General features: G+C 68.5%; 49 protein-coding genes and 1 pseudogene (1 of these 50 only partly in view). 33 read left to right on the plus strand and 17 right to left on the minus strand.

From position 1 onward, the window contains the following. The 4 genes in view from WFI52_RS09715 to allB are tightly spaced (each overlapping or abutting the next) and all read right to left on the minus strand, a layout consistent with a single transcriptional unit that may run on beyond the window. Positions 1–671, minus strand: the 5' portion of a protein-coding gene (locus tag WFI52_RS09715; RefSeq protein WP_336627081.1) for a pyridoxal-phosphate-dependent aminotransferase family protein. 583 nt of this gene lie to the left of the window's left edge; the window shows 671 of its 1,254 coding nt (coding positions 1–671); its start codon is at positions 669–671; its stop codon lies off the left edge, out of view. Further along, on the minus strand, positions 668–2,278 hold the full coding sequence (locus WFI52_RS09720) for an AtzH-like domain-containing protein (RefSeq protein ID WP_336627080.1): 1,611 nt from the start codon (positions 2,276–2,278) through the stop codon (positions 668–670). Before WFI52_RS09720 ends, WFI52_RS09715 begins: the two co-directional genes overlap by 4 nt. Beyond that, a complete protein-coding gene (locus WFI52_RS09725; RefSeq protein ID WP_336627079.1) occupies positions 2,275–3,369 on the minus strand; it encodes an acetamidase/formamidase family protein in 1,095 nt (364 codons plus the stop codon). The genes WFI52_RS09720 and WFI52_RS09725 overlap by 4 nt, the downstream gene beginning before the upstream one ends. Further along, complete coding sequence (allB, locus tag WFI52_RS09730) at positions 3,366–4,766, minus strand: allantoinase AllB (protein ID WP_336627078.1); 1,401 nt, start codon at positions 4,764–4,766, stop codon at positions 3,366–3,368. Before allB ends, WFI52_RS09725 begins: the two co-directional genes overlap by 4 nt. A 154-nt stretch (positions 4,767–4,920) precedes the next feature. Here allB and uraD point away from each other — a divergent pair, with 154 nt between their 5' ends. From uraD to hpxO, 3 genes are all read left to right on the plus strand, one after another. Further along, positions 4,921–5,442 (plus strand): 2-oxo-4-hydroxy-4-carboxy-5-ureidoimidazoline decarboxylase, encoded by a 522-nt coding sequence (gene uraD, locus WFI52_RS09735; RefSeq protein ID WP_336627077.1) that lies wholly within the window; start codon positions 4,921–4,923, stop codon positions 5,440–5,442. After that, positions 5,439–5,759 carry a hydroxyisourate hydrolase gene (uraH, locus tag WFI52_RS09740; RefSeq protein ID WP_336627076.1) on the plus strand — a complete coding sequence of 107 codons (321 nt, stop codon included), beginning with the start codon at positions 5,439–5,441 and terminating at the stop codon, positions 5,757–5,759. The genes uraD and uraH overlap by 4 nt, the downstream gene beginning before the upstream one ends. Positions 5,760–5,833: 74 nt before the next feature. Next, the gene (gene hpxO, locus WFI52_RS09745) at positions 5,834–7,021 is read left to right on the plus strand and encodes an FAD-dependent urate hydroxylase HpxO (protein WP_336627075.1); all 1,188 of its coding nucleotides are present in this window, start codon (positions 5,834–5,836) and stop codon (positions 7,019–7,021) included. Between the two features lie 11 nt (positions 7,022–7,032). On the opposite strand, the gene WFI52_RS09750 is transcribed toward hpxO, so the two are convergent. Both WFI52_RS09750 and WFI52_RS09755 read right to left on the minus strand, forming a co-directional pair. Next, complete coding sequence (locus WFI52_RS09750; protein WP_336627074.1) at positions 7,033–8,490, minus strand: MinD/ParA family ATP-binding protein; 1,458 nt, start codon at positions 8,488–8,490, stop codon at positions 7,033–7,035. Positions 8,491–8,535: 45 nt separating this feature from the next. After that, the gene (locus WFI52_RS09755) at positions 8,536–9,054 is read right to left on the minus strand and encodes an adenine phosphoribosyltransferase (protein ID WP_336627073.1); all 519 of its coding nucleotides are present in this window, start codon (positions 9,052–9,054) and stop codon (positions 8,536–8,538) included. A 51-nt stretch (positions 9,055–9,105) separates the two neighbouring features. Between WFI52_RS09755 and WFI52_RS09760 the strand changes: the two genes are divergently transcribed. The 4 genes from WFI52_RS09760 to WFI52_RS09775 all read left to right on the plus strand — a co-directional run bounded on the left by WFI52_RS09760 (position 9,106) and on the right by WFI52_RS09775 (position 14,057). Beyond that, positions 9,106–10,797 (plus strand): glycoside hydrolase family 13 protein, encoded by a 1,692-nt coding sequence (locus WFI52_RS09760; RefSeq protein ID WP_336627072.1) that lies wholly within the window; start codon positions 9,106–9,108, stop codon positions 10,795–10,797. A 1-nt stretch (position 10,798) separates the two neighbouring features. Next, entirely contained in the window at positions 10,799–11,812 is a 1,014-nt protein-coding gene (locus WFI52_RS09765) for a LacI family DNA-binding transcriptional regulator (RefSeq protein WP_336627071.1), read from the plus strand. 155 nt (positions 11,813–11,967) lie between these two features. Continuing rightward, complete coding sequence (locus WFI52_RS09770) at positions 11,968–13,182, plus strand: amidohydrolase (protein ID WP_336627070.1); 1,215 nt, start codon at positions 11,968–11,970, stop codon at positions 13,180–13,182. Continuing rightward, positions 13,179–14,057 carry a hypothetical protein gene (locus WFI52_RS09775; protein ID WP_336627069.1) on the plus strand — a complete coding sequence of 293 codons (879 nt, stop codon included), beginning with the start codon at positions 13,179–13,181 and terminating at the stop codon, positions 14,055–14,057. The genes WFI52_RS09770 and WFI52_RS09775 overlap by 4 nt, the downstream gene beginning before the upstream one ends. On the opposite strand, the gene WFI52_RS09780 is transcribed toward WFI52_RS09775, so the two are convergent. Then, positions 14,036–14,479, minus strand: a complete 444-nt coding sequence (locus WFI52_RS09780; protein WP_336627068.1) for a hypothetical protein — start codon at positions 14,477–14,479, stop codon at positions 14,036–14,038. The two genes, WFI52_RS09775 and WFI52_RS09780, sit on opposite strands and share 22 nt — an antisense overlap. Next, complete coding sequence (locus tag WFI52_RS09785; RefSeq protein ID WP_336627067.1) at positions 14,480–14,974, minus strand: VanZ family protein; 495 nt, start codon at positions 14,972–14,974, stop codon at positions 14,480–14,482. Positions 14,975–15,024: 50 nt separating this feature from the next. Between WFI52_RS09785 and WFI52_RS09790 the strand changes: the two genes are divergently transcribed. The 4 genes from WFI52_RS09790 to WFI52_RS09805 all read left to right on the plus strand — a co-directional run bounded on the left by WFI52_RS09790 (position 15,025) and on the right by WFI52_RS09805 (position 20,458). Further along, positions 15,025–17,088 carry an APC family permease gene (locus tag WFI52_RS09790; RefSeq protein ID WP_336627066.1) on the plus strand — a complete coding sequence of 688 codons (2,064 nt, stop codon included), beginning with the start codon at positions 15,025–15,027 and terminating at the stop codon, positions 17,086–17,088. A 235-nt stretch (positions 17,089–17,323) separates the two neighbouring features. Further along, positions 17,324–18,592 (plus strand): aminotransferase class V-fold PLP-dependent enzyme, encoded by a 1,269-nt coding sequence (locus WFI52_RS09795; protein WP_336627065.1) that lies wholly within the window; start codon positions 17,324–17,326, stop codon positions 18,590–18,592. 4 nt (positions 18,593–18,596) lie between these two features. Continuing rightward, complete coding sequence (gene sufU, locus WFI52_RS09800) at positions 18,597–19,049, plus strand: Fe-S cluster assembly sulfur transfer protein SufU (protein ID WP_336627064.1); 453 nt, start codon at positions 18,597–18,599, stop codon at positions 19,047–19,049. After that, positions 19,046–20,458 carry an NAD(P)/FAD-dependent oxidoreductase gene (locus WFI52_RS09805; protein WP_336627063.1) on the plus strand — a complete coding sequence of 471 codons (1,413 nt, stop codon included), beginning with the start codon at positions 19,046–19,048 and terminating at the stop codon, positions 20,456–20,458. Before sufU ends, WFI52_RS09805 begins: the two co-directional genes overlap by 4 nt. Here the strand turns inward: WFI52_RS09805 and WFI52_RS09810 are convergent. From WFI52_RS09810 to WFI52_RS09825, 4 genes are read right to left on the minus strand one after another with little or no spacing between them, the layout of a single operon-like run. Continuing rightward, entirely contained in the window at positions 20,447–21,061 is a 615-nt protein-coding gene (locus tag WFI52_RS09810) for a hypothetical protein (protein ID WP_336627062.1), read from the minus strand. The two genes, WFI52_RS09805 and WFI52_RS09810, sit on opposite strands and share 12 nt — an antisense overlap. Positions 21,062–21,070: 9 nt before the next feature. Then, positions 21,071–21,856, minus strand: coding sequence for a twin-arginine translocase subunit TatC (gene tatC, locus WFI52_RS09815; RefSeq protein WP_336627061.1), 786 nt, complete (start codon positions 21,854–21,856; stop codon positions 21,071–21,073). Beyond that, entirely contained in the window at positions 21,853–22,020 is a 168-nt protein-coding gene (gene tatA, locus WFI52_RS09820; protein ID WP_442927736.1) for a twin-arginine translocase TatA/TatE family subunit, read from the minus strand. The genes tatC and tatA overlap by 4 nt, the downstream gene beginning before the upstream one ends. Positions 22,021–22,058: 38 nt before the next feature. Beyond that, positions 22,059–23,027, minus strand: coding sequence for a dioxygenase family protein (locus tag WFI52_RS09825; protein ID WP_336627060.1), 969 nt, complete (start codon positions 23,025–23,027; stop codon positions 22,059–22,061). 288 nt (positions 23,028–23,315) lie between these two features. Here WFI52_RS09825 and WFI52_RS09830 point away from each other — a divergent pair, with 288 nt between their 5' ends. The 7 genes from WFI52_RS09830 (at position 23,316) to WFI52_RS09860 (ending at position 31,854) form a co-directional block, all read left to right on the plus strand. After that, positions 23,316–23,405, plus strand: coding sequence for a potassium-transporting ATPase subunit F (locus WFI52_RS09830; RefSeq protein ID WP_336627059.1), 90 nt, complete (start codon positions 23,316–23,318; stop codon positions 23,403–23,405). Next, positions 23,405–25,096, plus strand: coding sequence for a potassium-transporting ATPase subunit KdpA (gene kdpA, locus WFI52_RS09835; RefSeq protein WP_336627058.1), 1,692 nt, complete (start codon positions 23,405–23,407; stop codon positions 25,094–25,096). Before WFI52_RS09830 ends, kdpA begins: the two co-directional genes overlap by 1 nt. A gap of 1 nt (position 25,097) precedes the next feature. Further along, positions 25,098–27,293 (plus strand): potassium-transporting ATPase subunit KdpB, encoded by a 2,196-nt coding sequence (gene kdpB / locus WFI52_RS09840; RefSeq protein WP_336627057.1) that lies wholly within the window; start codon positions 25,098–25,100, stop codon positions 27,291–27,293. 30 nt (positions 27,294–27,323) lie between these two features. Next, the gene (kdpC, locus tag WFI52_RS09845) at positions 27,324–27,944 is read left to right on the plus strand and encodes a potassium-transporting ATPase subunit KdpC (protein ID WP_336627056.1); all 621 of its coding nucleotides are present in this window, start codon (positions 27,324–27,326) and stop codon (positions 27,942–27,944) included. A gap of 9 nt (positions 27,945–27,953) precedes the next feature. Further along, on the plus strand, positions 27,954–30,563 hold the full coding sequence (locus WFI52_RS09850; protein WP_336627055.1) for a DUF4118 domain-containing protein: 2,610 nt from the start codon (positions 27,954–27,956) through the stop codon (positions 30,561–30,563). Next, positions 30,560–31,243 carry a response regulator gene (locus WFI52_RS09855; RefSeq protein ID WP_336627054.1) on the plus strand — a complete coding sequence of 228 codons (684 nt, stop codon included), beginning with the start codon at positions 30,560–30,562 and terminating at the stop codon, positions 31,241–31,243. Before WFI52_RS09850 ends, WFI52_RS09855 begins: the two co-directional genes overlap by 4 nt. A gap of 107 nt (positions 31,244–31,350) precedes the next feature. Beyond that, the gene (locus WFI52_RS09860; RefSeq protein WP_336627053.1) at positions 31,351–31,854 is read left to right on the plus strand and encodes a DUF6611 family protein; all 504 of its coding nucleotides are present in this window, start codon (positions 31,351–31,353) and stop codon (positions 31,852–31,854) included. 7 nt (positions 31,855–31,861) lie between these two features. Here the strand turns inward: WFI52_RS09860 and WFI52_RS09865 are convergent, their stop codons facing one another. Both WFI52_RS09865 and WFI52_RS09870 read right to left on the minus strand, forming a co-directional pair. Continuing rightward, complete coding sequence (locus tag WFI52_RS09865) at positions 31,862–32,830, minus strand: SRPBCC family protein (protein WP_336627052.1); 969 nt, start codon at positions 32,828–32,830, stop codon at positions 31,862–31,864. 1 nt (position 32,831) lies between these two features. After that, positions 32,832–33,197, minus strand: coding sequence for an ArsR/SmtB family transcription factor (locus tag WFI52_RS09870; RefSeq protein ID WP_336627051.1), 366 nt, complete (start codon positions 33,195–33,197; stop codon positions 32,832–32,834). Positions 33,198–33,400: 203 nt separating this feature from the next. Between WFI52_RS09870 and WFI52_RS09875 the strand changes: the two genes are divergently transcribed. From WFI52_RS09875 to WFI52_RS14200, 10 genes are all read left to right on the plus strand, one after another. Next, positions 33,401–35,581 (plus strand): MMPL family transporter, encoded by a 2,181-nt coding sequence (locus tag WFI52_RS09875; RefSeq protein ID WP_336627050.1) that lies wholly within the window; start codon positions 33,401–33,403, stop codon positions 35,579–35,581. 31 nt (positions 35,582–35,612) lie between these two features. Continuing rightward, a complete protein-coding gene (locus tag WFI52_RS09880) occupies positions 35,613–36,803 on the plus strand; it encodes a sensor histidine kinase (RefSeq protein WP_336627049.1) in 1,191 nt (396 codons plus the stop codon). Beyond that, the gene (locus WFI52_RS09885) at positions 36,803–37,426 is read left to right on the plus strand and encodes a response regulator transcription factor (protein ID WP_336627048.1); all 624 of its coding nucleotides are present in this window, start codon (positions 36,803–36,805) and stop codon (positions 37,424–37,426) included. Before WFI52_RS09880 ends, WFI52_RS09885 begins: the two co-directional genes overlap by 1 nt. Before the next feature lie 92 nt (positions 37,427–37,518). Then, entirely contained in the window at positions 37,519–37,977 is a 459-nt protein-coding gene (locus WFI52_RS09890; protein ID WP_336627047.1) for a DUF2871 domain-containing protein, read from the plus strand. Continuing rightward, positions 37,974–39,602 (plus strand): MFS transporter, encoded by a 1,629-nt coding sequence (locus WFI52_RS09895; RefSeq protein ID WP_336627046.1) that lies wholly within the window; start codon positions 37,974–37,976, stop codon positions 39,600–39,602. Before WFI52_RS09890 ends, WFI52_RS09895 begins: the two co-directional genes overlap by 4 nt. A gap of 284 nt (positions 39,603–39,886) precedes the next feature. Continuing rightward, positions 39,887–41,596 (plus strand): ABC1 kinase family protein, encoded by a 1,710-nt coding sequence (locus WFI52_RS09900; protein ID WP_336627045.1) that lies wholly within the window; start codon positions 39,887–39,889, stop codon positions 41,594–41,596. 624 nt (positions 41,597–42,220) lie between these two features. Continuing rightward, positions 42,221–42,862, plus strand: a complete 642-nt coding sequence (locus WFI52_RS09905) for a hypothetical protein (RefSeq protein WP_336637407.1) — start codon at positions 42,221–42,223, stop codon at positions 42,860–42,862. Beyond that, positions 42,859–44,895: a Mu transposase C-terminal domain-containing protein gene (locus WFI52_RS09910; protein ID WP_336627601.1), complete on the plus strand. Its 2,037-nt coding sequence runs from the start codon at positions 42,859–42,861 to the stop codon at positions 44,893–44,895. Before WFI52_RS09905 ends, WFI52_RS09910 begins: the two co-directional genes overlap by 4 nt. Continuing rightward, a complete protein-coding gene (locus WFI52_RS09915) occupies positions 44,892–45,941 on the plus strand; it encodes a TniB family NTP-binding protein (protein ID WP_336627600.1) in 1,050 nt (349 codons plus the stop codon). The genes WFI52_RS09910 and WFI52_RS09915 overlap by 4 nt, the downstream gene beginning before the upstream one ends. Positions 45,942–46,759: 818 nt before the next feature. Then, positions 46,760–47,863, plus strand: a complete 1,104-nt coding sequence (locus WFI52_RS14200; protein ID WP_442927737.1) for a zinc-ribbon domain-containing protein — start codon at positions 46,760–46,762, stop codon at positions 47,861–47,863. Between the two features lie 134 nt (positions 47,864–47,997). Here WFI52_RS14200 and WFI52_RS14205 read toward each other — a convergent pair. Both WFI52_RS14205 and WFI52_RS09925 read right to left on the minus strand, forming a co-directional pair. Beyond that, positions 47,998–48,627, minus strand: a pseudogene (locus WFI52_RS14205) (metallophosphoesterase); the annotation flags it as partial. A gap of 67 nt (positions 48,628–48,694) precedes the next feature. Continuing rightward, positions 48,695–49,120 carry a hypothetical protein gene (locus WFI52_RS09925; protein ID WP_336627598.1) on the minus strand — a complete coding sequence of 142 codons (426 nt, stop codon included), beginning with the start codon at positions 49,118–49,120 and terminating at the stop codon, positions 48,695–48,697. A 61-nt stretch (positions 49,121–49,181) separates the two neighbouring features. Here WFI52_RS09925 and WFI52_RS09930 point away from each other — a divergent pair, with 61 nt between their 5' ends. The 4 genes from WFI52_RS09930 (at position 49,182) to WFI52_RS09945 (ending at position 54,456) form a co-directional block, all read left to right on the plus strand. Continuing rightward, positions 49,182–49,463 carry a helix-turn-helix domain-containing protein gene (locus tag WFI52_RS09930; protein ID WP_336627597.1) on the plus strand — a complete coding sequence of 94 codons (282 nt, stop codon included), beginning with the start codon at positions 49,182–49,184 and terminating at the stop codon, positions 49,461–49,463. A gap of 68 nt (positions 49,464–49,531) precedes the next feature. Further along, positions 49,532–49,795: an antitoxin Xre/MbcA/ParS toxin-binding domain-containing protein gene (locus tag WFI52_RS09935; RefSeq protein WP_336627596.1), complete on the plus strand. Its 264-nt coding sequence runs from the start codon at positions 49,532–49,534 to the stop codon at positions 49,793–49,795. A gap of 110 nt (positions 49,796–49,905) precedes the next feature. Next, positions 49,906–51,888, plus strand: coding sequence for a site-specific DNA-methyltransferase (locus tag WFI52_RS09940; RefSeq protein WP_336627595.1), 1,983 nt, complete (start codon positions 49,906–49,908; stop codon positions 51,886–51,888). 3 nt (positions 51,889–51,891) lie between these two features. After that, positions 51,892–54,456, plus strand: coding sequence for a DEAD/DEAH box helicase (locus tag WFI52_RS09945; RefSeq protein ID WP_336627594.1), 2,565 nt, complete (start codon positions 51,892–51,894; stop codon positions 54,454–54,456). A 9-nt stretch (positions 54,457–54,465) separates the two neighbouring features. Here WFI52_RS09945 and WFI52_RS09950 read toward each other — a convergent pair whose 3' ends face one another. Beyond that, positions 54,466–56,304, minus strand: coding sequence for a DUF262 domain-containing protein (locus WFI52_RS09950; protein ID WP_336627593.1), 1,839 nt, complete (start codon positions 56,302–56,304; stop codon positions 54,466–54,468). Positions 56,305–56,462: 158 nt separating this feature from the next. On the opposite strand from WFI52_RS09950, the gene WFI52_RS09955 reads away from it, so the two are divergent. Continuing rightward, complete coding sequence (locus WFI52_RS09955) at positions 56,463–57,461, plus strand: hypothetical protein (protein ID WP_336627592.1); 999 nt, start codon at positions 56,463–56,465, stop codon at positions 57,459–57,461. Positions 57,462–57,671: the final 210 nt, after the last annotated feature.

A 57,671-nucleotide genomic window follows, 5' to 3' on the forward strand; every position in this document is an offset into this window, starting at 1 on the left:
GCCCGCGGGCTCAGCGTGATCGGCGACGATCCGCTCGGTCCTCCCAAGCACTTCTGGAGTCCGGCGGTCGCGGCATCCAGCCCCCAGGCGTCGGCCTCGAACGGATTCCCGCCGAGCGACGCCGTCGCATCGGAGTAGAAGAGCACGCCGTGACGACGGCAGATCTCGCCGATCTCATCGAGCGGCTGATTCATGGTCGTGGACGTGTCGCCCTGCACGAGCGCGAGAAGCGTCGGACGGACGCGGACGATCGCCTCCTCGATGACGGAGGCCGGGAACACTTGCCCCCAGTCGGTCTCGATCGTGTGCACCTCGGCGAGCGCGCGCTCGGCGATCTCGGCGAGCAGGTGCCCGAACCTCCCGAAGACCGGCACGAGCACCCGGTCGCCGGGGCGCACGAGCGAGAAGATCGCCGCCTCGATGCCGGCGCGGCTCGTGCCGTCGACCAGCAGCGTCGCGTCGTTGCGCGTCGCCCAGACCGCGCGGTACAGCTCCTGCGTCTCGGTCATCGTCGCGGTCATGAACGGGTCGTACTGCCCGACGAGCGGGGCCGACATCGCGCGCAGGACGCTGGGGTATGCCGAGATCGGGCCCGGCCCCATGAGGAGGCGGGTGGGCGGGTCTATCGGTCCGGGGAGTGCGGCCCCGCCGAGGAAGGAGGCGTCGGTCATGCGGAGTCCTTTTCGATCGAGTGGCCGTGGAGGGCGCGGCCGAGACGGACGAGGGCGATGTCGGTGCCCGCCCGGGAGATGAGGCTCACGCCGACCGGGGCCGGGCGGGGCGGACGAGCCGAGGGGGCGGTTGCCTGCGCCGCGACCCGCAGGAGGGGGAGTGACAGCGCGGGGAGCCCTCCGACGGCCGCGGGGGTCGTCAATCGGAGCGTGTTCTGCCGGACGGCATCCACATCGGCCCCCGACGCCGTGCGCGCCGGCGCCGGCCCCGGGACGGTCGGCAGCAGCAGCACGGCATCGTGGACGAGCGCGTGCAGCGTCTCGCGCAGCGGCGCGAGGGCGGCACGGGCGGATGCCTCGTCGGCGGCACTCACCGCGGCGGCCGCGCGGAACCGCTCCGCGACGGCAGGCCCCGTCGCGCCGGGGTGGGCGCGCAGCCACTCGCCGTTGTTGCGCCAGGCCTCGGCGCCCTGCACCGTCCGGAAGGGGATCAGGTAGTCGTCGAGATCGCCGAGCGACACCTCTTCGACGGGCAGGTCGGATGCCGCGATGAAGGCCTCGAACGCGGCGCGTGTGGCGGGCTCGGCGGTGACCAGGGCCTCGACCGGCACGCGGAACCGCCAGGGCAGGTCGTCGCCCGAGGCTCCGAGGACCGACTCGGTCGAGCCCGATCCGTCGTAGCTCAGGCACCAGTCGGCGACCGCCTGGAGGGTCGCTCCGTCGCGCGTGAGCCAGCCCACGGTGTCGAAGGACTGGGCGAGCGGCAGCAGCCCCTGCCTCGGGACGAGGCCGTGCGTCGTGCGGAGCCCCCACAGCCCCTGGTATGAGGCGGGCACGCGGACGGAGCCCGCCGTGTCGGTGGCGAGTGCGATGTCGGCTTGACCGAGCGCGACCGCCGACGCCGGCCCGCTCGACGAGCCTCCGGGCAGAGCGCCGGGCACCGCGCCGTTGGGCGGCGTTCCATAATGCGCGTTGTCACCGGCGATCGAGTAGGCGATCTCGTCGGTGCGGGCGATACCGCGCAGCGACGCCCCCCCGCGCAGCAGGTCACCGACCGCGGGTGCGCTCGTCGTCTCGGCGCGAGCGGAGTCGAGGTAGGCGGGGTTCCCTGCGCCGATGCGGTAGCCCTTGATCGCGAACAGATCCTTCACGGCGACCGTCAGCCCCTCGAGCGGACCCTCCCAGGCGCCCTGGTAGAGCGGATCGCCGACCGTACGCCAGATGGAGCGGTCGAACGCAGGGGTGCGGGGCGTCACGTGCGCCGCGGCGATGAGCCAGCGATCGTCGATGCGCTGCCAGAGCTGCGTCTGCAAGCCGCGGCCGCCCGCGGCGAAGCGGGAGACGGAGACGAGGAGAGCGAGACCGTCGGCGAGCGGCCGGTACTCGATGCTCTCGATCACCCGCGGAGGGACACCACCGCGGGTCCCCCGGAACGCGCTGATCGCGTCGTGTCCGACGAGCAGGCCCGCCCCGTCACCCCGGAGCGTGTCCGAGCCGGGCGCGAACGCGGCATCCAGGGCGTCGAGATCGTTGGCGAGAATCGCCCGTTCGTACGCATCGAAGGCGGCGCGCAGATCTGCGGGGATGTCGGATGCCGCCGCGCTCATGCGCCCGACCCCGCAGGTGCGACCGCCGCGAAGTCGGACTCGCGGATGCGCGCGTGCACACCGCAGACGATGTCGACCACCTGCGAGATGTCGAAATCGGTCGCCGCGGAAAGATACGCATACGCCAGATGCTCGTCCATGCCGTAGCGGGCATGCAGCAGATCGAGGGCCGCGCGGACGGCCTTGCGCATCGCCTCGCCGAGATCGGGGTCGAGTCCCGTCGGCACGAGGTAGTCGCTCGTGCGGACCAGGGGACCGGTGATGTCGCCGAACTCGGCACGGGCCGTCGCACGCGGCACGACGTCGAACCGCAGGGTCGCGCGGAGGGAGGCCTCGAGCGCCGTGAGCGCCACCTCGCCGTCGCCCTGGGCGAAGTGCGGGTCTCCCACGTAGGCCAGCGCACCGGGCACCTGCACCGGCAGGTACAGCACGCTGCCCTCGACCAGCAGGTTGATGTCGATGTTGCCGCCGTGCGCCCCGGGCGGCACCGAGTGCGGGCGCTCGGAACCTGCGACGGCGACCCCCATCGTCCCGAGAAACGGGGCGAGCGGGAAGCGCACCACGCGCTCACCGCCGGCGACGACCGGCAGCGCGCCCGCGCCGTCTTCGACGGGCGTGAAGACGCTCACGTTCTCCGGGCCGCGCGGCAGGATGCCGGGGAGCGCCCCCTTGCCGTGCCGGTTGGAGATCACGCCGTAGGGCACGCGCGGCCGCAGATCGAGCACCGTGATCTTCAGGAGGTCGCCCACCTCGGCGCCCTCGACAAAGACGGGGCCGGTGATGACGTGCGGGCCGTCGGCGACGGCATCCCTCGTCACGGCCGCCGCGATCTCGATCGCGTCGACGAGGACGTCGCTCTCCGGCACGCCGTGCGCCGTGAAGAAGGCGCGCGGGTCCTGACCCTGGTCGGGGAGGATCCCCTCGTGGCTTACGGTGTCGAAGGTGACCGTGGCGCCCGCGGCGACGGCCAGCACCGGGGCATCCGTCGCGCACGGCAGGCGCCCCCAGAGCACCGTCGCCGGTGTCGCCGGGATGTAGTGGTCGCCCGCGACCTCGCCGACGCCCGGCTGCAGAATCTCGTTCGCGCTCATGCCCGCACCTCCACCAGTACCTCCGCCCCAGGCCGCGCCCGGGCATCCTCGTCTCCCGCCCGGTAGACGATCTCGCCTCCGACGATCGTGGTCTCGACGGCGCCCCGGAGCCGGCGACCGTCCCAGGGGGAGAGCTTGTGCCGGTACAGCAGCCGATGCGCGTCGACGGTCCACTCCCGCTCGGGCGCGAAGACGGTCAGGTTCGCGCGCACCCCCGGCCTGATCTCACCGAGCCCGGCGACCCCGCCGATCCGCGCGGGCCCCGTCGTGAACAGTGGCAGCAGGCTCTCCAGCGGGATGCCCCGACGCGCGGCCTCGGTCCAGACGCTCGCGAACCCCGTCTGCACGCCGGCGATGCCGCCCCACGCGAGCCCGAAGTCGCCACCGCCGGCGGTCTTCAGAGCGAGGGTCGCCGGTGAATGGTCACTCACGATCGCGTCCACGGTGCCGTCGAGAACGCCCTCCCACAGCAGATCCTGGTTGGCACGATCGCGAATCGGCGGGCAGCACTTGAACGCACTCGCTCCGTCGGGGACGTCTTCGGCGGCGAGGGTCAGGTAGTGCGGGCAGGTTTCGATCGTGAGGCGGATGCCGTCGGCCTTCGCCTGCCGGACGAGCCCGAGTGCGGTGCCGTCGGCAACGTGGACGATGTGGCCGCGACCGCCCGTCTCGCGGAGGGCGTCGATCACCGTCGCGATCGCGGCCTCTTCGCTGACCGGCGGCCGGCTCCGCAGGAACGTGGCGTAGTCGCGACCCAGCGACCCGTCGGCGGCGATGCCGACCTCACCTGCCGCCGCGTGCAGGTGGCCCTCGTCCTCGGCGTGCGCGATCAGCAGCCCGTCGAAGGCAGCCAGCTCGGTGAGGGCGGCGCGCACCCCCGCGGCGTCGAGGTGTCCGAACTCGTCGATACCGCTCGGCACGAGGAAGCACTTGAAGCCGACGACGCCCGCATCGGCGAGCGCGCGCAGGGAGCCGAGGTTCTCGGGCACGGCGCCGCCCCAGTATCCGACATCGACGGCGAGCTTGCCGGATGCCGCAGCGCGCTTCGCGGCGAGCGCGGCGGGCGTCGTCGTCACCGGCACGGAGTTCAGCGGCATGTCGAAGAGGGTCGTGATGCCGCCCGCCGCGGCGGCGGCGGTGCCGGTGGTGAAGCCCTCCCATTCGGTGCGGCCGGGTTCATCGAGGTGCACGTGCGAGTCGACGAGGCCCGGCAGGAGAACCTCATCGTCCGCGAGCACGATGATCTCGGGCGAGCCGGACCCGGCCACCGGTGCGGCGAGGGCGTCGCCCGCCTGCAGGACCTCGGTGATGACCCCGTCGACGATGCGGATCTCGGCGGGCACGAACGCGCCGGCGATCCAGGCACGCTCGGCACGGACCACACTCACCGCTGCCATGCCGCCGCCTCTCTCGCGTCTTCGTCGGAGGGTACCGAGCGGGCGTTTCGCCCGTGTTTCCGCTCCGGCGGGGTCGCGTACTCGCCGCGGGAACGGTGCGCGCGCCCATCCGCCCCGTCCCCGCGACCAGCCGCACCGAAGCTACGATCTCGGCATGAGCCGCGCATCCGCCCTCGATCCCATCGCCCTCCGCGTCTTCAACGCCCTCGAACCCGACGCCGCCGCGGAAGTCGTCGCCGTCTGGGCGGCGATCCCCGGGTGGGTGGACGCCGTCGTCGCGGGTCGGCCGTACGACACTGTCGACGCGCTCGCGGCGCGCGCCGACACGCTCGCCCGCGCGTGGACGCCCGCCGACTTGGATGCCGCGCTCGCGCACCATCCGCGCATCGGCCAGAGGCCGAGCGGCACCGGTGCCGCGGCGGCGGCGAGCACCCGCGAGCAGGCGTCGATGTCGACCGCGTCGGACGGCACCACCGAGGCGATCGCCGCCGGCAACGCCGCCTACGAAGAGCGCTTCGGACGGGTGTTCCTCATCCGCGCCGCCGGCCGCAGCCCCGAGGAGATGCTCGCCGAGCTCACTCGCCGCCTCGGCAACGACGACGAGGCGGAGGCCGCAGAGGCACTCGACCAGCTGCGTCAGATCGCCCTGCTGCGCCTGGAGGGGACGATCGCATGAGCCGCCTGACGACGCACATCCTGGATGCCACGGCCGGCGCCCCGGCATCCGGAGTCGAGGTGACGCTCCACGACGGCGCGGGCGCGGTGATCGCCTCCGGCCGGACCGACGAGGACGGCCGTCTCGCCCTCGGTCCCGAGACCCTCGAACCCGGCACGCACACGCTGACGTTCGCGACCGGCGATTACTTCGCCGCGCGAGGAGTCGCCACGTTCTACCCGAGCGTCACGGTCGCCTTCACGGTCGCCGAGCGTCCGCACTACCACGTTCCGCTCCTGCTGAGCCCGTTCGGCTACTCCACCTACCGCGGCAGCTGACGCGCGGACGGCTCGTAACACCTCAGCATCCGACGAGAAACGCGCGCGTGACACGCTCGCCCTAGCGTGCCGACATGAAGGTCATCATCATCGGCGCCGGCATCGGCGGGACGAGCGCGGGGATCGCGCTGCGCCGGCTCGGCCACGACGTCGTCATCTACGACCGGATGCGCGAGAACAAGCCCGTGGGCGCCGCGCTGTCGCTGTGGTCGAACGGCGTCAAGGTGCTCAACTGGCTGGGCCTGCGCGACGAGGTCGCCGCCCTCGGCGGGGACATGGCGACGATGGCCTACCGCGACGGGATCACCGGCGAAGTCCTGTGCGACTTCTCGCTCGATCCGGTCACCGCCCAGACCGGCCAGAAGCCGTACCCGGTCGCGCGCGCCGAGCTGCAGGCGCTCCTCATGCGCACGTTCGGGGAGGATGACATCCACCTCGGCCGGCAGGTCGTCGCGATCGCCGATGACGGGGCATCCGTCACCGTCACGTTCGCCGACGGCGAGACCGACACGGCCGACATGGTCATCGGCGCCGACGGCGCGCGCTCGCTGACGCGCGCCTACGTCCAGCCCGAAGGCGCGCCCGAGATCGTGCGCGAGTACTCGGGATACACGAACTTCAACGGCCTCGTGCCCGTGAACCCCGCGATCGGCGCGGCGGATGCCTGGACCACCTACGTCGGCGACGGCAAGCGCGCCGCGGTCATGCCCGTCGCCGGCGACCGCTTCTACTTCTGGTTCGACGTCCCGCAGCCGGACGGCATCCCGTACGACCCCGCCCACGGCACCGCGCCGCTGCACCAGGCCTTCGCCGGGTGGGCGCCCGGAGTCCAGGCGCTGATCGGCGCGATCGACCCGGCCGCATCGCTCAACCGGGTCGAGATCTGGGACATCACTCCGTTCTCCACCTGGGCGAAGGGTCGCGTCGCGATCCTCGGAGACGCCGCCCACAACACCGCCCCCGACATCGGCCAGGGCGCCTGCTCAGCCCTCGAGGACGCATTCGCGCTCGGCATCGCGTTCGCCACCAACACGGTCGGCATCGAAGACACGCTCCGCCGGTACGAGGCGATCCGGGTGGAACGCGCGGGAGAGCTCGTGCTGCGAGCGCGCAAACGCGGCGAGGAGACCCACGCCTACGACAGGGCCGCGACGGATGCCTGGTACGAGAGCCTCCGCGGCGCGGACGGTGTCGGCATCATCCGCGGCATCGTCGGCAACATCGAAGGCAGCCCCGTCAACCTCGGCGCGGGCGTGCTCTGAGCCGTACCGCGTCAGAGGCGCTGCGCGATCGCCGCTGCCACCGACAGCCACGCGTCGCGCGTCTCGGGCGACAGCGCGTCGAAATCGATCGGGCCGCCGTCGACGAGCGCGGCGTCGAACGGCACGTGCACGACGTCACCGGTGACCTGAGCGAAGTGGCGCTCGAGTCGCTCCGCGAGCTTGCGGTCGGGCTTCGCCGAGGGCGCGGCGAGGATCGTCACGGCCTCGTCGATCTTGTGGTCGAAGCCCTTCTCGCGCAGCCCGTCGAGCAGCCACGCAGCGGAGGCCGCGGTGTCTTCGCGGACGGTCGAGACGATCACGAGCTGGTCGGCCGCGGCGACCGCGGCGACCCAGTTCGAAGCGCGCATGTTGTTGCCGGTGTCGACGATGAGCAGGCGGTAGTACCGCGAGAGCACGCCATGCAGCCGGTCGAAGGCGGCGGCATCGATCGTGGACGACGCCGCGGCATCCTCGTCGGACGCCAGCACGTCGAATCGCGCGTCGACCTGCGTGCGCACATAGGTGTCGAGCGCGGCGAGGCTCGCCTGGCTGGGCTCGGCGAACGAGTCGAGATGCTCGAGCAGGTCGACCGCGGTGCGGTGGTGCGGGGCGTTCTGCGCACGCCAGCCGAGCGTGCCGCGGGTCTCGTTGTTGTCCCAGGCGAGGGTCGCGCCTCCGCGCTGCGTGCCGAACGTCGCGGCGAGCAGGAGCGTCGAGGTGGTCTTGTGCGCACCGCCCTTGGGGTTGAGGATCACGATCGTGCGCGGGCCGTCGAGGCGGCGCTGCACCGTGCGCTCGCGGTCGAGGCGGGATTGCTCGGCCTTGCCGGGGCGCGGCGAGATCGCCCCACCCGTCGCGCGGCGGATCGCACCCTGCCAGCCCTCGGTCGCGCGCGGCTTCGCGCGGTCGGCGCGCGAGTTCAGAAGGTCCTCGACGGTCGGGGTGGCGCGCGCGATCGGGTCGCGCTGCGCGCTCTCACGTCGCGCGAGGTCGCTGCGCAGAGCCGGCGTCGGCGTCGGCGTCGGCGTCAGCGTCGGCGCGGCATCCTGCGGCGCGGCAGACGCCGACGCCGATGCCGAGACCGCCGGTTCTTCACGAGCCGGCCGGTCATCGACCGTCGAGAAAGGGGCGTCTCGGCGAGAAGGGGTGTCTTCGACGCGCGGTGCCGCCACGGGGGCCGGGACGGGTGCGGAGGCGGGCTCTCCGTCGGCGGTCTCGGCGAGGGCGGTGGCCTCGATGAAGGTGCCGTCGGGGTGGACGATGAGCGGCCAGCGCACGTCGCCGTCGACGACGATCGCCGTCACGGGTTCACCGGCCGACGCGGCCATCTGCCGGATGGCCTCGACGATGCGCGCCCGCAGGGCGTCCTCGGTCGAGGCGAACACCTCGTCGACTTGACCTTCGAGGTGGATGTGCGCGAGCGTCCTCGACGCCAGCATCACGGTCGGTTCGGAGGTCGCAGTGCTCACGGGAGCCCTTCTGTCGGAGATCGCTCGACCCCGATTATCCCAGACCTAGACCCGGAACACGGCGTGCACGGGCCCGCACGCGGCCTGACCGCCGAGCCCGTCGAGCTCCATGATCACGGCGGTGCCGGCCAGCACGAGGCCGAGCGCGCCGAGCAGCTGCTGGCCTGCGCGCAGGGTGCCTCCCGTCGCGAGAATGTCGTCGACGAGCAGCACGCGCGTGCCGCGTGCCAGGTCGCCGCTCATCTCGATCGACGCGGTCCCGTACTCGAGCGCGTAGTCGACCGATGCCGCGGGACGCGGGAGCTTGCCCGCCTTGCGGATCGGAGCCATGCCGACGCCCGCGGCGACGGCCACGGCGCCGGCGAGGAGGAATCCCCGGGCCTCGACGCCCGCGACGACGTCGAACTCGTCGGCGAAGGGGCTGATGACGGCATCCACGACGGCGCGCATCGCGGCGGCATCCGCCAACAGCGGCGAGATGTCGCGGAAGAGGATGCCGGGTTCGGGGAAGTCGGGGATCGTCGCGATGAGCGATTCGGCACGGGCGAGGGCCTCGGTGGTCACCGGTCCAGCGTACGCTTCCCCTCGGCTTGCGTAAGCGCTTACACTCGTCTCATGACGTCGCAGCAGACCTCTTCCCTCCCGACCTCCCTCGCCCCCATCGGCGAGAACCGCCCCGGCGCCGAATGGTGGCGCACCGCCGTCATCTACCAGATCTACCCGCGCTCGTTCGCCGACGCGTCCGGCGACGGCATCGGCGACCTCGCCGGCGTCACGGCCCACCTCGACGACCTGCGGTCGCTGGGCGTGGATGCCGTATGGCTGAGCCCCTTCTACCGCTCGCCCCAGCACGACGCGGGCTACGACGTCGCCGACTACCGCGACGTGGACCCCCTGTTCGGTACGCTCGCCGACTTCGATGAGATGCTCGCCGCGGCGCACGACCGCGGCATCCGCGTGATCGTCGATCTCGTGCCGAACCACTCCTCCGACCAGCACGTGTGGTTCCAGGAGGCCCTCGCCGCCGAGCCCGGCAGCGCCGCGCGCGCTCGCTACCTCTTCCGCGACGGGCGCGGTCCCGCGGGCGACGAGCCGCCGAACAACTGGGAGTCGGTCTTCGGCGGCCCAGCATGGACCCGCACCGCCAACGCCGATGGGACGCCCGGCCAGTGGTACCTGCACCTGTTCGACTCCAGCCAGCCCGACTTCGACTGGGCGAACCCCGAGGTGCAGGAGGAGTTCCGCGGCATCCTGCGCTTCTGGCTCGACCGTGGCGTCGACGGCTTCCGCGTCGACGTCGCGCACGGCCTGGTGAAGACCGACGGACTGCCCGACCACCTGCCCCCCGTCGACGGCGACAGCATGGGTGGCCACGACGAGGCGCCGTACTGGGGTCAGGATGGCGTGCACGAGATCTACCGCGACTGGCACCGCGTGCTCGCCGAGTACGACGGTGATCGGGCGCTCTGCGCCGAGGCCTGGCTGCCGACCGTCGACCGGACCGCCGAGTGGGTGCGCTCCGACGAGATGCACCAGGCGTTCAACTTCCCCTACCTGATGACCGAGTGGGATGCCGCCGCGATCCGCGAGGTGATCTCCGAGTCGCTGCGCGCCTTCCCCGCCGTGGGTGCTCCGGCGACGTGGGTGCTGTCGAACCACGACGTCGTCCGCCACGCATCCCGCCTCGCCCTCACGGCCGAGAATCCGCAGGGACACGGCATCGGGCCGGATTCGCCCGGCAAGCCGATCCCCGAAGTGGGCCTGCGCCGCGCCCGCGCCGCGACGGCCGTCATGCTGGCGCTGCCCGGCTCCGCCTATCTCTACCAGGGCGAGGAGCTGGGCCTTCCCGAAGTCATCGAGCTGCCGGACGATGTGCGGCAGGACCCCACGTGGTTCCGCACGGACGGCGAGCGCTATGGGCGCGACGGATGCCGCGTGCCGCTCCCGTGGACCGCCGCGGCGCCCGCCTACGGCTTCAACGCGTCGGGGGCGGCGTGGTTGCCCCAGCCCGCCGAATGGGCCGCCCTCGCCCGCGATGTGCAGGAGGCGGACCCCGACTCGACGCTGTGGCTCTACCGCTCGCTTCTCGCGACGCGACGCGCCGAGGCACTCGGTGCCGGCGAGCTCTCGTGGCTGAACGGGTACGGCGACGACGTCATCGCATTCCGCAACGGGAATGTGACCGTGATCGCGAACGCGTCGGACGCACCGCTTCCGCTGCCGTCCGGAACCGTCCTGGTCGCGAGCGAACCCTTCGAAGGGGGCGCGCTCCCGGTCGACGTCGCGGTGTGGATGATCGCCGACTGAGGTGGCGAGCCTCGACGACGTCGCCCGCGCCGCGGGAGTCTCGACGGCGACCGTCTCGCGCGCCCTCAGCGGGCGCGGGCGCACGTCGGAGGCGACCCGCGCGCGCGTGCGCGCCGCGGCGGACGCGCTCGGGTACGTGGCATCCGCTTCGGCGTCGTCGCTCGCCTCGGGCCGCGCAGAGAACATCGGCGTCATCGTCCCGCTCATGGACCGGTGGTTCTTCGCGACGGTGCTCGACGGGATCGCCTCGCGGCTCGCGCCGCGCGGGTACGACATCACCCTCTACAACGTCGCCGCCGACCCCGGGCAGCGGCAGCGACTCTTCGACCGCACGCTCCGCCGCGGCCGCGTCGACGGCGTGATCGTGCTGTCCGTCGCCCTCACCGACGCCGAGATCGCCGCGCTCGACGCGCTCGAGCTGCCCGTCGTCGGGCTCGGCCTGCCGCGGGGCGAGCTCGGCGGTCTGCGCGTCGACGACACTGCGGTCGGGCGCGCGGCGACGGAGCACCTGCTCGGCCTGGGTCACCGTGACATCGCCCACATCGGTCAGAGCGTCGATGCGGGAGGCCCGTCGGATCCGGCGTACGACGTCCCCACGCGCCGGCGCCGAGGCTTCGAGGCCGCGATGGCGGATGCCGGGGCGACCCCCCGCTTCGTCCCGAGCGACTTCACGGTCGAAGGCGGTCGCCGCGCCGCGGTCGCGCTGCTGAGTGCGCCGACGCGGCCGACCGCGATCTTCGCCGCCTCCGACGAGATGGCGTACGGCGCGCTGACCGCGGCGCGCGAGATCGGACTGCGCGTGCCCGAGGACCTCTCCGTGATGGGCGTCGACGGCCACGATTTCGCCGAGCTCTTCGGTCTCACGACGATCGACCAGTTCCCGCACGCGCAGGGTGAGCGCGCCGGCGAGGCGATCCTCGCCGCCGTGGCCGGCGACGGCGAGCCGGTCGACACCTCGTCCTCCCTGCCGTTCGCGCTGGTCACCCGCCGCACCACCGCTCCCCCGCGCGCCTGACGCCGGGGCGAGCGTACAGAACTCCTCCTCTCCGTGACGAAACCGCTCGTCGAACCGTTTCGATCGAGCGCCGGGCCTCGAAATCGGAGGAGTTCTGCACGCCCTCTCTCCGCCGCCCCCGGATCGTGAGGAGCGTGGGCGGTTAGGGTCGGAGGGTGAGCATCGATCTCGAGGCCCTGTACATCGACCTGCATCGCCATCCCGAACTCTCGTTCCAGGAGACCCGGACGGCCGGCGTCATCGCGCGCGAGCTCGACGGCCTCGGCCTCGACTACACCGAGGGCCTCGGCAAGACCGGTGTCGCCACCGTCATCCGCAACGGCGACGGCCCCGTGGTGTGGCTGCGCGCCGACATGGACGCCCTGCCCGTCGAGGAGCAGACGGGTCTGTCGTACGCCTCCACCGCCCGCGGGATCGACCCCGCGGGCACCGACGTGCCGGTCATGCACGCCTGCGGCCATGACATGCACGTGACGGCTCTGCTCGGCGCACTCGAACGACTCGTCGCGACGAAGGACGAATGGGCGGGCACCGTCGTCGCGGTGTTCCAGCCGGCGGAGGAGTACGGCGCCGGCGCACAGGCGATGATCGCAGACGGTGTGCTGGGTGCCTATCCGAAGCCCGACATCGTCCTCGGCCAGCATCTGACGCCGCTCCCCGCGGGCGTCGTGGGCGTGCGGCCCGGCACCCAGATGGCCGCCTCCGACGGGATCACCGTGCGCCTCCTCGGTCGCGGCGGCCACGGGTCGCGTCCGCACGCGACGGTCGACCCCATCGTCATGGCGGCCGCGACCGTCATGCGCCTGCAGACGATCGTCTCGCGCGAGATCGACCCGCGCGAGATGGCGGTCGTGACCGTCGGCGCGATCCATGCCGGGCTGAAGAACAACATCATCCCCGCCGAAGCGACGCTCGAGCTGAGCCTGCGCTACCCCGACGATGCCGCCCGCGCCGACGTGCTCGCCCGCGTCGAGCGCATCGTGCGCGCCGAAGCCGCGGCATCCGGCGCCGCCGAGGAACCCGTCATCACGACGCTCCACTCGCTGCCGCCGACGATCAACGACGCGGATGCCACGGCGCGCCTCGTTGCCGCGTGGCAGCGTGCGTTCGGCGAGGGCAGTGTCGTCGACCCCGGTATGTTCACCGGAAGCGAGGACGTGTCCTGGTTCGCCCGCGAGGCCGACGTGCCGCTCGTGTACTGGTTCTGGGGCGGCCTCGATCCCGAACGCTTCGCCGACGCCGTGGCCCGTGGCGCGGTCAACGAGGAGATCCCGACAAACCACTCGCCGTACTTCGCTCCCGTCCTCCACCCCACGATCGAACGGGGGGTCGACGCGCTCGTCGTCGCCGCGCGGGAGTTCCTCGCATGAGCTGGTCCGATCTCGGACTTCCCGAGGCCCCCGAGCCGAGCGGCAACGAGGCCCCCGCCCCGCGCCCCCGCCGCGAGCCGAAGCCGCCCAAGCCCCCGAAGCCGCCCAAGCCGCCGCGCGAACCGCGCGATCGAGGCGATGACGGCGACGGCGGATCGCGGACGCCGCTGATCCTCGGGATCATCGCGGGGGTTCTCCTCGTCGCGGTCGTCGTGACGCTCGGGATCGCGTTGACCCGTCCCTCCTCCGACGCGAACCCCACGACCCCGCCGACGTCGGATCCCGCGAGCGCTGCGCCGACGGCGCAGCCGACGAGTACGGCGACGTCCTCGCCCGACGACGTCGGCGCCCCCGTCGCCCTGCAGTTCGCCGGCACCGGCTTCACCCTCGTCGACGCGAACAAGAAAGCGGTGTTCACCTACCAGTGGCGCGATAAAGTCGACGGCGCCGTCGCCGCGCTGACGAAGGCGTTCGGGGCCGCGCCGACGCAGCGCGTCGAGGCGGGTGACGGCACGAGCTATCCCGACTACACCATCTATCAGTGGGACGGATTCCTGCTGTACGACATGGTCGACGGCACCGGCGGCGCGCAGCGCGCGACGTTCACGCAGCCCTCCTACGCGACGTTCTCGCGCACCGACGTCGGCGAGATCAGGCTGACGGCCGAGCACGGCATCGCGATCGGCGCGACGGTGGATGCCGTACGTGCGGCCCGCCCCGACAAGGAGATCCCCCGCGGCAGCGCCGGCTCGATCCGCTTCGTCTTCGACCTCGCGCGCTCCAAGGCCGGCCCGCCGGTGCAGTACAGCATGGTCGTCGACACCGACGGCACATCCGTCACCGCGGTGCTGTACTACTTCGCCGCCGGTTCCTGAGGCACGGCATCCGTCTCGGCGCCCTCGCGCGCGTCGACCACGTCCTGCCCGGAAAGGAGCCCCGGCAGCCCGCGGCCCCGCCGGGTCCGGAGCATGACGATGAGGGATGCCGCGGCGAAGACCCACGACAGCGCCGCCCAGCCTCCCGGCAGAAGCGACAGCAGCAGGTAGCCGCCGATCCCGCCGACGAATCGCAGGGGCCGGGCGAGCGGCTGCGGCACAGGACCGCCGCGGTAGCGCAGCTCGACGGCGGCGTCGCCGACCGTCCGACCCGTCGTGAGCACCATCACGCCCCAGATCGCGATCGGCACGACGTTCGCCGTCACCTGCGCAAGCGTGCGGTCGACGACCGCGGCGTGGTAGCGCACGACGTACTCGAGCACGACCTGCACGCCGACGCCGAGAGCGCCACCGACGAGCACTCACCCGAGCACGTCGCAGACCATGCCGAGCAGGCGCCGACGCCGGGTGACGGGGCGGGCGCGCGCGGCACCGTCCACGACGGCGGGCCCGCGCATCCGCCGCGGGACGACGAGCGCCAGGAGCGACCCCAGCACGGCGCCGACGGTGTTGGTGAGAAGGTCGTCGACGTCGAAGACGCGGTACGCGCACGGATAGAGACCCCACACCCCCGTCAGCTGCGTCGTCTCGACGACGAGCGAGACCCCGAACCCGACGAGGAGAGCGACGAGGATGCCGCGCCCACCCAGCACCCGCAGGAAGAACCCGAGCGGGAGGAACAGCAGCACGTTGAGCGCGAGGAAGTAGACGAGGGCGGCCGCCCAGAGCAGGGATCGACCCAGTGTGAGGCGCCCGCGACGGCGATAGCTCAGCGCGACGAACGGCACGAACAGCGCGGTACCCACGAGCACGCCGAGGCCGATCGCGACCGCAGCGGAGTACGCCTCGTTGCCCATGCATCGATCCTCGCAGGCCCCTGGATTGCGCACGGACCGCCGGGCGCGTAATGTCCGACGCCGTGACCGATGACAATCGCGCCGACGACCGGGCGCCGGCGGACGAGACCCCGATCGCCAAACGCATCCTCATCGGCGAGCCGCTGACCAGCGAAGAGCTCGAAGGTCAACTGCTCCCGAAGAAGATGGCGCTGCCGATCTTCGCCTCCGATGCTCTCTCCTCCGTGGCCTACGCGCCGCAGGAGCTGCTGATGATCCTGTTGATCGGTGGCACCGCGTTCCTCGCGTTCAGCCCCTGGGTCGCTGCAGCGGTCGTCGCGCTCCTCATCGTCGTGGTGCTCAGCTATCGGCAGCTCATCAAGGCGTACCCGTCGGGCGGCGGCGACTACGAAGTGGCCCGCACGAACCTCGGCGAGAAGGCGGGGGTCGTCGTCGCCGCGGCGCTCCTCGTCGACTACATCCTCACGGTGGCGGTGTCGGTGGCATCCGGCGTCGACAACATCATCTCGGCGCTGCCCGGGCTCGACCCGTGGCGGGTGGAGCTCGCGGTCGGCTTCGTGGTCCTCATCATCCTCGTGAACCTCCGTGGCGTCCGCGAGGCGTCGACCGCCTTCGCCATCCCGACGTACCTGTTCATCGGGTCGGTGCTCCTCATGATCGCCACGGGGCTCGTGCGCTGGATGCTGGGGGATGCGCCCATCGCGGAGAGCGCCCAGTTCGCGGTACAGGCCGAGGACCTCAGCCAGGCCGCCGTGATCCTGCTGATCCTGCGCGCGTTCTCCTCGGGCTGCTCCGCCCTGACGGGCGTCGAGGCCGTCTCGAACGGCGTGCCCGCGTTCCGCAAGCCCAAGGTGCGCAACGCCCAGACGACCCTCGTGCTCATGGGTTCGATCGCGATCATCATGTTCGCGGGCCTGACTCTCCTCGCCCTCGTGGCCGGTGTGCACTACGCCGAGAATCCCTGCAACCTGATCGGCTTCGATTGCAAAGCCGCGGTGCAGCCGAGCCTCATGGCCCAGGTCGCCGCCGCCACTTTCGGAAACGGCAGCATCCTCTTCTTCGTGATCCAGGCGGCGACGGCGGCGGTGCTGCTCCTCGCGGCGAACACGGCGTTCAACGGCTTCCCCCTGCTGGGCTCGGTCCTCGCCCGCGACGGCTACGCCCCGAAGGCGCTCAACACGCGCGGCGACCGTCTGGTCTACTCGAACGGCATGATCATCCTGGGCCTTGCCGCCGTGCTCGTCCTCGTGATCTTCCAGGCGAAGCTCACGGTGCTGATCCAGCTCTACATCATCGGCGTCTTCGTGTCGTTCTCCCTCGGCCAGATCGGCATGGTGAGGCACTGGCGGCGCGAGCTGCGGCTGCTCTCGCCCAAGGCGGTCGGCGAACGCCGAGAGGCGTGGTCGGGTCTGTTCATCAACTCGCTCGGCGCGACCTTCACCGTCGTCGTGCTCGTGATCGTGACGATCACGAAGTTCACGCACGGCGCCTGGCTCGTCTTCCTCGCGATCCCCGTGCTGTCGTTCCTCATGATCGGCGTGCACCGGTACTACCGCGACGTCGAGCACGAGATCGAGATGGACGACGACGTGCACTTCGGCGCGTCCGGGGACGTCGCGATCGTCCTCGTCGGCAAGCTGCAGAAGCCCGTCGCGAAGGCGCTGGACTACGCCCTCGCCGCGAAGCACGACAAGACGATCGCGGTGCACATCGCCGTCACGAACGACGACGCGCGTGCCGTGCAGGACGACTGGGCCTTCCACCACATGCCCATTCCGCTCCTCGTCATCGAGTCGCCCTACCGCCAGTACGCGGCGCCGCTCGCGCAGTTCATCGCGCAGTACCGCGAAAAGCACGGGTCGTCCGTCGTCACCGTCTACCTGCCGCAGTACATCGTCGGGCACTGGTGGGAGAGCATGCTGCACAACCGGCGCGCCCGCCGCATCGCGCAGCAGCTCATGCTCGTGCACGGCGTGCAGATCACGCTCGTACCGTGGCTGCTCGACTCGTCGGAGCTCATCTACGGCCGCCGCTCGCGCCCGCTGCCCGGCGACGACCGCGCGGGCCGCGTCGCGACGTACGGCCTGGTGGCCCACACCGACGATCAGCCGTAGGCGCCGGCATCCCCGGCGTCGGCCCTCTTGGAAAGGTGGAGCATATGCGGGGGTGAATCGCGCCGGCCCCAGCATCTGCGCCACTCATTTCCCATCCCGCTGCGGCGGTGAAGGAAAAGTGGCGCGTGTGCGAGGGTCAGGGGCGGGGAGCCCGGCGTTCGCGCCACCTGTTTCCGTGAGCGGATGCCGCGTCATGCCCCGCGCCCGGCGGACGCACGGGGCGTAGCCTAGAGGGGTGACGACCGCGACCTCCGAGACCTCCGCCGCCGCGGCGACCGACCCGCTCGATGCCGCCGCGTTGAAGCAGGACTTCCCGATCCTCGCCGAGCAGGTGAACGGGCATCCGCTCGTCTACCTCGACTCCGGCGCGACGAGCCAGCGTCCGCGCGCCGTTCTGGATGCCGAGCGCGACTTCCTCACGCACACGAACGCCGCCGTGCACCGGGGCGCGCACACGCTCGCCGCGGAGGCCACGGACCTGTTCGAAGACGCCCGCGCAACGGTGGCGGGCTTCGTCGGGGCGGCTCCCGAGCAGTTCGTCTGGACGAGCGGCGCCACGATGGGCCTCAACCTCGCCGCGTACTCGCTCGGCGCAGCACTGCGCCTCGGCCCCGGCGACGAGATCGTCACGACAGCGATCGAGCACCACGCGAACCTCATCCCGTGGCAGGAGCTCGCCGCCCGCACGGGTGCGACGGTCCGGTACGTCCCTGCGCACGAGGACGGCACCCTCGACCTGGGCGCCGCCGCCGAGCTCATCGGCGAGCGCACCCGCATCGTCGCGTTCACGCACGTCTCGAACGTGCTCGGCATCGTCAACCCCGTCGAGGAGCTCATCGCACTCGCGCGGGAAGTCGGGGCGCGCACGGTGATGGATGCCTGCCAGTCCGCCCCCCACCTTCCCCTCGACCTGCCCGCGCTGGGCGTCGACCTCGCTGCCTTCAGCGGCCACAAGATGATGGGCCCCTACGGCGTCGGCGGCCTCTACGGCCGCGCCGACGTGCTCGAGTCGATGCCGCCGTTCCTCACCGGCGGGTCGATGATCACGACCGTGACGCTCGAGGGTGCACAGTATCTCCCCCCGCCGCAGCGGTTCGAGGCGGGCACGCAGCCGATCGGACCGGCGATCGGACTCGCCGCAGCCGTCCGCTACCTCGGCGGCATCGGCCTCGAGCGCATCCACGCGCACGAGGTCGCGCTCGCCGAGCGGATGCGCGCGGGACTCGCCGAGATCCCCGGCATCCGCCTGCTCGGCGACGCCGACGCGCCGCGCGTCGGGCTCTGGTCGTTCGACGTCGACGGCGTGCACGCGCACGACGCGGGTCAGTTCCTCGATGCGCGCGGCATCGCGGTGCGTGTCGGTCACCACTGCGCGGCGCCGCTGCACGCCCGCTACGGCGTCACCGCGTCGGTGCGCGCCTCGACAGCCCTGTACAACACCCCCGATGATGTGGATGTCCTCCTCGATGCCGTCAGCGGCATCCGTCCCTATTTCGGAGCCTGAACACATGAACGAGCTCGACGCGCTCTATCGCGAGCTGATCCTCGACCACTCCAAGCACCCGCAGCACTTCGGGCTGGATGCCGCGGCGCCCGGCCCGGGCGGCGTCGGCGAGTCGTATCAGAAGAACCCCGTATGCGGTGACGAGATCACGCTGCGCGCGCGTGTGGACGGCGAGACGATCGCCGACGTGGCGTGGGAGGGGCGAGGCTGCTCGATCTCGCAGGCCTCGGCATCCATGCTCGCCGACCTCGTCGCGGAGGAGGGACTCAGCCGCGCCGAAGCGGTCGCGCTGATCGAGGGGTTCCGGGAGGCGCTCCGCTCGCGCGGACAGCTCGAGCTCGACGAAGAGATCTACGGAGACGCCGCGGCCCTGTCGGGCGTCTCGAAGTTCTCGGCACGCGTGAAGTGCGCGATGCTCGCCTGGGTCGCCCTCGAAGACGCGATCGCCAAGGCATGAGCCACGCCGAGGCCCAGGCCCACCTCCCCCACGTCATCATCATCGGCGGCGGCTTCGCCGGTGTCAGCGCCGCGCGCGCGCTGCGGCACGCACCCGTGCGCGTGACCCTCGTCGACCGCCGCATCTACAACACCTTCCAGCCGCTGCTCTACCAGGTGGCCACGGGAGGGCTGAACCCCGGCGACGTCACCCACTTCCTCCGGAGCCTGCGCGTCCAACAGCCGAACCTCGACGTCGTGCACGAGCACCTCATGGAGATCGACACGGATGCCCGCACCGTGCGCCTCCTCGACGGCCAGGAGATCCCGTACGACTACCTGCTCATCGCGAACGGCGTCACGACGGCCTACCATGGCACGCCCGGCGCGAAGGAGAACTCCTTCGCGGTGTACTCGCGGTCGCAGGCGATCGCGATCCGCGACGCGCTGTTCACGCGCCTCGAGAAGGCCGCGGCCGCACAGGACCGCACGAAGGGGCTGTCGGTCGTCGTGATCGGCGGTGGCCCGACCGGCGTCGAGATGGCGGGCGCCCTCGCGGAGCTGCGCGATCAGGGTCTCGAGCCGGCCTACCCGGAGCTCGAGGGCGAGGCGTTCCGCATCACACTCGTGCAGCGCAGCGAGATCCTGAAGCCGTTCCTCCCGCGTCTGCGCGCCTACGCCGCGACGCAGCTGCGGCGCCGCCACGTCGAACTGCGGCTCGGCTCGGGCGTCGACGAGGTGTGCACCGACGCAGTGCGCCTGTCGGACGGCACGGTGCTCCCCTCCGACCTCACCATCTGGGCGACGGGCGTCGCACCGCACGAAGAGGTGGGCGAGTGGAGCCTGCCACTCGCGGACGACGACCGCATCCTCGTCGGCGAGGACCTGCAGGTGCAGGGGCTCGACGGCGTGTTCGCCGCCGGCGACGTCGCCAAGACCCCGCAGGACTTCCCCCAGCTTGCGCAGCCGGCCATCCAGGGCGGCGAGCACGTGGCACGCCAGATCGTGCGGCTGCTGCACGGGCAGCCGACCGAGCCGTTCATCTACTACGACAAGGGCCAGCTCGCGATCATCGGGCGCCGCTCGGCGATCGGCGAAGTCCCCGGCGTCGCAAACCTTCCCGTGCTCCACAGCCTCGGCATCCTGCAGCGCGTGCCGCTGCTGCGCAGGATCGTGCCGCTGACGGGGCGCCCCGCGTGGTTCGTGTGGCTATTCGTGCACATCTCGAGCCTGCTCGGCCCGCGCAACAAGCTGCAGGTGATGGTCGGCCTCGTCGCCCGCTACGGCCCGCGCCTGCATCGCGCGCCCGTGCCGATCGTGGGCGATGTGCCCGCGATCCGCCCCGCGAAGGCGCAGCGCCGTCGACTCTCCCCCGCGCAGCAGCACGAGGTGGCCGAGCTCATCGCCGAAGACGACGGCTCACACGACTGATCCCGCCGGCGCGCCGAGCGTCGCGTCAGCCGCGGCGGCCGCCTCGGGGACGACGACCGCCGCGGGTCCGATGACCGTCTCGGCCCGCACGCGGCGCGGGTCGTCGACGGGAAGTGAGGCGAGCGCGATGCGCCGAGGGTGCGCGGCATCGCCCAACACCAGGTAGCGCTGCCCAGGACGCACGCGGTCGAGGCCGGGGTACAGTGCAGCATCGAGCGTTACGGGCGCGGCCGCGCCAGACCCGGTCGCTGGGGCGTCCGTGCCGTCCGCGACAGCGGCATCCGTCGACACGGCATCGGTCCCTCCGGCATCGGTCCCTCCGGCCTCGGTGTCGCGTGCCGACGCGTTCGGCCTGTCGTCGAGCGCTTCCCGCACGATGCGGCGGGGGTCGAAGCGGCGCAGATCGAGCTCTTCCCACTCGGCGCGCGTCAGCGGAAGCCCCAGGTCTTCCGCGGCGCGGCTTCGGGATGCTTCGACGAACGCGCGCAGCGAGCGGATCGTGGTCGCGAGCGTGCGAGTGGCGTCACCGAGCCGGCGGGGGCCGATCACGAGGCCGGCGACCACCGCGACCAGCACGAGCTTGTCCAGCGTGAGTCCGAACATGAGGTCCTCCTAGTGGTCGGAGCGGGCGCGGCGACGGCGCATGGATGCCGTTGATGGCGCGCCTCGCCGCTCTCGGCGGCGGTCGTGCACGTGCGCAATCAGCAGCGCAGATCCGAACAGGGCCGCCATCGGCAGGGCGACCAGGAACATCGACAGCACGTCGGCAGCCGGGGTCACCATCGCACTGAACAGCACGATCGCCACGACCATGAGGCGCCAGCCCCGCCGCAGAGTCGCCGCCGACACGATGCCGAGCGCGTTCAGCAGCACGATGAGCACCGGAAGCACGAACGCGATGCCGGTCGCGACGATCGTCTTGAGCACGAAGTCGACGTAGGTCGACGCGGTGAGGATGGTCGAGTCCTGATCGGAAGCGAAGCTCGCGAGCAGCTCGACCATGTGCGGGAACAGCGCGAATCCGAACCCCGCTCCCGCGAGGAACAGCGTGACCGCCACGAGCACGTACCCGAAGGTGAATCTGCGTTCACGGCGGGTGAGGCCCGGCGCGAGATAGCGCAACGTCTCGAACAGCCATACGGGGCTCGAGATCACGATGCCGGTGAGCAGCGCGATCTTCAGCCGCAGATCGAACGCGCCCGTCACGCTGTCGTAGTTGAGGCTCGCGTTGCGCGTCTGCGCGATCTGCTCGAGCACCTGCTCCGACAGCAGCCAGCCCACGACGACGCCGATCACGAGCGCGATCGCGGCCCGGATCGATCGGGTGCGCGCCTCGCGCAGGTGCGATGCCAGAGGCATCGTCCCGCGCTCGGGCACGGCACCGGTCACGGTCGTCATGACGATCGAGACGCGTCCGGGGCATCCTCGCGGGATTCGTCCTTGAGGATGCGCACCGACTGCCCGACGCTGCGCGCCAGGGCGGGAAGCTTCGCGGCGCCGAAGATGAGCACGACGACGGCGAGGATGAGCAGCGCGTGCCATCCGGTGAGGTTCTGCAACATGGTTTTTCTCCTAGCGGTAGTACGTGGTGGAGGGGGGATCAGCGCGGGGCGCCGCCGCCGCTGACGCCGGGCGCGGTGGTGGTGTCGACGGCGACGGCGAGGGTGCCGATGAAGCCCGAGGTGATGTCGCCCGAAAAGGTCGGCATCTGCAGGCTGTAGTCGCCGCCCCCGAAGACGTTGTCGTTGTCGATAGAACCGACGTCGGCGAGGTTCTCCGCCGAGCCGGAGTAGGTGTCGAGAGCGTAGACGCCCGAGAGCATGTCGGCGGGGAAGGCGAGCTGCGAGGTCGCGATGACGTTGGCGACGTCGGTGGCTGACGCGGCATCCGGATAGATCTCGAAGTGGATGTGCGTCCAGCGTCCCCGGTAGCAGCCAGGCACGATGGTCTGGAAGGTGAGGAGGCCGTCGGCGTCGGCGATCTGGATGCCGCGCAGGTACGTCTCGTCTTCGACGCCCTCGGAGTACATCGAATACAGACCCTGCGCGTCGCACTGCCAGGCGTAGAGGGCGACCCCGGCGAACGGGACGTTGCCGTTCGCGAGGTCGGTGACCTTGAACGTCATGGTCAGGGGGACGCCGGCGACCGTCGTACCGCCGTCGAGACTCGACCTGATGTCGCTGCGGACGATGCCCGAGTCGGCGAGCACGTTGACGTCGGTCGTGCCGTCAGCCGGGTAGGGGCCGTTGGTCTCTTCGGGGATCTCGGAGGTGGCTGAGTCGACCGTCGCCGTCGGGGTCGGTGTCGGGGTCGCCGTCGCGGTGGGCGTCGCCGTCACCGTGGCGGTGGCCGACGGCGAGGCGGTCGTTGACGCGGCGGCGCTGCAGGCGGCGAGCGCGACGCTGCCGGCGCCGAGGCCGACGAGCCCGAGCACGGACCGCCGCGTGACGAGGGTTCTGATGTCGAAGCCGGCGCCCTGATCGACGACCTCGTCGTCGGGACGGTCGAGCAGGCGCCCCTCGTAGGCGGGGCCGTCGGGAGTCTGGTCGGGCTCGGGGATGCGGATCATGGTCGCCTCCTGGGTCGCGGGTGGGGTGAATGACACTCACTCTCGCCCGCTCTCTCAGGAGGGAACGATGATCCGACTATGCGATTTCTATGAACAGAACGCGGCGTCTGTCGCCGCATGGAACGCGTGAGGACCCCCGCGACGCCCGTATGGAATCCGTGAGGACGCCCGGCCCCGAGTCGGCGCGGGAGTTGTATCGGATGCCGTGACCGACATCCTCTTCCTCATCGTGACGCTCGCCCTGTTCGGGCTCGTCGCGCTCATCGCGAAGGGGGTGGAGAAGCTCAAGTGATCGTCTTCTCCGCCCTCGCCGCCCTCCTCGGCGTCGCCGCCGTCGTCTACCTCGTCATCGCGCTCGTGCTGCCGGAGAGATTCTGATGACCGGCACCGATACCGCCTCGATCTGGGCGGGCATCCTGCAGATCGCGACCGTCGCGCTCGCGCTCGTCCTCCTCTACCGGCCCCTCGGCGACGGGATGGCGCGCGTCTTCACGAGCACGCACGATGCGCGCGTCGAGCGCGGCATCTACCGCGTCATCGGCGTGGATGCCGCGTCGGAACAGACCTGGCCCGCGTACACGCGCGGCGTGCTGCTCTTCTCGCTCGCCGGAGTCGTGTTCGTCTACGCCCTGCAGCGCCTGCAGGCGTTCCTGCCCTTCTCGCTGGGACTGCCTGCGGTGCCCGAGGGACTCGCGTTCAACACCGCGGTCTCGTTCGTCACGAACACCAACTGGCAGAGCTACTCGCCCGAGCTGACGATGGGCTACACCGTGCAGCTCGCGGGCCTCGCCGTGCAGAATTTCGTCTCGGCCGCAGTCGGCATCGCCGTCGCGATCGCGCTCGTCCGCGGCTTCGCGCGGCGCGGCTCGGCGACGATCGGCAACTTCTGGGTCGATCTCGTGCGCGGCCTCGGCCGCATCCTGCTGCCGCTGTCGATCGTGCTGGCGGTCGTGCTGATCGCCGGGGGCGTCGTGCAGAACTTCGCCGGCTTCACCGACGCGACCACGATCACGGGCGGCACGCAGACGATCCCGGGCGGGCCCGTGGCATCCCAGGAGGTCATCAAGGAGCTCGGCACGAACGGCGGCGGGTTCTTCAATGCGAACTCGGCACACCCGTTCGAGAACCCGACCCCGTGGACGAACCTGGTCGAGATCCTGCTCGTGCTCGCGATCCCCTTCTCTCTGCCGCGGACCTTCGGGCGCATGGTGGGAGATCACCGCCAGGGCTACGCGATCGTCGCCGTCATGGCGACCCTGTTCACGGCTTCCCTCGCGCTCGTCACGTGGCTGGAGCTGCGGGCGGCCGGCTCTGCGCCGCAGCTCGCGGGTGGCGCGATGGAAGGCAAGGAGGTGCGGTTCGGCATCTGGGGATCGACCCTGTTCGCCACGGCGACGACAGGCACCTCGACAGGCGCGGTCAACTCGATGCACGACTCGTACACGGCGCTCGGCGGCATGATGCCGATGCTCAACATGATGCTCGGCGAGATCAGCCCGGGCGGGGTCGGCACGGGCCTGTACGGCATCCTCGTGCTCGCCGTCATCGCCGTCTTCGTCGGCGGGCTCCTCATCGGCCGCACCCCCGAGTACCTCGGCAAGCGCATCGGGCCGCGCGAGATCACGCTCGCGAGCCTGTACATCCTCGTGACGCCGGCGCTCGTCCTCGGCGGGACCGCACTCAGCTTCGCGATCCCCGCCGTTCGCGAAGACGTGACCTCGACGTCGATCTGGAACCCGGGCGTGCACGGCCTCAGCGAAGTCCTCTACGCGTTCACCTCAGCGGCGAACAACAACGGCTCGGCCTTCGCGGGCCTCACGGCGAACACGCCGTGGTTCAACACCGCACTGGGCGCCGCGATGCTCCTCGGCCGGTTCGTGCCGATCGTGTTCGCTCTCGCCCTCGCCGGTTCGCTGGCGGCGCAGGAGAGGGTCCCGACGACCGTCGGCACCCTCCCCACCCACCGACCGCAGTTCGTGGGCCTTCTCGCCGTCGTCGCGGTCGTCGTCACGGCACTCACCTACTTCCCCGTTCTCACGCTGGGTCCCCTGGCGGAAGGGCTCGTCTGACATGTCCACCCTCACCACTCCCGACGTCTCGACCCCGGTGCCGCAGCCGGCCGGCGAACGGCCGACACCGGCGCGCGCATTCAGCCTCGCCCAGCTGTGGCAGGCGCTCCCTGGCGCCGTGCGCAAGCTGAACCCCGCGGCGCTGTGGCGGAACCCCGTCATGTTCCTCGTCTGGGTCGGCGCGGCGCTCACGACCGCGATCGCGATCGCCGAGCCGTTCCTCGGCGGGCCCGAGGCCTCCGGCGGCAGCCCGGTGCCCTTCGGGTTCACGTGGGGCATCGCGATCTGGCTCTGGATCACGGTCGTCTTCGCGAACCTCGCCGAGTCGGTCGCGGAGGGCCGCGGCAAGGCGCAGGCCCAGTCCCTGCGCGCGAGCCGCACGGCAACGCTCGCGCGCGTCGTCATCGGCTACGAACCGGACGAGGATGCCGCGGCGCTGCGCACCCCGACGGACGAGAAGCCCTCGAGCGACCTCGCACTCGGCGACGTCGTCGTCGTGTCGGCGGGCGAGCTCATCCCGGGTGACGGCGACATCGTGCACGGCATCGCGACCGTCGACGAGTCGGCGATCACGGGAGAGTCGGCGCCGGTCGTCCGCGAATCGGGCGGCGACCGCTCCGCCGTCACGGGCGGCACGCGGGTTCTCAGCGATCGCATCGTGGTGCAGATCACGTCGAAGCCCGGCGAGACCTTCGTCGACCGCATGATCGCGCTCGTCGAGGGCGCGTCGCGCCAGAAGACGCCGAACGAGATCGCCCTCGGCATCCTGCTCGCGAGCCTGTCGATCGTGTTCGTGCTCGTGGTGCTCACGCTGAACCCGATCGCCTCCTACGCGGCATCCCCGGTCTCCATCCCCGTCCTCGTCGCGCTCCTCGTCTGCCTCATTCCGACGACGATCGGGGCGCTCCTGTCGGCGATCGGCATCGCCGGGATGGACCGACTCGTGCAGCGGAATGTCCTCGCGATGTCGGGACGCGCCGTCGAGGCGGCGGGAGACGTCACGACGCTGCTGCTCGACAAGACCGGCACGATCACGTACGGCAACCGCCGCGCGTCGGAGTTCGTCGCGCTCGACGGCGTCGAGGAGACCGATCTCGCCCGCGCCGCGGCGCTCTCGTCGCTCGCCGACCCGACGCCCGAGGGCGTGTCGATCGTGGAGCTCGCGGCGACCCGCGGCGTCCACGTCGAGACCCCGGCGGGTGCGACACCCGTGCCGTTCACGGCGCAGACGCGCATGAGCGGGGTCGATCTCGCCACCGGCGACGGCGGCACGTCGATGGTGCGCAAGGGCGCGGCGTCCGCCGTCCTCGCCTGGCTGGATGCCGAAGGGGTCACGCTGCCGGCACCCACGCGCACAAAACTCCTGAAGATCGTCGACGAGATTGCCGGTGGGGGCGGAACTCCGCTGGTCGTCGCGACGCTCGATCGCCCGATCACCGGAGTTTCTGCGACCGCCGCGCGCGTCCTCGGCGTCGTGCACCTGAAGGATGTCGTCAAAGAGGGGCTGCGCGAACGGTTCGAGGAGCTCCGCGCGATGGGCATCCGCACGATCATGATCACGGGCGACAACCCCCTCACCGCCGCCGCGATCGCGAAGGAAGCCGGCGTCGACGACTTCCTCGCCGAGGCGACACCCGAACAGAAGCTCGCGCTCATCCAGCGCGAGCAGCAGGGAGGCAACCTCGTCGCGATGACCGGCGACGGCACGAACGACGCGCCCGCGCTCGCGCAGGCCGACGTCGGCGTCGCGATGAACACCGGCACGTCGGCGGCGAAGGAGGCCGGCAACATGGTCGACCTCGACTCCGACCCGACGAAGCTCATCGACATCGTGCGCATCGGCAAGCAGCTGCTGATCACGCGCGGGGCGCTCACGACCTTCTCGCTCGCGAACGACATCGCGAAGTACTTCGCCATCATCCCGGCGATGTTCCTAGGGGTCTTCCCGGGGCTGCAGGTGCTCAATGTGATGCAGCTGCACTCCCCGGCATCCGCCGTCACGAGCGCGATCGTGTTCAACGCGATCGTGATCGTGTTCCTCATCCCGCTCGCCCTCCGCGGCGTGACGTACCGCGCGCAGAGCGCGTCCAAGACGCTGAGCCGCAACCTCCTCGTCTACGGCCTCGGCGGTGTCGTCGCGCCCTTCGTCGGTATCAAACTCATCGATCTCATCGTGAGCCTCCTTCCCGGGTTCTGACCCGGCTCCGCCCTTCTGGAAAGGCACCCCATGTCCTCTACACGCACCACCCTGCGCACCGCCGGCGTCGCCGTCCGCGCGATGCTCGTCGCGACTCTCGTGCTCGGCGTCGGCTACAGCCTGCTCGTCACCGGCATCGGGCAGGTGCTCCTGCCGTGGCAGGCGAACGGCTCGGCGCTCATCGACCGCGACGGTACCGTCGTCGGCTCGGCGCTCATCGGGCAGTCCTTCACGGATGCCGCGGGCGACGCGCTCCCGGAGTACTTCCAGTCGCGGCCCTCCGCCGCGGGCGACGGGTACGACGGCGGCGCGTCGAGCGGGTCCAACTTCGGGCCCGAGAACACCGACCTCATCGCCGCGATCGGCGAGCGCCGGGCCGCCGTCGCCGCCCTCGAGGGCGTGCCCGAGAGCGCCGTGCCGGCCGACGCGGTCACCGCGTCGTCCTCGGGCCTCGACCCCCACATCTCGGTCGCGTACGCCGACCTGCAGGTCGCGCGCGTCGCGGCCGCGCGCGGCCTGCAGGTCGACGTGGTCGCGCAGCTCGTCGCACAGCACACGACCGGCCGCGACCTCGGCTTCCTCGGCGACCCGCGCGTCGACGTCCTCGAGCTGAACCTGGCCCTCGACGCGCTGAGCGCGACCGGAAACTAGGGTGAAGCCATGAGACGCGGACGGCTGCGAGTGCTGCTGGGCGCGGCCCCCGGAGTCGGCAAGACGTACGAGATGCTCGAGGAGGGCCGGCGGCTGCGCGATGCCGGCACCGATGTCGTGATCGCCGTCGTCGAGACCCACGGCCGAGCCGCGACAGCCGCGCTCACGGAGGGCCTGCCGATCGTGCCGCGACGGCACGTCAGCCACCGCGGCGTCGCGCTCGACGAGCTGGATCTCGATGCCGTGCTCGCCCGCGCTCCGCAGCTCGCTCTCGTCGACGAGCTCGCTCACACGAACGCCCCCGGCTCCCGGAACGAGAAGCGCTGGCAGGACGTGGGAGAACTGCTGGATGCCGGCATCGATGTCATCACGACGGTCAACGTGCAGCACATCGAGTCTCTCGGCGGCGTCGCACTGCAGATCACGGGTGTCGCGCAGCGCGAGACCGTGCCCGACGCCGTCGTGCGCTCGGCCGACCAGATCGAGGTCGTCGACCTCGCCCCCCAATCGCTGCGCGATCGCCTCGCGGCCGGCCACGTCTACCCCGCCGAGCGGATCGATGCCGCCCTGTCGAACTACTTCCGCCTCGGCAACCTCACGGCCCTGCGCGAGATCGCGCTGCTGTGGCTCGCCGACGAGGTCGACTCGGCGCTCAACACCTACCGCGCCGAGCAGGGCATCACCGGCACGTGGCAGGCACGCGAACGCGTCGTCGTCGCGCTGACCGGGGGACCCGAGGGCGAGACGCTGCTGCGGCGGGGAGCCCGGATCGCAGCCCGCTCCGCCGGCGGCGAGCTGCTCGCCGTGCACGTGACGACTCAGGACGGGCTGCGCAACGAGACGCCGGGGGCCCTCGCGGCGCAGCGCGCCCTCGTCGAGCAGCTGGGCGGCAGCTACCACCAGGTGGTCGGCGCCGACGTCCCCCGCGCGCTCGTCGAGTTCGCGCGGTCGGTCAACGCATCGCAGCTCGTCGTGGGGGTCAGCCGCCGCGGGCGGCTCGCCGCCGCCCTCACCGGGCCGGGTATCGGCTCGACGGTCATCCGCGAGTCGGGCGACATCGATGTGCACATGGTGACCCATTCCGCCGCCGGCGGGCGCCCCGCGCTGCCGCGGCTGGCGGGCACAGCGCTGAGCGCGCGGCGCCGCATCGCGGGTTTCGCCGTCGCGCTCGTCGGCGGGCCGCTCCTCACGTGGCTCATCGCCTCGTTCCGCACCGACGAGACGATCACCACCGACGTCCTCGCCTACCAGCTTCTCGTGGTGGTGGTCGCGCTCGTCGGCGGCATCTGGCCCGCCGTGTTCGCGGCGGTGATGTCGGGGCTCACCCTCGACTACTTCTTCGTCCGGCCGTTCTACACCGTGACGGTCGCCGACCCCCGGCACGCGTGGGCGCTCGTCCTCTATGTCGTGATCGCGCTGCTCGTGAGCATCGTCGTCGACCGGGCCGCGCGAGCGGCGCGCCTCGCGCGGCGGCGCGCCGCGGAGTCGGAGCTGCTCGCGACCGTCGCCGGAAGCGTGCTGCGCGGGCAAGGCGCTCTCCCCGCGCTCGTGACGCGCACGCGCGAGGCGTTCTCGCTCGCCGGCGTGCGCCTCGTCGTCGACGGCGAGACGGTCGCGAGCGACGGCGAGCCCCTCCGCGCGCGGGGCGGGGCTGCGGGGGGCGGCTCCGCGGGAGGCCGCGACGGCGAAGTCGAGCCGGTCGCCATCCCGGTCGGCTCGAGCGCCGTCCTCGAGCTGCACGGCGCGCCGCTGGATGCCGCGGAGCGGCGGCTCCTGCAGGTCATCGTCACCCAGCTCGAGGGAGCGCTCGATCAGCGGCGGCTCGAGCAGACCGCGCAGGCGGCCGATGTCCTCGCGCAGGCCGATCAGGTGCGCAGCGCCCTGCTGTCCGCCGTGAGCCACGACCTCCGCCGTCCCCTCGCGGCGGCCGTCGCGGCGATCGGGGGCCTCCGTGCGGCGGGGCCTGGACTCTCGGCATCCGACCGCGCGGAACTGCTCGCGACCGCCGACGAGAGCCTCGCGATGCTGACGTCGCTCGTCACGGACCTGCTCGACGTGTCGCGGGTCGAGGCCGGTGTGCTCGCGGTGTCTCTCACGCCGGTGGACGCCGCAGCCGTCGTCGTGGCCTCCGTCGACGAGCTGGGCCTCGGCCCCGCCGACGTCGATCTGGCGCTCGACGACGAGCTGCCGCCGCTCCTGGCCGACCCCGTCCTGCTGCAGCGCGTGCTCGTGAACGTGCTGGCCAACGCGCTGCGGTACGAGCCGCGTTCCGACGCGCGGGGCGGCTCGAGCACCACGCGCGTGCGCCTGACGACCAGCAGGCTCCAGGATCGCGCGCAGATCCGCATCGTCGACCACGGCCCGGGGCTGCCCCCCGAGCGCCGCGGCGAGGCCTTCTCGCCGTTCCAGCGGCTCGGCGACACCGACAACACGACGGGCCTCGGACTCGGGCTCGCGCTCTCCCGCGGGTTCACGGAGGGCATGGGCGGCACGCTGACGCCGGAGGACACCCCGGGCGGTGGCCTCACGATGGTGATCGAGCTGCCGGTCGCTGCGCCCGCAACGGATGCCGGCACCGGCGCTGCGGGGTCGCCCCGTGGGAGAGGATCGGACGCATGAAGATCCTCGTCGCCGACGACGATCCGCAGCTCGTCCGGGCCCTGCGGATCACCCTTGCCGCGCACGGCTACGAGGTCGTCGCGGCCGCCGACGGGGCTGCCGCGGTGACGCTTGCGGCACAGGCGCACCCCGACATCGTGCTGCTCGACCTCGGTATGCCGCACCTCGACGGCATCCGCGTCATCGAGGCGCTGCGGGGGTGGACCGACGCGCCGATCATCGTCGTCTCGGGGCGCACCGGATCGGCCGATAAGGTCGACGCCCTGGATGCCGGGGCCGACGACTACGTGACGAAACCATTCCAGGTCGACGAGCTGCTCGCGCGGCTGCGTGCCCTCGCACGGCGCTCCACGCCGTCCGCCGGGGCGAGCGCCGATCCAGTCGTCCGCTTCGGCGACGTGACGGTGGACCTCGCCGCGAAGATCGTGACGCGCGCGGGGGCGCCCGTGCACCTCACCCCGACCGAGTGGCGCATGCTCGAGTTCCTCGCGCGGCATCCCGGCGCCCTCGTCACGCGGCAGACACTGCTGAAGGACATCTGGGGAACGGAGCAGGTCGCCGACACCGGCTACCTGCGGCTGTACGTCTCGCAGCTGCGCAAGAAGCTCGAGGCCGACCCGGCCGCGCCGCGTCATCTGCTGACCGAATCGGGCATGGGCTATCGCCTCGTGATCGACTGAGCGCGCATCGCTCCGGCGAGAGGATCCCGTGAGCGGCGGGCATGCTGCCGCATGGATGCCGTGAGGATCCGGCGGCCGGCATCGGGAGCGGAGAGACGATGACGGTCATGATCCTCTCCTCCGCCCACTCTCCCGCCCTCGCCCGGTCTCGACGGACCTGGGGGACGTCCGAGACGGACCCCGGCCGCTACGGCGGCGCGCACGTGCGGTTGAGGATCTTCCCACCCGACATCACCGTGCGCGAGCGGCGGCTGTGGCGGGCTCTGCACGTGTGGCCCGGGGTGGGGTTCGTACTCGCGGTGGTCGCCGCGGTGCTGTTGGCCCCTGTTCTCGGGACACCCTCGGCCGTCTCCATCTCAATCCTGGGATGGGGCACGCCGATCGTCGCGATGTGGCTGTCGGTGGGGTCTCTGTCCAGCCGCATCCACGAGCTGTGGTCCAACGACCGCCGCGACGGAACCCACGATCACCGCTGGGGCGATCTCGACCGCCTCGTCCACGAACTCGACGACGCAGACGCGGATCTCGCCGCCGGCAGGATCGACGCCGCGACGCACCGCGCGCGCTGGCGCGCAGCCTACGATGCCGCGCAGGTCTGCGCGGCATCGTAGGCGCGGCTCACGCGGCGGCGCGCACCGCCTCCTCGAGGCGCGCGTAGCTCGCCTCCATGCCGTCGGTCATGCCGGTGGCGAGGATCATGTCGCGCGTCGCCGCGTCGGGGTATTCGATGACGAGAGTGAGGAGCGTCGCACCGTCCTCCTCGTAGAGCTGCAGGTCGTTGAGCGTCGTCGGGCCCTCCATCCCGATCATCCGCTCGGTCGTGACCTCTCGCCACGTGGGCGCCGAGAGCACGGTCTCGCCTTCGAAGCCGAAGCGGGATGCCTCGTCGTCGCCCTGCTGCCACACGTAGCGGTACGCGTCGCCGACCTCGCACTCGATCAACTGCCACCCGTCGGGGCCGAGGAGCCAGGTCTTGAGGAGGTCCGGCTCGTGGTGCGCGCGCCACACGAGTTCTCGCGGCCCGTCGATGAGGCGGGTGATGCGCACGTGCTGGTCGCTCAGGATCTCGGTGCGGGTGCCCTTGCCCTCGGCGTAGTCGCGGAGGTCCTGGAGCACGGCGTCGAGCTGGTTCATCGCCATGCGCGAGCCTTCGACGGCGCCCATCGCGACGACCTGCTCGAGCGCTTCTGCCGAGGGGAAGTACGTCGTGTTCGACAGGCGAGACCCGGCACCCGTCGCCTCGAACGTGAACACCATGCGCATCGAGGGGAAGCCGTCGAGCTTCTCGCCGTCTTCTCCGACGAACGAATCGAGCACCTCGAACGACCGGCCCTCGTCGACGTTCAGCACCTCCCACGCGCCGCCTGAGCGCTCGCCCTTCGGGCCGGTCATGTGGTACTCGGCACGGCCGCCGGGGCGCAGGTCGAACGCCGTGAACGTCGCCGGCCACCCCGGAGGGCCCCAGAAGCGCGACAGCTGGTCGGGCTGCGTGAACGCGCGCCACAGGCGGTCGACGGGGGCGGCGGCATCGGCCACGAGCGTCATCGTGAGGTTCTCGGGGTCGGTCGTGATGTCGGTGACGGGCATGTCACTCTCCTTCGTGTGAGGTCGTGCGGTTCTCGGGTTCGGCGAGCAGTGCATCGAGTCGATCGATGCGAGCGCGCCAGAGGTCTTCGTAGCGGGCGAGGAGCGCCCGGGCACGGGCGATCATGACGGGGTCCGCGCGGACGAGGCGCTCGCGCCCCTCGGCGCGCTTGACGATGAGGTGCGCGGCTTCGAGGACGGCCACGTGCTTCTGCACCGCGGCGAAGGACATGTCGTAGTCGGCGGCCAGGGCCGACACCGACTGCTCCGCCTCGATCGTGCGCCGCAGGATGTCGCGGCGGGTCGCCGTCGCGAGGGCGTGGAACACACGGTCGATCTCATCGTCGCTCAGTTCGTTTTGTACAACCATTTGGTTGTACGTTAGAGCGCGGGATGCCGCGTGTCAAGGACAATTGTCGGAATCGCGTTGCGATGACACAGATGGACTTTGAATGACACAGGCTCACGTTCCGAGTGCACAAGTGTCAGCAGAACGCTCGCGGTAGGGGACGAACGAGTTCCTGATCGTCCCTCGCTCAGCGCGTTTCTCTACGGAGTGACGTCATCCTTTTGATGGATTTTGGGGTCGGCGGGACGGATGATGGCACTGCGGCCAAGGGCGGCTGGGATGAGTGGGTGCGTTCGTTCTCAGAGTCTTTATCCCGTTCGTTGACCTCACGCCGTGGTGCGTGGGTGTGGCTTGTCGCCGGTGCTCTGGTGTTGGTGGCGCTTATCGGCGGCTTCGGTCGTGCTTCGATGACGGCATCGAACCAGAGCGCACCGCCGGATTCGGAGTCCGCGCGGGTTGCTGCGCTGACGGATGAGTTTCCCGGTGCGGACGAGCGCACGTTGATCGTGGTGGCTTCCACCACTGACGGTGCCTCGTTGAGCGATGCGCAGAGCGAGGAGCTTGCGCAAGTTGCTGCTGATCTCGGAGAGCTCGAAGAGGCGAAGGTGCTCGGACCGTTTCCGAGCGACGATGGCCGCGCTGCGGTGGTACAGGTCACCGCACCGGTGACGGACGAGGGCACGGCCGCGGACCGCGTGCTTGTCGAGAAGGTGCGCGAACTCGTTGCCCACGAACGTGTCGGTGGTGTGACGTTGCACGTCACAGGAGGCCCGGCGTTCGGGGTGGATGTGGCGTCCGCTTTTGATGGTGCGGACTTCACGCTGCTTTTGGTGACGATCGGAATCGTCGCCGTTCTATTGATCTTCACGTATCGTTCCCCACTGTTGTGGCTGTTTCCGCTGGTAGTTGTGGCGGTGGCTGACCAGGCGGCGAGCAAGGTGACAACGGCGTTGGGTGGGGCGCTGGGGTTGTCGTTTGACACGGGCATCGTCAGTGTTCTGGTGTTCGGCGCGGGGACGAACTATGCGCTACTTCTGATCTCCCGCTACCGGGAGAACCTCGTGGTGGAGCCGGATCATCGCCGTGCGCTTGCGTCGGCGTGGCGCGGAACGGCTCCGGCGATTCTGGCGTCCAATGTGACGGTCGTTCTGTCGTTGCTGACGCTCGTGCTGGCGGTCATCCCGGGTACCCGTGGGCTGGGTATCGCGTGTGCGCTGGGGCTGGTGATCGCCCTCGCGGCGGTGCTGCTGGTGCTGCCCCCGGCGTTGGCGGTGAGTGGACGTGGGGTGTTTTGGCCGTTCGTGCCCCGCGCGGGAGAGGGCACGGGGTCGCAGGGTAGGGTCTGGCGGACGGTAGCGGCGCGGGTGGTGCGTCGGCCGCTGCTGCCGCTGGTCGGCGGGGTGGCACTGTTGGCGGTGATGGCGGCGGGATTGTTCGGTGCGTCGATCGGTCTCAGTCAGGTGGAGAAGTTCCGTGTCCCTTCGGACTCGGCCGAGGGGCTCGTGGTGCTGGGGGAGCATTTCGACGCCGGCCAGGCGCAGCCGTTCGTCGTCATCGCGCGGGAAGCCGACACGGCGGCAGTGACCGACGCGGCCGAGACGGTGTCGGGGGTCGTTCGGGTGACGGCCTCGGGCACCAGCACTGACGGTGAGCTGGTGCGACTGTCGGTGGTGGGTGAGCCTGCCCCGGGGACACCGGAGAGCCGGGTGCTGGTCGGCGAGCTTCGGGAGGCGGTACACGCCGTCACTGGTGCGGATGCACTGGTGGGCGGGCAGGGCGCCGAAGACGTGGATGCACGCGAAGGGAACCTGCGTGACTTCCTGGTGATCGCTCCACTGATCCTCATCCTCACGTTCCTGGTGCTCGTGGTGCTGCTGCGAGCTTTGGTGGCGCCCCTGGTGCTGTTGATCGTCAATGCGTTCAGCGCGGTCGCCGCGATCGGGGCCGGTGCGTGGTTGGGTCGTGTCCTGTTCGGATGGGATGCCCTGGATCTTCAGGTGCCGCTGTTGTCGTTCCTGTTCCTTGTGGCGCTCGGCGTGGACTACACGATCTTTCTCGTGCATCGGGTGCTTGCTCAGGCGCGCACGGAGGGAACCCGTGCCGGGATGGTGACGGCCCTTGCGACGACGGGCGGTGTGATCACCAGCGCAGGCATTGTGCTTGCTGCTGTGTTCGCCGCGCTGGGGCTGCTGCCGCTGGTCACGCTGGGACAGATCGGTTTGATCGTCGGGATCGGTGTCCTCGTCGACACACTCGTCGTGCGCACCCTTGTCGTCCCCGCATTGTTCTCTCTCTTCGGGGATCGAATGTGGTTGCCCAGCCGCCCGGCGGCTCACGCCCTGCAGTCGGGCGCGGGAGAATCGGAGCATGCCGACCCTCAGAGCGCCGTTGCCGAGTCCCGATGACTCGTCGACGCACCGTGGAGGCGGGGATCGGGTGAGTTGGGCGATCCGGCTCGGGCAGTCGGTCATCACTGTGGTGCTTGTGGTGATCGCCGCGATCCGTGCCGTCGCGGACGGCACCCCGGTGCCGTGGGCGCTGGCGTTGTCGTTGATCTTCGCGGGATGGTACTTCGGCGGGTTGATCCTCGCCGGCCGCACCCGCGATCCTGTCCTCGCGATCTGGTGGCTCACCGGGCTGGCGCTGATCTGGGTGGGTACCGTCACCGTGTCAGCCGAGTTCGTGTGGCTGGCGTTCCCGCTATGGCTGCTGGCCGGGTTCATCCTGCACCTGCGATGGGCGATCCCCTTCAGTGTGATCATTCTTGTCGTGGTGATCGCGGCGCCGCTGCTGCATACCGGGTCCACCACGTATGCGAATGTCATCGGCCCGCTCGTGGGCGGTGTTTTCGCGTTCGGCATCGCCCGCGGCTACCTCGAGCTGGTCCGAGACGGCCGTGAGCGGAAACGCCTGATCGCGTCGCTGGTCACCGCGCAGGAGGAGACGGCACAGCTGCAGGACGAACTCGCCCGCACACAACGGGAATCCGGGGCGGGGATCGAACGAGTCCGTGTGTCACGGGACATTCACGACACCGTCGCGCAAGCGCTGTCGTCGATCGGGATCTTGGCGCGCTCCGCGCAGACGACATCCCCCGATCAGGTTGGGGTCACCTTGGGGCAGATCGATCAGCTCGCCCGCGACGGCCTCGTCGACGCGCGGCGGATCGTGAACGCGATGACCCCCGCGGAACTGGAGGGGTCAGCGCTGGGTGACGCGCTACGCAGGATGCTGTCCAGGCTGCAAAACGAGACCGGCATCCGCACCGACCTGCATATCGATGACGGCCTTCCAGCTGTCTCGATGGGCGCGGAGGTTGCGCTGCTGCGGACAGCGCAATCGGCCCTGGCCAACATTCGCGCCCACGCCGGCGCGACCAGGGTCGTGGTGACCATCGCGGATGCTGGTGACAGCATCCGCCTGGACATCGTTGACGACGGCGCGGGATTCGATGTCACCGGATGGGACGCCCGGTCGTCGGGTCGTTCCGATGGCTCCGGCTATGGGTTGCGCGCGATGCGGTCCCGTCTGCGGGAGTTGGGCGGCGACCTCGATGTGGAAAGTGCCCCGGGCGACGGGGTGGCCCTGTCCGCGTCCCTCCCGATCGCCGCGCCGAAAGAGGCATGATGAGCGTCCTGCGCGTGATGCTCGTCGATGACCATCCCATCGTCCGGGCGGGCATGCGCTCCCTGTTCCCCGCCGGTGGAGACGTGGACGTGGTCGGTGAGGCCTCTACCGGGGAAGAGGCCATCGCGCTCGCCCGGCACCTGCATCCCGACGTCGTGCTGTGCGATCTGCGTCTAGGCGCGGGGATAGACGGCGTTGAGACGACCCGGCAGCTCCGTGGCCTGAACGCTCCTCCTGCCGTCGTGATCCTCACCACCTTCGACCGGGATGCGGAGATCCTCGGGGCGGTGGAGGCCGGCGCCGCTGGCTACCTACTGAAAGACACCCCCGCGGAGCAGATCACCGCCGCGATCCGCGACGCGGCAGCCGGGCGGGTTGTACTGTCACCCGAGCTCACCGCCCGCATGGTGCAGGTCATGCGCACCCCACGTGTGAAACTCACCGATCGTGAACTCGAGGTGCTACGACTGCTGGAAAGCGGCGCATCCAACCGAGACATCGCGAAAACACTGTTTGTCACCGAAGCGACGGTTAAAACTCATCTCGTGCATGTATTCGACAAGCTCGGTGTCGACAGTCGCTCCCGTGCCGTCGCGACCGCGCGGGAGACCGGCATCCTCTGAACCCAGCATGACCGTCACGATCTCCACCCTTTGGACGATCCGGCGATGACCGACGACGGCGAGGGTGGAGAGTGATCTTGAAAGGAATCCGCATGCGCCGCCTGTTCTACGCTTCGTTCGCTTACATGATCATCGGGGTGCTCTCCGGCTTGTTCTACCGCGAGTTCACGAAGCTCAACGATTTCCCCGAGGGCCAGTTCACCCAGCTCGGCCTCGCCCACACGCACCTGCTCACCCTCGGCTTCATCGTGCTGCTGATCGTGCTCGTCCTCGAGAAGGTATTCACCCTCTCGCGCAGCAAGCTGTTCGGCTGGTTCTTCTGGCTGTACAACGCCGGCGTGATCCTCACCTCCGCGATGCTGATCTGGCACGGCAGCCTCACCGTCCTCGGCCAGGAGTCCAGCAAGATGATCGCCGGGATCGCCGGCACCGGCCATATCCTCCTCACCGCTGCCATGGTGCTGCTGTTCCTCGCGCTCGGTCGTGCCATCACGCGTGACCGCGCCCAGAACACCATCAGTGGCGACCGGGCAGTCGTCGACCCGTCATGACAACTGCCGACGCTCGCATCGACACACCGCCGACCCGGCGCGAATGGGTCGCGTTGGCGGTGTTGTCGATCGGGCTCGGCCTGATCGTGCTGGACGGCACGATCGTCGGTGTGGCGCTGCCGAACATCATCGCGGATCTGCACCTGGATCTCACCGATGCGCAGTGGGTGAACAGCCTTTACGCGGTCGTGCTCGCAGCCCTGCTGCTGTCCACCGGAAAACTCGCCGACCGGTGGGGTCGGAAAGGACTGTTCCTTGCCGGCCTCGTCGTGTTCATGCTGGGCAGTCTGCTCGCCGCCGCCGCCGACGCATCCGGACCCCTCATCGCGGCCCGCGCGGTGCAGGCTGTCGGCGCGGCTCTGATCATGCCCGCGACATTGTCGACGGTCAACGCCGTGTTCCGCGGCCGCTACCGCGCCGCAGCGTTCGGTGTGTGGGGCGCGGTGATCTCCGGGGCGGCCGCGATCGGACCCCTCGCCGGCGGGGCGCTCACGCAGTGGGCGTCCTGGCACTGGATTTTCCTCGTGAACATCCCGCTTGGCGCGCTCGTGTTCGTCGCCGGCATCCTGACCGTCCCGGCCACGCGTGCCGGGTCACACCGCCCTGGCGCCGACGTCGATGGAGCTCTTCTGTCGGCGATCGGATTTGGAACGCTCGTGTTCGCCGTCATCGAAGGCCCGGATCTTGGGTGGTGGACGCCGAAGGGGGAGCTGAAGATCTTCGGCTGGGTGTGGCCGGCGGATGCGGCGGTCTCAGCTGTGCCTGTCGCGTTCGCCGTTTCGGCCGTTTCGCTGACCCTGTTCGTGATCTGGGAACGCCACCGCGAAAAAGTGCAGCGTTCCGCGCTGCTGGATCTCGGCCTCTTCGTCTTGCCCACCTTCTCCTGGGGCAACCTCACCGCAGCGATGGTCGCGGTGGGAGAGTTCGCGATCATTTTTGTGCTCCCGCTCTACCTGATCAACGCGCTCGGGCTCAGCGTCATGACCGCCGGCCTCGTACTCGCAGCGATGGCTGTGGGAGCATTCCTCTCCGGTGCATCCGCCCGTCATCTCGCCGCCCGGTTCGGGTCCCCCGGAACCGTGCTGCTCGGCCTTGCCCTCGAAGTGATCGGGATCGTAATCCTCGCACTGATCATCAGCTCCACCACGCCGGGTTGGCTGCTCGCTCTGCCGCTCGTCGTCTACGGGGTAGGGCTCGGGCTTGCGTCCGCGCAGCTCACCGGGACCGTGCTGCGTGACGTGCCGGTAGACGCATCCGGGCAAGGTTCGGCCACGCAAAGCACCGTGCGGCAGGTCGGCTCCGCGCTCGGCACCGCGTTCGCCGGCGCGGCACTGTCGATCGCGCTCGCTCTCACCCTTCCCGCGGCACTCAGCGACGCCGGCTTCACCGGTACGGAAGCGGATCAGCTAGCCGACGCCACGCGGCAGTCGGCCGGCACCACGATCACCCAGCTTCAAGCCCAAGGGGCCACTGGCCCCCTCGGCGACCAGACGCAGGCTGCTGTGGACGCGCTCGCGCGCGGATTCGCGGACGGCACGCGATGGTCCCTGCTCGTCGCCTCCGGTATCCTTATCCTCGGATTTGTGGGAGCAGTTCGCCTGCGCATCGTTGCCCAGCGAACCTGAACACCCCAACGAGGAGGTGCTGACGGATGAATGTTTCAGTTGTCGTTTTGGACATTGTGATGATCGTGCTCGCCCCGATAGTCACAATGCTGCTGATCGGTGCGCTGTCTCGGCGTCTGCTCGGTGTGCGGGTCGGCATCATCCGCATCCTCATCGCCGGCCTGTTAGGACTCGCCGCGGAGATCGGATTCGAATCACAGTTCGTGTGGGGGAACGCCCAATACAGCCCGGCGCTCATTCCCGTCCAGTTCGCGATCGTGTTCTTCACCGCGACGACGTTCCTCGTGCTCGCCGAGCTGCTAGTACCACAGGGCTCTCTGTCCCGACCAGACCAGTGGGGCTCATCCGTCAGGCGGACCCTGCAGCGTGCTAGGCGATACTCCGAGCTGTCCCGCATCGCGTTCCGACACAAACTCATCCCGTTCACGATCGACCCTGCATCAACCGAAACCGCCTCTCGCGAGCGTGCCCGCCAGGCGCGCGCTCTTGCAGACGCCCTCGAGGAAGCGGGGGGAGCCTTCGTCAAAATCGGTCAACTTCTCTCGACGCGATCCGACATCCTGCCTGTCGAGTTCATCCACGCTCTCAGCAAGCTTCAGCAGCAGGTCCCCCCCGTCCCGTGGGAAGAAATTTCTCCCGTGATCGATGCCGCACTTCCACTGCCGCGGTCAGCAGTGTTCACGGAGATCGCCGAGAAGCCGCTCGCATCGGCGTCCATCGGGCAAGTACACCTCGGCATCCTGGCCACGGGCGAACGAGTCGCTGTGAAAGTGCGCAGGCCGGGGATCGTTGACCTCATCGAGCGGGACGCCGACATCGCGCTTAGAGTCGCACGGCGGCTCAGTGAAACATCCGGATGGGCACGCCAGATGGGAATCGAGGACCTCGCAGTCAGCCTCACGCAGAGCCTCCGAGACGAGGTTGACTACCGGGTGGAAGCGATGAACATGACCGCACTCGAGGCAACCAACAAGGGGCTCACCGCCGACACCCGCGTACGCATTCCCCGACACACCGCCGAATTGTGCACCGAAGATGTGCTCGTCATGGAGTACATGGAAGGTCGCACACTCGCCGCCGGTCCAACCGCTCTCGCCGAGTTAAGTAACGAGACCCGGCAGACGCTGGCTACGCGACTCTTTAGGTCGACGCTTGCGCAAATCATGGACGCAGGCGTCTTCCACTCGGACTTGCACCCTGGAAACGTGCTGCTCACCACCGACGGGAATCTTGCACTCCTTGACTTCGGGTCAGTGGGACGGCTTGATTCCACCATTCGCGCCCAGATCACCGACGTCCTTCTCGCCTACTCCCGTGGCGACGCGACCGCCTTCTCCGACGCACTACTCGCCTTTGTCGAAGCCCCTGACGACCTCGACGAGTTCGTTCTACGACAACAAATCGGGGAGTTCATGGCCCGCCACCTCGGGCCGGGCGCGGCACTGGATGCCTCCGCTTTCGCCAAAGTTGTCTCGATACTCACCGCGCACGGACTCGCCGTCCCCGCTGAGCTAACCGTGCCGTTCCGTGCGATCGCAACGGTCGAGGGCACACTCCAGATCCTGTGGCCATCCTTCGATCTCATCGAGGCGTCCACCGCATATGGAGAGACCCGTGCCGGCGCCGCACGCACTCCCGCCGCTGTCGCCCGCTCCGCCGCCGACGAACTGCTCAGCCTGCTCCCGCTCCTGCGAAAACTTCCGCAACGCATCGATCGAATCACCGGGAACCTGGCCGCCGGGCGATTGAGCGTCAACGTGCGTCTGCTCGCCGACCGCCGTGATCGCCGTGTACTTCGCGACTTCGTTAACCTCGCCGCCATTGCCTTCCTCGCGGGCGTCTTCGGAATCATGGCCGCGATGCTCCTCACAAGCACTGGTGGACCGGTGGTCACCCCCACCCTCACCCTCTTCCAAATCTTCGGATACCTACTGCTCGTCGGATGCGGCGTCCTCGCACTTCGGGTCTTCTTCGACACCTTCCGTCGACGATAAGACCAGTTGTCGTAAACGGCGCCGTTGAGATCACCGTAGAGAGGCGTCGTAGCGCTTCCGAAAGGGTTGAGAACTCGTCGACACCCCGATCAGCGGTGGACGAGACAGTCACCGCGTTGAGGGGAACGATCTAAAGAGCGGGCCGGAATGTGTCACGCCAACTTCGATATCAGCGGCTCAACCTCGCCAACTTTCGTGACATTCGGTGTCATCTCACTGCGTTCCCGACAACAATTGTCGGGAATGCGTTCGGGTGACACAAACCGGCGATGCGTGACACAGGCGGGCGGTCGAATGACATCGAGTGTCACGACACGCCGATGACGACGACGGGTAGTTCTTCGCCGAGGAAGAACATCGGAACTGGATAGAGGAGCGATGGGGCTCCGATCAGCCCATCATCCTCGCAACGTCAGACACCGACTTCGCTTGCGAGAGGTGATGCGGGTGCTCCCAGTAGCTGGGCCTCAGCGGATCGTCCCCCGACGCCAGACATCGTCGACTGAGCTCCACTGGATTTCGCGCCAGGACGACAGCACGCATCAGAAGTCCGGCCATCACGGATGGGCTGTCGTCGGACGGGATCTCGGCGATCGAGACTGGGCGGCGATCGATCCTCAGCCCTTGCGCAGGTCGAAGGGCGTCCGCTTCAGATTCACGCCCAGCCTGTATTTCTGGCAGCCGACCGGGACACACGTGTGGTGCGAGTCTCAGGAGGAGCGCTGGGAGGTCCTCTGGTTGGAGTTCAGCGGACAGGTTGAGAAGCTGTGGGCGCAGCCGGTAGCGATTACCTTCGGGCACGGATCGCGGTTATCGGGATACTCGCACTTTCCTGATCTGATGGCGCTCTTCACAGATGGCTCGTACGGCCTGCTCGACGTGCGTCCCGCCGATCTGATCGACGACGCGGCGCGCGTTCAGTTCGGTGAGACCGCGGCCGTTTGCGATGCGCTCGGGTGGCGCTACCGGGTGCTGACAGGCCACGACACACGGGCGACCGGCAACCTCGACAGCTTGTCGGCGTCTCGCCACGACCGCTGCCGACCTGGCCACCAGACGGAAACGCTCATCCTGAGCGCAGCGCGCGGAGGGCGAAGCCGCGGCGATCTCTGTCAGATCGCCTCTCCCGATTGCCCGCCACTCGCATGCGCGTGGGTCGACAACCTTGCATGGCGCCGACTACTTCACGTCGATCTCGGTGGTGTGTTCAGTAGCGAGACGGTCTATACGACAACCGAAGCGGCATCGACAGGAGCGGCGGCATGACCAGCGAGGAGTACAAGCTCAAGCTCGGCGACAAGGTCGAGATAGATGGGGATCTTTGGGTATGGGAGCGGGTGCGCCGAGGTGTGGAGGCAACACTTCGACGCGACGGCGCCGAGGACGATTGGCTGGTCATCTCGATGCCCGAACTCATCGGCTTCGCTGGCACCGCCCGTCGACAGTCGAGCACGCCGCTTCGCCCCACCGCAGGGGACTGGCCGGCTGACGTGCTCGACATGGAAAAGCACCTGCTCGAGGTCTTCCGCGGCGTGCCAATGGACCCGAACGCGGTCGGGGCGCGTCCGGGGTACGACCTCACCCAAACGACGCAGGAGCAGCGCATCACTGCGAAGGTCGCGGAGTTGGCTGGGACCTCGCTTGCGCGCAGCCGCAAAGCGCTGTTCAACTACTGGAAGGTCTACGAGTCGGAGGGCGTCGCCGGGGTGGATGCTCGGTTGCACCCGAAGGGTAAGAAACAGTTGGTGATCAGCAAGGCGGATCCTCGCCTCGTCGCCGTCATCGATCGCGAGCTCGACCGTCGAACCAACCTGCACACGAGCAGCCGCCGTCACTGCGCCGCCCTCGTGCGGCGCACGCTAGAGGCGATGTACCCAGGCGACGCGATCTGCGATGTGAAGGCCACAACCCTCCAGGGATACATCAACGAGCGGGATGCCGGCCGATACAGCTTCGCGAAAGCGACGACGCGTCGCAACACATCCAACAGTCCGGATCGGGAGTACTTCTCCGGCAACACTCATCGTCTCGGACAGGTGTGCGAGATCGACTCGACGACGCTGGACGTCCTGGTGTGGGATGAGAAGGGCAACGAGTTCCGCCCCGTCGTGACCGCGCTCTTCTGCGTCGCAAGCAGAGTTCCGTTGGCGTGGGCAATCCACGCCAATCGGCCGAACGGGTTCGATCACGCGCTGCTCCTGGCCAGAGCGATTGTCGGACGCAGGGCCTTGCCCGGCTCATCCGCCGCTGCGCTCTCGGGTTCCGCGACGCTCCCCGCGGAGCTGATGAAGAGGATCAATCCCTACCTCGACGACGAATCGCTCGCCGTGCCATGGATCTTTCCGCACGCGATCACCGTCGACGGCGGCGCCGACTTCCGGTCAGCAACCTTCGAGGCCGCCTGTCGGGCCTACGGAATCACGCTCGTCCTCGCCCCGCCGAACGCCGCGGCCACAAAGCCCCACGTCGAACGAAACTTCGGCACGACGTCGACGGACTTCGCACAGTGGTTGGTCGGCTCGACGGGCAACTCGGTTGCTAACCGTGGGAAGCGCGACAATCCGACTCTCACGCTGGATTCGGTACGGCTCGCCTTCGATGCCTGGATTACGACGGTCTTCTTGAACAAGCAGCACGGCGGACTGCGCTCTCCGCTGTTCCCCGGTCGCGAGTGGACACCGAACCAGATGTACGCGGCATTGTTCGAAGTCGGCCCCGGAGTTCAGCTTCCGTTCCGAGCGGAGGACTTCCTTGCTCTCCTTCCCTCCGAAGGCCGAATCATCAGCGACGAAGGGATCGAGTTCCGGAATCGCAAGTACGACTCGCCGCTGTTGGCGGACCTTCGAAACCGCTCTCTCTCAGGTGCTCCCGCCGGCTCGCGGCAGGCGCGCACGTTCGCTATCCGCTTCGATCCTTGCAACGACAATGCCGTCTGGGTTCAGCATCCCGAAACGGAGGAATGGATCGAATGCTGGGACAAGGGGATCGACGATCGGGGCGCGTGGATGGCGGCCGAGACCGAGGTCCGGCTGGTTGAGCGCTTTGGAACCGGCGCGCCGAGCGAGAGGCCGATGACGGCTGAGCTCCTCGACGAGATCGAACGGCGGGCTCGCAACGACAAGCGGGCTCGAAGCCGCCAACTCAAGGGAGGTTCACCCGGACTCGAGGACGCCGTAACTCCCCCCGTAGAACCCGTCGCGTTCGAGCTCGTCGACGGGACCGCACCAATCAGCATCGACGACATCGACTGGAGCTCCGCGCGCTACGACATCGTCACGGTGAAGGATCTGCGCCCGTGACTCTCGACGCACTGGTGCTTGAGCACGCGAGCAAGACCACACTCCCCGGTCTGCGCGAGGCGCTCTTCGCGTTGCCAGCAGCGCCCCCCTCGATCTCGTTCACGGACTACCAAGCACTGCCTGCGGATCAACGCGAGCTCCACGATCAGGCGCGGGATGACTTCGTGCGCCTGACCTTGAGGGTGCCCACCCCGGAGCAGGATCTCAGCACACGCATCCTGGCGCGACTCATCCGATCGAACCCGCGACGCAAGAACTCGCGCCGCGGCCTGATGATCTCAGCGCCACTGTTCTACGGGAAGACCGAGCTCGCCCTCCTCCTCGCCCGATCCGTTGAGAATGATCACGCAAAGCACGCCCCGAACTACCGCGTCGACGGTGAAGTGCCAGTTGTCTGGGTGGAGATGACGGAGAACGCAACGGGGAAGTCGCTGCTGACGCAGATCATCCGGTTCCTGGCGCCGACGGCGACCGTGGCCGCATCGAGCAACACAGATGTACTCCGAGTGCTCGCGGTGAACCTTCTCCGCGCCCATCGAACCAAGCTGCTTGTGATCGACGAGGCGCACCACTTGGGAGGAAAAGAGCCGTCCAGCGTCATCAAGGCACTGCAGAACGAGTCGACGACGACAGTCGCCCTGGTAGGAATCGACCTCGGCAGTGGCACGGCATTCGGATCGGGTCACGGGATGCAGGTCACCATGAGATGCGACATGGTCGAGCTGCGTGAAGTGAACATCGAGAACGACGCGGGACTCGCGCTCTGGACTCTCTGGGTGGCAACCTTCGACAGAAATCTCCCCCTCTGTGGTCACACCCCCGGCATGCTCACCCGCAACGCCCTCTCGCTCCATAAAGCGACTCGAGGGCGACTCGCGGTGCTTGCTTTGGTGGTCGAGCGCCTGGTCGCATCGATCCTCGACGACGATTTCCGTCAACACGAAGACGTCACCAAGCAGCAGCTGTTCGCTGTCTTGGATGGAATCCGGCACACCACTCCGATCCGCCACAAGGTGAGACTCGAAGACCTGGTCGACGCCGCGTGACCGACACCCGAGCGTGGCCGATCCGGCCCAAGTGGCATCGACTGGAGTCACCGCGCTCATACGCCCAACGCCAATGTCGAGCCGCGGGCGTTCCGTTCGAGGACGTCGAACGAGGTCTCACCTCCCCGGCACAGCCGTACATCTATCGGGTGTGGAAGGACGAGGCCGCAGCAGCGGTCACCGTAGAGGCTGCCGCTGGACGCGCCCCCGGCCACTATCTTCGGCTCCGGCGCATCGCCCAGCCCGACCAAGCCGTGAAGTATCACCCGCGGTTCCTCTGTCGATTATGCGCCGCTGGTGATCGAGTCGAGCAAATTCCCCACGACCGCGAGAACTGGTGCCTGCGGCACCCTGGGCAGATGGTGTGGACAGGGCCGGGCAGTACTCCGGAATCCCAGCTCGTGCTCGCTTACGACGGCATCCAAGCAAAAGCTGAGCGCGCGTTTCGGCGGATGGTTGCCTCGGGTCGCGTGAATGCCCGGTTGCACTCCCGTGTGTGGGAGATGGTGCGCGACAGTACTCGGCTCGTATCCGATGGGCACCACCAGGATTGCGGCGCAACTGACGACGATGCCCTTGAGGTCCGAGCACGTGCGGAGCAGTACCCGCGAACTGTCGCCCTCATGACGGCCTTGTCCGACAATGCCTCCATCGACGGCTGGCGATCCGAATCCCCAGCAACTCTTCGACGCGAGATCGCCCGATCCCTCCCCGCCGACATCGGGAGTTGTGAGGTCCTCGTAGAGCGGGTTGTCCTGTGGCTCAGGCCGATGCGCCGTGTGCTCCGCGAAACCCGTCGCGAACCACTGGATGTGCCAATGGATCTCGTAGACACGCCCAGGATCGTTTGCTCCGCCGGGCAGTATCCGAGGTGGATACAGCGCCGCCCACAGGCCGTCGCCGAATGGGACTGGGTTCGTAACGACCCGAGTTCGGACCCGTGGGAGGCGTCGAACTCGTCCAAGCGAGCTTGGTGGGTCTGCGACATCGGCCATTCCTGGGAAGCCGTCATCGCGACCCGCGCACGGGCAGGCTGCCCCTACTGCGCGGGTCAATCCGTCTGGCCCGGGCACAACGATCTCCGCACGCACCATCCTGCCGTCGCCGCCGAATGGGACGACACCCCTGGCGCCAACGCGGGAGATCCCGACCACGTCGGCGCTCAGTCCGCCCGCCGAGCGACCTGGAGATGCACAAGAGGCCACCAGTGGACAGCGACCATTAGGAACCGGACGAGACTCGGTGCGGGATGTCCATACTGCTCCGGGTACTTCGCGATCGCCGGCGAGACTGACTTGGTCACCCTCCGACCGGATCTCGCCGCCGAGTGGGACGAGGAACGCAACGGCGACCTGACAGCAACGATGGTCGGGATCGGCTCAAGCAAGAAGGCATGGTGGATCGCCTCGTGCGGTCACGGTTGGCAAGCGATGGTCAGCAAACGCGCCTCGGCCGGACAGAACTGCCCCTACTGCTCACGAAAGCGAGTGATGCCCGGCGACAACGATCTCGCCACCATACGCCCAGACCTCGCCGCCGAGTGGGACGTGAGCAATCAGCTTCGCCCGGATCAGGTGCTCCCGAAATCCGGAAGCAGAGCGATGTGGCGGTGCGCGAGGGGCCACACCTGGGAAACGACACCTCACAAGCGATCGAACGGCCGAGGCTGCCCCTACTGCGCGGGCAACCGGGTAATCGTAGGCGAGACGGACTTGGCTTCCGTCAGCCCAGAGATCGCCAAGGAGTGGAGCCCCGACAACGCGCTGAAGCCAACAGCTGTGAAGCCATTCGCGAAACGAAAGGTCAAGTGGCTCTGCGCTCGAGGGCACTCGTGGGAGGCAACCGTCGCGAGCCGATCGAAAGGGGTTGGCTGCCCGCACTGCCGCTCGCAGAACAAGCACGGAGTTTCGTCACCGCTCTGAAGTTCCCTCGACGTCAAAGCTGTGGCCGAGGGAATGCGCGGGGTCGTGGAGCGCCGCGAGATCGACACCGACTTCGCTGCGAGCTCCGCGAGAGGCCGACTCTCGCCGGCCGCTGTCCGCTCACGAACGAGCGTAACAATCTCGTCATCCTCCCGACGAAGGTCCGCGAGCCACGCATCGATGAGGAAGAACGGGATGGGCGCGTAGTCGAAAGCGTCCAGGCCGACGTGGAATTGATGCCCGACTGGACCGTTCGTCCGGTCGTGAGTGTGACCGTGAAGTAGAGGAATGCCGCGGTCGACAGGGCGATGCGAGGTGTGCCGGTCGGAGTCCTGAGTATCACCGGCGTATGGGTAGTGCGAGGCCAGCACGCGAGTCCCGTGCCGTGTGCCCTCGATGACCTCGGGGAGGACGGTCCAACCCGCTTGCTCGTAGAGCGGTGTGAAGCGTTCGATCGCGGCGCGAGATTGCGTTGCCGGAGACACTCGATCATGGTTGCCCGGGACGAGGAACTTCCGGCCGTTCAGCGACGCAGTCAGCGGTATCGACTCGGCGATCGGTCCCAAAGCGACATCACCCAGATGCAGGACCACGTCGTCATGGCCGACAGTGTCGTTCCATCGGCGAACGAGCTCAGCGTCCATCTCCGCAGCTGACGCGAACGGGCGATCAGCGAGCTCGCTGATCCGCGCATGACTGAAGTGCGTGTCGGACGTGAGGTAGTCGACCTGATCGAAGTCAAGCGTCGGATACTCGTCCGCCATAGACTCACCACCTCGGTCATCCGCGACCCCGCCGGCCCTGGTGACCCGGCTCGGACAGGAGCGCTGCTCAATTGTCCAACGGACCGTTGGACACACCCAGATCGTTCGCGGGCTTCGCTACACCGCCAACGAGGACAGCGGCGCCGGGTCGGACGACCAGGTCGACCCCGGCGACGAAGCTGATTGCCCCGAGCCTGCACCAGTAGAGCAGAAGCCAACTGCGCATGAGCTCGAGCTGCGCCTCCTGTCCGGCGAGCGGTCTGTTGTGGTCGGCGATGACGCTCAGCCAGTCCGCCGGTTCAAACATCGCGTCGAGCAGCTCAGCGACGGTTGGGCCGTCCGAGTGCTTGTCCCACCAGTCCCGCGTCGTCTCAAATGCCTGCTGCGCTGTGGACGAGCCATTTGGCTCGGACACCACACTGATCAGCGCCTCGAGGAAGGGATCGCGGACGGTCATCTGAAAGGACTCGACCTCGACGAGCTGCGTCGCCATATGAGCAGAATGCCAGATAGATCGAGCCATCGCAGGCAGGCCTCGCCGTCAGCCTGAGAAGGTGCGTAGTCCTCTGGCCTTTCAGTCCGGTTGGGACGCGTACGTCGCCGAGATCGGCGCGAACATCCACCGCCTTCGGATCGCACGCGGATACAGCCAAGACCGCGTCGCATACGAGGCGAACCTCAGCCGCTACACATACCAACAGCTCGAGCGCGGCCGGTCGAGCCCCGAGCGCACCTCGAATCCCAGGCTGATGACCCTTCTCGCGATCGCGCAGGTGTTGAAAGTTCCGCTCGACGACCTCCTCCCCGAAGGCACACCAGACCTTACTGCGCGCTGACAGCCGCCAGAAGGCGTCAGGCGACTACGAGCCTGTCGGCGCCGCCTCGTGTCCGATAGTTTCGGCCTATGAGCGACGGCAGTGACGAGGCAGTGTTCGGCGAGGATGCCGCGCGACTGGGGCGTGACCTCGGGGCGCAAGCCATCGCGTCCGATGTCGAGGCGGTCCGAGAGCGACTGTCCGCCCTCTGGGCCGATCCCGCCATCGACACCTGGCTCACGAGCGCCAACGCACATCTGGACGGAGCGCGCCCTATTGACGTGCTGGCGCTCGACGGGATCGAGACCGTCATGGAGGCTATCGACATTGAGGTAGCCGGCGGCTCTCGGTGAACCGCTTGGCGCAGGTCCGAGAACTGCTCGCGAAGGCCAGCACGCGCCTCTGATCTGACACTGCGATAGCCCGCACGATTGGGATCGGCGGCGCCGGTACGGTGTAACTCGTGGCCCACGTCGACAACCTCATCGAGCGAATCCCCGACCCTCACCTCAGGGCCCAGATCGCTGAAGAGGTAGCCAAGCTCGTCGAGCACAAGGACTTCGGCCTCGTCTTTCAGCGCCACCTTCCGGAGGACCTTGAGGTTCCCGGAACCCGGCCGCGACGAGGCGACATCGTGCGCTTGCGCGCCGACCCTGCGAAGCAGAACAACGTCGTACTCGCAACGAAGGACGGGCGAGCCACGATCGTTGCAGTAGACGCAACCAAGCAAACGATCGACGGGATGGAACCCGCGACACATGCGTTCGACGAACTGGTCGTTGTCAAGGACTTCAGCGTCCCGATCTACCCCGGCCTCGAGCCACTCGGGGAGATCAATCGCGGAGGCGACAAGCCAACCCACATCGTCGTCGAAGGCGAGAACTACTACGCGCTTGAGACGCTGCTGTACACCCATGAGGGCAAGGTCGATCTGATCTACATCGACCCGCCATACAACACTGGCGCGGACGACTGGATTTACAACGACCGCTTCGTAGCGAGCACGGATGCCTACAGGCACTCGAAATGGCTGTCGTTCATGGAGCGGCGGCTCATTCACGCGAAGCGCCTGCTGAAGGACACCGGCGTCATCGTGGTGGCAATTGGCGACGACGAACATCACCGGCTACGGATGCTGCTCGATCAGGTTTTCGGCCCCCAGAACTTCATTGCCAACGTCACTTGGCAAGGAGGTGGATCGGCTCTCGCGCGTCACCACGCGGGTGGTTCCGACTACATGCTCATCTACGGCACGAACGCGGAAAGGGTTGGGAAGTTCCTCGACCCCAAGCCGTTCGCGGCTGAAATGGTCCGCCTCGTGCAGGAGGATATGGCGGCCGGCGCTTCGGCCGCTGAGGCGCAGGACCACGTCCGCGCCTTCATCAGGGCGAACGCTCGGCAGATGTCGGAGGGCCTAACTCGGTTCAACAACGTGGACGAGAACGGCGTGATCTACGAAACCGCGGATCTCACAAATCGCCTGTATCGACCCAACTTGAAGTATCGCGTCACCGATCCAGAGACAGGGACTGTTTACGACCCACCGGAGAACGGTTGGACCGTCAGACAAGAAGTGATGAAGGAGTGGGTTGAGTCAGGTCTCATAGCTTTCGGCAAGCGGCCGCGGAAGAAGAAGTCGCTCACCGAGTACATCTACGAAATGCCGGTGCCGACCTTCAGCCACTCACGCAACACGGCGAACACCCACCTGGAGCGAGTTCTTGGCGGGAGGCTGTTTCCGTTCCCGAAGGATCACGAAGTCCTGATGCGGTGGCTCCGAATGACTGGTCCTCGCAATGCAGTTGTCCTCGACTTTTTCGCGGGGTCCGGGTCGACGGCTGAGGCTGTGATGCGTCTCAACGCTGAGGATGGAGGGACGCGGCAATGCCTCATGGTCACGAACAATGAGGTGGGCGCCAAGAAGGCCGGTGAACTCCGTCGTGCTGGACTCGCCCCGGGCGACCAGGAGTGGGAAGCGGAGGGTGTGTTCCAGAAGGTCACTCGCCCCCGCGTTGAAACTGTCGTGACGGGGACTCGTCCTGACGGATCAACGTTCTCAGATGGCTTGGACGAGAACGTCGCATTCTTCAAGCTGACCTATGAGGATGAGAACCTCATCGCCCTCGGTCGCCGCTTCGATGCGGTGGCACCGCTGCTCTGGATGAAAGCGGGCGGAGTCGGTCCCGTCATCCGGCGAAAGGGGGACGCTCTGTGGGCACTTCAGAGCGGGGCGACCTACGGCGTGCTCTTCGCTCCTGCCCAAGCGAAGGCATTTGCTGAACTCGTGTCTGTCCATGACTGTCGGCTGCAACACCTGTTCGTGGTTACCGACTCGGAGAGTGAGTTCCAGGAGGCGGTGGGGTACTTCCCCGTCGAGTTGCGGCTTGAGACGACCAGGCTCTACGCCGACTATCTGCACTCCTTCGAGATCAATGGGAAGGGCTGAGGCGTGAAGTTCCACCTCCTCGACTTTCAGCGCACTGCATCAGAGGCGCTGATCACGGAGATCAAGAAGGCGCAAGCGCGCTACGACAACGACTCGGAACTTCTCGGCGCCGTGGTGTTGGAGGCGGCAACGGGGGCCGGGAAGACGGTGATCGCGACGTCGGTCATTGAGCAGCTGATCTTCGGGTCTGACTTCACGGATCCCATCGAGGGAACCACCATCCTGTGGGTGACGAACGATCCGAGCCTCAACGCCCAGACGGCGCGCAAGATGCAGGAGGCCAGCGAGAGGATCAGCGACATCCGCCTCATCGGGCAGGGCGCCTCGTTTGACGAGGAGTACTTCGAGGCAGGCGCGATTTACTTCCTCAACACACAAGCCGCCTCCGCGTCTGCGCGCATCACGAAACGGTCCGACAGTCAGCGGTACACGATCTGGGAGACGATCGCCAACACCGTGCGGTTGCGCGGGAGCCGCTTCCTGGTGGTCGTCGACGAGGCCCACTACGGAGTGACGGAGAAGCCGGGCGGCTCTCCGACGGTAGTGAACAAGATCATCAACGGCGACGTCCCGATCCCCGTTTTCGTCGGGATCTCGGCCACCGCACAACGGCTGAACAAAGCACTCGAGCAGCAGAACCGGTTCCGAAAGAACTACGTCGTTCCGATCGAGAAGGTCCGTGACTCCGGGCTCGTCAAGGACCGGATCGTACTGGCGCCAGCGGCTGTGCAGGGTGAGGTCACCGCGGACACGACATTCGTTCGTCTGGCGGTCCAGAAGACACTCGAGTTCGAGCAGCGTTGGGCGTCCTACGCAGAGCAGCAGGGGGAAGCAGCGGTGAAGCCGGCGCTTGTCGTACAGCTCCCCGATGAACGTTCCGACGATGGCGAGTTCCTCGAGCTCGTGCGAGCAGTGATCGATGCCATCACCCAGGAGTGGCCCGGGCTCGTCGCGTCAAACATCGTGCACACGTTCGCCGAACGTGCCCCGATCGACCTCGGACCGCATCGGGCGGTGCGCTACATGCCCCCGCAGGACATCCAGGATGCAACTCACGTGCGCGTCGTGCTGGCGAAGAATGCGATCACGACCGGTTGGGACTGTCCTCGCGCGGAGGTGCTCGTCTCGCTCCGCGCGTCGGTCGACTACACGCCTATCGCCCAGTTGATCGGCCGGATCGTTCGTCAGCCGCTCGCCCGGCGTATTGCGTCAGATGAGTCGCTGAACCGTGTCCAGGCGTACCTCCCGCGGTTCGACCGAAAGACGGTCATGCAGGTCGTTGGCCAGTTCGCCGGAGGGGAGGCGGGCGCGACCGCGGAGGTCGTGCGCCTGACCCTCGACTATCACGCGCCCAGCGGGATGGAGGCGGCGTTGAAGGTGCTCGCCGAACTACCCACCTATGTGGTTCCCTCTCAGTCATCCGCACCAGATGTGCGGCGCCTACATGCACTGGCGACACTGCTCGAGAACGATGGGGTCCGGCCGAATGCCGCCGCCCACGCTCGAGCGTTCCTCAATGGCAAGCTCGACGACGAACGAGGGAAGCTCGACGCATCCGGCGAACTCGAGCCAAAGCGTGAGGCGGTGTCTAGCGCGTCGGTGTTCGAGCTGCTGACTTCGATCGACGGGTCGGTCATCGACGGCGAGCGACTCGTTACCGGCACCCGCCTCGACGCCAAGAACATCGATGATGTCTTCAAGCGCGCGAGCCGCGCTCTCAAGGACGGCACGGCCGAGGCGTATTGGGCTTACCTCGTCGATAAGGATCCCGACGAGGACCCGATCGAAGCGAAGATCACCGTCGCAGCCCTCGGGCTTACCGAAAGCGTCGTGGACAACGTCGAGACCGCGGCGGCATCACTCGTTGCCGATTGGTTCAAGCAGCATGCGAAGGCGATCTCCCTCCTCCCTGAGGCTGACCGGTCGCGTTACGCGCGTATCCAGGCGGAAGCGAAGGAGCCGGCGCGGCGCCCCAGCATCATCATCGATGGAACGATCGAGGACGCAATCTCGATCCGGATGGAGCCCGACTCATCCGACACACAGCTCCGCGCCGACATCCGCGACGACGAAGCAAACCGCTGGCCGAAGCACCTCTATCAGGACGGCGACGGTCGCTACTGGAAGAAGCCATCGGCGACCGACGGGCTCGAGCGGAAGGTGCTCACAACCGAACTCGAGGAACCTACCCTCGTGGCTTGGTACCGTAACCCGACTGGCGGCGACCGAGCGCTGTGCATCCCCTACCGCGACAGCGGAACGGGGTCTTGGGCCCGACTCTTCCCCGATTTCGTGACGTTCCACGAGGTCGGTGGCGGCATCCGACCGACGATCATCGATCCGCACGGCATTCACTTCGGGGACTCGGCCGACAAGCTGCGGGGCTATCTCGACTATGCCGACGACCACGCGGTCGAGTACCGCGCGATCTGGCCCATCACGCAGATCGAGGGGAAGACGCTCTTGCTATCCGTTCATGACGCCGCGACGCGCAGCACCGTGCGCGCTGCCCTCGATGCCGGCGAGAGCGTTGAGGCCATCTTCCGGTCGCACGGGATCGCGTACTGAACGCAGCCCTCAATCGTCGAGGTCACCCTCTCCAAGCTCCGCGTCGATGTCAGTCGAGCGCCGCGACTCGAACGTCGGCGCCGTGCGAACCTGCGTCTGCAGCTTGTCCTTGATTCGCGCAATGAGCAGATCGCGTCGCGCGTCGTAGAAGTCTAGGAAGCTGTCGGCGTCGTGCGGCAGAACGCTCGGCAGAGCATTGGCCTTCACGAATGCTGCGTGCTCATCGGCTCCGGGGTAGTGCTCGACCACCCAGGAGTCCGGCGCCGTGTCGGACTTGCCGATGTTCTCTGGGCCCGGCAGCAATTCCAAGTTCGGCAGCAGGTCTCGCCGGCCGACAAGCTCCTCCACGAACTCATCGCTGTAGCGGCGAACGCCTTCGGGAGACTTCGCCGTCTTCAGCGCGCGGGCATCAAGTTGCGCCTGCGGGAACACGTGATCGACGTGATACTGCATTCGCGTGTCGACGTGGTCGAACAGAGTCGCCAACACTGCCCAGGTGCGTCCACCGCCGTATGCGAGCCCGAGAATGTCTTCGATGAGGGCGTCGGTCACTTCGAGCGACTTTCCCCGTCGCGCCATCACCTGCTCGATTGTGGCCAGTGGGAATGCCCGCGCGCCGTCGCTCCGCAGCACTTCGCGGAGATCGCGCAAGAGCGTGTCAAGGCCTGATCCCCACACGCCGCGGACAATCAGCGAACGCAGCACCCACGAGCGCAACGCGGCGCGATCCTCGCGGTCATCCTGCTTGTCGGAGACACGGTATGACGGCGTAAGTCCTCGGCGATGCACGTAGTACGCGACCGGGATGAGCACGCTATCGGCCGTCAACGTGCCGCCCGACAAGCCGAAGTCCGCGAGCAGTTCGGCCGCGATGCGCAGCGAGGTGCTGATGTCGTCCCATCTCGACTCAAGGCGAGCCATGTTCGCGGTCGTGAAGTTCTTCACCTTGAAGCCGACGTCTCCGACATCGGCCAGCACGAGCCCGGACTTCAGCACCGTGTCCTGTGAGAAGTCGAACCCCTGGCCGGTGGTGTTCAGCGCATCCACCAGGTCGTGGACGGCCGCGCGAGCATCCTTCTCCTTCCATTGGGCAGTTGCGATCGACATCAGCAGATCGCTGTAGGAGAGAACGGTGCCTCCCGAGTTCACACGGACGAAGATGTCGAGAACGCGCTCGATGTCCTGGTCAGTCTCCTCGTAGAAGTGCAGGCTCTGGTTGTGGTGGACCTCCTGCCACAGCAGGCTGATCATCTCGACAGCTTTGGCCTCGTTGCCAACGCCGTACTTCACGGGGATCTGCGCCATCTGGTAGGCCTCGCTGGCGTCGAAGATGTCACTCACGGGGAACCACTTTTTTGTGTCGTCCTCAGCGGCTTGCGTGATCTGCTCCTTGGTAAGGAACGCAAGGTGGTACTTCAGACCGGCCTCGTTCTCAGGCGCCTCGCCAAGCAGGTTCAGGTATAGCCGCCGCTCGGGGTACGACCACGCCTTGTTCGCCCACGCGCGCGGGTTGCGGTAGGCGTAGGTGCCCCGCAGGCCGATGTTCAGCGAAGTGAGCCTCTGCTGACCGTCGAGAACCGCGATCACCTCACGGTCGGTCGGGATGTCGACCACCGGGTTGTGCTTCTTGTCGTAGCCGCTGTAGTCCTTCAAGAACCCGTAGAACTTGAATGCGCCTACGGTTTCCGGCGCGACCTTCCAGGACAGGAAGCTGCCGACCGGGTATCCGCGCAGCACCGAGTCGAAGATCTTGATCACCTGTGACGGCTTCCACACGTACTCACGCTGGATCGCGGGGAGGATCAACTCGTTCTTCTGGATCAGCTTCAGCGCGGTAGCGATCGTCATTGGTTCTTTGTGGCCCACGCGGAAACACTATCGATGAGGGCGGACGGTCCCGCGACCAAGCTGGCGAGGGCGACAACCCGACCAATTGGGTTCCTTGTTCCTGGCACGCCCCTCACGACGAGGAAGTGATGTCAGCCGCGGCGTCTATGGTGACGGTGATGACCGACACGCCCGTTTCACCAATCAGCATCTCGCTCGACGGATTCTCCGAGGACTACGAAGACCCAGAGCTGGCCGGCGCGCTGTCGTTCATGATCGAGCAGCAGGGTCTGCTGCAGACCCTGGTGACCGGGATCGTCGAGCTACTCCCAGACACGTCGCTCTGGCGGTTGACACTCACCGGCGACATGATCACGACGGTGAATCGGGTCACCAACCGCGCCGACGACAACCCTTACACCACGGACCGTGGCGCCGGGCATGCCGGGGCGATCACGCTCCCGCACGAGGACGGCACATTCGACATCGTGGTCTCCGCGAACGTCCTGTTCGCCACCCGGGAAGACGTCGAGTCCGTCGAGGCGCTCATCGCCCACGTGATCGCCGCGGCCGCGCACCTTAGCCGGCACGAGGCTGGGCATGCCGCGCTGCGGCTGCGTGGCGAGGACGCGGACGCCTACGAGGACGTCGGGGGCCTGAGCAAGAGCGACGCGGCCTGCCGCAAGCCGCTCGCCGCGCACGTCGACGACAACCGCATCGAACAATACACCGCCGTCCACGCGCCGTCGCCGCTGCACCACGTCGACCACCTCACCGACGCGATCGCGCACCTGCGCTCAGAGCTCAACGAGGCCAAACGCACCTGGCGCGCCGATATCGGCGAGGCCGCCTACCGGACCCTCAACGCCGCGAACGGCCTGGTCCGCGTCCTGGCTTACCTCGCCCCCGAACTCGGCCTCGACGAGAGCGGCAAGCCCCGCCGTCCCGACCCGCTGCCTGCGGGCTGGACCGATTACGTCGAAGACAGCTGGGACGCCTGGAGCCTGACCTTCCACCGGCTCCGGCCGGTCGACGAACCCATGACCACCGACGAGCTCGGCGCCGTGCTGGCCGATCTCTGTCGGCTGATGAACGCCTGGCTGCGGTCGATCGGCATCGAATGGGGCCTCACCGACGACGACCAGGAGTACATCTTCTGGGAGAAGGACAGCTACTAGGCCATCATCACCCGCCTCGAATTGCGCAACGAGCCGTTGCACCAACTCACATTCGGACCTCGCGCTGATGTCGGGGGATGCCGCACCGTTGACATCGTCAGCGGCCGTCCGACACGAAGCCGTCGCGACTACTCGCCGAGTGTGATCCCAGCGCGGCTCAAGATCAGGTGAGGAACCTCCGACACAATCCGCCGCCAGCCACGTACTGAT

It is taken from the genome of Microbacterium sp. MMO-20 (assembly GCF_037147735.1).
GTDB lineage: Bacteria > Actinomycetota > Actinomycetes > Actinomycetales > Microbacteriaceae > Microbacterium.

Coding starts and splice junctions, on each gene's coding strand:
- tatA (WP_442927736.1), bottom strand. CDS start 22,020: ATGTTGCAGAACCTCACCGGATGGCACGCGCTGCTCATCCTCGCCGTC.
- uraH (WP_336627076.1), top strand. CDS start 5,439: ATGAGCCGCCTGACGACGCACATCCTGGATGCCACGGCCGGCGCCCCG.
- hpxO (WP_336627075.1), top strand. CDS start 5,834: ATGAAGGTCATCATCATCGGCGCCGGCATCGGCGGGACGAGCGCGGGG.
- WFI52_RS09890 (WP_336627047.1), top strand. CDS start 37,519: ATGCGCCGCCTGTTCTACGCTTCGTTCGCTTACATGATCATCGGGGTG.
- WFI52_RS09850 (WP_336627055.1), top strand. CDS start 27,954: ATGAGACGCGGACGGCTGCGAGTGCTGCTGGGCGCGGCCCCCGGAGTC.
- kdpB (WP_336627057.1), top strand. CDS start 25,098: ATGTCCACCCTCACCACTCCCGACGTCTCGACCCCGGTGCCGCAGCCG.
- WFI52_RS09895 (WP_336627046.1), top strand. CDS start 37,974: ATGACAACTGCCGACGCTCGCATCGACACACCGCCGACCCGGCGCGAA.
- WFI52_RS09825 (WP_336627060.1), bottom strand. CDS start 23,027: ATGATCCGCATCCCCGAGCCCGACCAGACTCCCGACGGCCCCGCCTAC.
- uraD (WP_336627077.1), top strand. CDS start 4,921: ATGAGCCGCGCATCCGCCCTCGATCCCATCGCCCTCCGCGTCTTCAAC.
- kdpC (WP_336627056.1), top strand. CDS start 27,324: ATGTCCTCTACACGCACCACCCTGCGCACCGCCGGCGTCGCCGTCCGC.
- WFI52_RS09775 (WP_336627069.1), top strand. CDS start 13,179: ATGAGCTGGTCCGATCTCGGACTTCCCGAGGCCCCCGAGCCGAGCGGC.
- kdpA (WP_336627058.1), top strand. CDS start 23,405: ATGACCGGCACCGATACCGCCTCGATCTGGGCGGGCATCCTGCAGATC.
- WFI52_RS09935 (WP_336627596.1), top strand. CDS start 49,532: ATGAGCGACGGCAGTGACGAGGCAGTGTTCGGCGAGGATGCCGCGCGA.
- WFI52_RS09950 (WP_336627593.1), bottom strand. CDS start 56,304: ATGACGATCGCTACCGCGCTGAAGCTGATCCAGAAGAACGAGTTGATC.
- tatC (WP_336627061.1), bottom strand. CDS start 21,856: ATGACGACCGTGACCGGTGCCGTGCCCGAGCGCGGGACGATGCCTCTG.
- WFI52_RS09810 (WP_336627062.1), bottom strand. CDS start 21,061: ATGTTCGGACTCACGCTGGACAAGCTCGTGCTGGTCGCGGTGGTCGCC.
- WFI52_RS09725 (WP_336627079.1), bottom strand. CDS start 3,369: ATGAGCGCGAACGAGATTCTGCAGCCGGGCGTCGGCGAGGTCGCGGGC.
- WFI52_RS09805 (WP_336627063.1), top strand. CDS start 19,046: ATGAGCCACGCCGAGGCCCAGGCCCACCTCCCCCACGTCATCATCATC.
- WFI52_RS09720 (WP_336627080.1), bottom strand. CDS start 2,278: ATGAGCGCGGCGGCATCCGACATCCCCGCAGATCTGCGCGCCGCCTTC.
- WFI52_RS09870 (WP_336627051.1), bottom strand. CDS start 33,197: ATGGTTGTACAAAACGAACTGAGCGACGATGAGATCGACCGTGTGTTC.
- WFI52_RS09860 (WP_336627053.1), top strand. CDS start 31,351: ATGATCCTCTCCTCCGCCCACTCTCCCGCCCTCGCCCGGTCTCGACGG.
- WFI52_RS09760 (WP_336627072.1), top strand. CDS start 9,106: ATGACGTCGCAGCAGACCTCTTCCCTCCCGACCTCCCTCGCCCCCATC.
- WFI52_RS09855 (WP_336627054.1), top strand. CDS start 30,560: ATGAAGATCCTCGTCGCCGACGACGATCCGCAGCTCGTCCGGGCCCTG.
- WFI52_RS09790 (WP_336627066.1), top strand. CDS start 15,025: ATGTCCGACGCCGTGACCGATGACAATCGCGCCGACGACCGGGCGCCG.
- WFI52_RS09925 (WP_336627598.1), bottom strand. CDS start 49,120: ATGGCGACGCAGCTCGTCGAGGTCGAGTCCTTTCAGATGACCGTCCGC.
- WFI52_RS09955 (WP_336627592.1), top strand. CDS start 56,463: ATGACCGACACGCCCGTTTCACCAATCAGCATCTCGCTCGACGGATTC.
- sufU (WP_336627064.1), top strand. CDS start 18,597: ATGAACGAGCTCGACGCGCTCTATCGCGAGCTGATCCTCGACCACTCC.
- WFI52_RS14200 (WP_442927737.1), top strand. CDS start 46,760: ATGGATCTCGTAGACACGCCCAGGATCGTTTGCTCCGCCGGGCAGTAT.
- allB (WP_336627078.1), bottom strand. CDS start 4,766: ATGGCAGCGGTGAGTGTGGTCCGTGCCGAGCGTGCCTGGATCGCCGGC.
- WFI52_RS09865 (WP_336627052.1), bottom strand. CDS start 32,830: ATGCCCGTCACCGACATCACGACCGACCCCGAGAACCTCACGATGACG.
- WFI52_RS09885 (WP_336627048.1), top strand. CDS start 36,803: ATGAGCGTCCTGCGCGTGATGCTCGTCGATGACCATCCCATCGTCCGG.
- WFI52_RS09785 (WP_336627067.1), bottom strand. CDS start 14,974: ATGGGCAACGAGGCGTACTCCGCTGCGGTCGCGATCGGCCTCGGCGTG.
- WFI52_RS09875 (WP_336627050.1), top strand. CDS start 33,401: ATGGATTTTGGGGTCGGCGGGACGGATGATGGCACTGCGGCCAAGGGC.
- WFI52_RS09910 (WP_336627601.1), top strand. CDS start 42,859: ATGACCAGCGAGGAGTACAAGCTCAAGCTCGGCGACAAGGTCGAGATA.